Origin of the sequence: Zobellia barbeyronii (assembly GCF_018603515.1) — a bacterium.
GTDB classification, from domain to species: domain Bacteria; phylum Bacteroidota; class Bacteroidia; order Flavobacteriales; family Flavobacteriaceae; genus Zobellia; species Zobellia barbeyronii.
The window spans coordinates 57,672-107,914 of sequence record NZ_JACATN010000008.1; the positions used below are offsets into that span (position 1 = coordinate 57,672).

The window sequence follows — 50,243 nt, forward strand, 5'->3', positions numbered from 1 at the left end:
GAAGAAAGTCACCTATTTTGATGAGGTTAAACCTATTTTGGAGCAGTACAAAGGACAGAAAATTAACCTTACCGTTATACGTGATAATAGTGTTCGTAAAATTATACCAGTAGTAATCAATGATTCTTCGCAAATTGGAGTACGACCGGTTATGCCTTCTATGGAGGAAATGGAGAAAAGAGGTCTTTTAAGTATTCAGACGGAGAAATACAGCTTTGCTGAATCTATTCCTGCAGGAATAAATAAAGGCGTAAATACATTTACTGGGTATTTGAAACAATTAAAAAAGATTTTTAATCCAGATACAGGTGCTTACAAGGGTGTTGGTGGTTTTGCGGCCATTGGTGGACTTTTTCCTGAGGTTTGGAACTGGCAGGTGTTCTGGGGAACTACGGCGTTCTTGTCCATTATGTTGGGTGTTTTGAACTTATTGCCTATACCGGCATTAGATGGTGGTCATGTAATGTTTTTGTTATATGAAATGGTTTCAGGTCGTAAGCCAAGTGATAAGTTTTTAGAATATGCACAGGTTGTTGGCTTCTTTTTATTGCTTGCTTTAATACTGTTTGCTAACGGAAATGACCTCTATAGATATTTAATGGAAAAATAGATTGCGAATTTTATTTGGGACATTAAAAAAAACTATTATATTTGCACCCGCTTAGGTAAACTAAGCGGATATATTTTCCTCCTTAGCTCAGCTGGTTAGAGCATCTGACTGTTAATCAGAGGGTCCTAGGTTCGAGTCCTAGAGGGGGAGCTTAATTACCAAAGGGTTACAGAAATGTGACCCTTTTTTGGTTTCTTATTGTAACGCGTTTGTAACACAAAAAGGAAATAAGGACAGCTTATCTCTGTCTACTATTTTGTATTCCTAGGCTTAGGGCTGACTATCTACTATATTATGCTTTTGCCTTATATCTTTACCTTTGCAGCTTGTTTTGAATCACCATCGGAGACTTAGTCATCAGAATATTGCCTTCTTTATTTTTATTTACAAGTGGCTATGTGAATTTGTCTGTATGCATAGGTGTGACAAACAGTTATATTATCATTATACAAGGCTTTACTATATCGGTGAATTAACAGGTCTTCTTTTTCTATATTAAGCTTCAATTTTATGTTATTCTATTGAAGAGACTGTAATATGTCGCCACTATAAAATTTGTAACTTTAAAAGGAAGTAGTGTTCGTCTGTTACCAGTTAATCTTAATCATCCGAATCATGTACTACAAAGAACCAGAACTAAATAAAAAAGGTCAACCTCTATGCGAAATATGTAAAGTAGGCTATGACCGCTTATTAAGGCACGTATCCCATCGTCACGGTATGAATGCGGCCGAGTATAAGAATAAGTTTGGCTACAACCCCCGTAAGGGTATTACAAGTAAAAAACTAGCCTTAAAAGCTAGGGAGAATGCTTTAAAGAACTTTAACTCCGTAATTATGCCCAACCTAATCATTGGGGGTATAAAAACTAGATTTAAGGATGGTAATATCGCAACTAACAAAGAATTGGTAAGCATAAATGGGCGTGAGACCATGAATGCCTATTGGGAGGGTAGGAGAGAACTCCAAGAAGAGGTAATTGCTACATTGATAAAGAAGTTATCTTCTGGAATTAGGAATATTCACCCAAGCAGTTAATTTATTAACCGGCGCCGGATTGGTTGGAGTGTTGAAAAAAATGGTCTTTATATTTGTTGGTCATTCCCTATATACGTATGAACGCCCGCACCCTAAAAGGGAAATCGATTTACTTGACCCCACGGGGCATCTTTTAACCTGCATAAGAATTTTTTTTTCAACTTTTTTTACAGCCTAACCTTATAGAGTCTACCTTAAATATTGCATGTTAAATGTTATACCCTCGAATATTTTCCACTGTATTTAAATTTTCAATAATATTATTAAACTGTACTAGGACATTTCAATGAAACCAATGTTGTAAACAGATATTATGCCAAATCGTTTTCATTAACAAAAACCTTTTCCTCTTTCATGTCCTTTACAATTTGTATTAAATAATCAAAACCTCCATGTTCAAAATCTGTGTCGATATAATTATTTGGAAAATCACATTTTCTGTGCATTACGATGCCAGAATATTGTTTTCCAGTTAATGTTGTGTAAATTATTGCCTGTCCTTTTTGAAATTTCATCCTATTTATTTTAATAAATCTGCAAATCGAACCTTGCCTGCTATTGGTTGAGAATTATCACAGAATATTTCCCATTCTAATATGTTATCATGATCGAAAGCAAAATCAGTTAATTTTATTTTGATTAATTCAAATCTTTGTCTTGGTAAAATTGGCACGTACCGTGAAGGTCCGTATTTATCACTTCCCGAAAATTGTGTGGCAAGTAAATCTCTAATTGTATTGTCAGTATTTATTTGAAAAGTTTTGTGGTCATGGGAATCATAATATTCAAAATCACAAATACTTTTTGATATTATAAATTTAACATTTACATACTTTGCATAAACAGCACCTGAATTAATTGCATAAATTACAATTTCCTTAAGTTGATTTTCAAACTTAAAGTCTAAAGAAATAATTGGATTTTTATTCCGGTTTAGTATATCTCTAACTTCATAATCATACATTGCAGTAGACTGGAAATTAAACCTTTTGTAGTACCTTTTATCGTCTGCTTGATGGGCTGTGTTACTTTTGTTTATTTGCACAACATAAACGACATTTTCAGTATCTATATCAATAGGGTGAATTTTAAAGTCATTTAACCTTGGTCTAATTTTACTTTGAATTATTTGCTCTAACCATTCGTTAGAATATTGATTTCTGTCAACTGGGGATATTTCTTTTGGAAGATGATTATTATTATCTTCTGCAATTCCATAAATGATTATTCCTCCATCAGAATTTGCTAACGAACTAACATCTTTAGATATTTCTGTTGTCTTGTTATTTTGCTTGCCTAAAGCTCCTGAAGCTTTATATTCCAGATTAAGATTTTCTTCAACTTTATTCTCAATTAGAGAGTTTAGATATTCTAGATTGTATTCTTTCAATTTATTGTTTTTTGGAATTTCTAAAGCAGATACTTATATCAGTCTGTTTTTATTTTTTGGTAAGGATTAGTGCTTGTACAACGGTTGCCATTGTTGCCAACTATTTTTATCTTTCCGCAAAAACCATTCATATAAGCCCGAAGCCCTTATTGTTTATAGATTTTGTTATCAACTTTTTTTTCGTGAATTTCACCAGTACTAGCTACAATTATTTCAGCATTTTCATTTATCACAAGTAATTCATAATAAATTTGTTCAGAATCCGAATCCTTCAACCTAGTTATATTCTTAATTCTGTCGTGAAGGCAGCTTAGGATAAATGCGCAAATAATAAGAAAATCTCCTCTTGCCCCTTCAGGAATAGTAACACCTTTAATTCCTTGAGTTTCTCTTAAGTTATTACAATCGAATCTTGTAATTGACTTGTCAAGTTCTAAAATTCTTGACTTAACACCTCCATTCTCAAAGTTGCATCCATATACATCATGAGCAAACGCATTTCGAATTTTTCTCAATAAATGTATATCACGACAAAATTGGGTTGATATCAATCCTAATCTTTGTGCTAATGTTATTTTGGCACTAAAAGTACCGATAGGGGCATTAGCGCCATCAAATATTTCATCCGAGGAACCTGCACTTGGGAGCAAGAAGGAATTTAATAATGATTTTAATGCTTCATCAATTAATGAAACTGCAAGTATTACGGCAGCACGGTCGCTTTCTTTCTCAAATTCATTAAATAGGAAATCTAGCTGCCACGCATGATTTAACTCTTTCTTTGGTTTTGCCATAATTATATTATTGTTGATAACAAATGTATATGTGCATATATTAAATTAGAATACAAATTACGATATATATTAGAGATGAAATGAAGGTAGGCTTTGAGAAAAATGCATATAATTGATTATTTTGTATATCAAATACCAATCTTTGCAAATTGATATACAAAATGAATAACCAGATTAAAAAATCAAAGTTGGGAAAAACCTAGCTCTAAAGAAAAGTTGTAAGTGGGGCTGTGGTTTTGATTTAATACTTGCCTACATATTTATCCTTAATCTGACCAGACTTAAAGATTTTCATTCCCAACATCTTATCTAAACTGTTTAGTTCTACTTCTACAAAGAACATATGTAGCGCGTAAAGCGAAAATTTCACGTTTAGGTATTTACTGTTAGCAAGGTGCGTACCGTTCGCCCATAGCTCGTTTATGACAACGATGGACATTTTTTGGCTATTCAATACAACGATAGGGAAATGGTTAGTGCGAATAATAATTGCAGTTGTCGCGGTGGGTGCATTATTGAAGTATTTGGGTTATATAGAGTGAATAGACGAGAAAATCAATTTTACATAGTTTGATCCTAGCGATTGTATCTAACTTGTACTATTCTTTATTTTACTAATTTGCAATGTTATAAATCTTTATCAAATGCTGAAGTTGATTTTTACTTTGATCTTTTTTCTATACTCAATCAGTATGGTGTCTCAATGGAAAATTGATTCTGGCGATAATAAATTTGATGGTCAATATAAGTCGTGCTATGTAATTGGTAAGGGAGGGAGCTTTCCTTTTAACAAACCAACTTTGGTAATAAGTCGTTTTGGCGAAGGATCACCCAATATCTATCTTACTGATATTGGGTACACAGGTTGCAGCAGAAATACTGTAAGAGTTGCGTTCAATGATGACGAGTCTATTTTAATTTGCGATACTCCTACTCCAGATTTAAACAAAGATTCTTTATTTATTAATTCTTTTAGTTACACAAGTATTTTTGACTTTATAGAAATGTTGATGAATAAGAAAACTGTCTATATTAGGGTTGTTAATAGTTGTGGTAAGACGGATTATGAATTCTCACTTAGTGGATCATCAAAGGCCATTAATTTTGCCTTAGGTGATTATCTTTCTGAGTAAGAAAAGGATTTTTAGCATAGTTAATAGTTCTGCTTTTCAAAGTATCTACAAACTGGGCATTCGTGAAAGTAATATTATACTTTTCATGGTCAGACTACAACAACCGTTCTTTACGATAGCACTATATGAAAATGAAAAATTTAGAAGTGTTTGAAATATAGCAGTTAGATTAACTGAGGATTTAAACCGCAATATTACGGTATTACGCCACATTCTTCACGGCAATTATTGCTCATGAAAAAATAAATAATTTCTTACGTAATATATCGTAATAAAAACATATGTTTGTAAGGTTAAATAACTTTTTAATCAAAAAAAACTGTCAAATTATGTCAAAAAAAACATTTTATTTATCCTTTGTATCTATGGTAGTACTATTCTCCTGTTCCAAGGAAGAAACATCGATTTCCAAGGAAGAAGCATCGATTACTAACGATAATGTTGCCGTTCTGGATACAAGTATTGAAAGTAGAACTATGGGTCTGGCCGTCAATGAGTTTACTGATACTAAACAAATCACAGCCTATGCCGAGTTAGCTAAAGAAGTTCTTTTAATGGCAAAAACTTCAGATTTTAGAAGTTATGTTTATGAAAATGCACATCAGCTTAGCGAAGCAGGTGATGACTATTTGGTCTATGTAGATGATATGACTAAAAAATTATCTACCTCTTCCAAGTTCGGTAAATCAACATCTAATATTAAAACCCTGTCGGCTAAAATTAAATCGCTTGACGAAAGTGAAATCCCCATGATATTTTACCCAAGAGCTGAAACCTTGGAAGATTTAGCCCTATCCAATAAGGGTTTTGACGTTGCTAAGAATATGAACGAACCGATTGTTGTGCTAAAAGGGGCCCACAATGCCGACTACTCGGCCCCAGGTTATAAGCTTAATGATGAAGGAGAGCTGGAATATGCGTTTGATGTTAACGAAGAATATGCATGGGAAAATGATGTTTATGTTATTGGTGCTGCTGAATACCTCCCCGAACTTGATAATATTGGCGAAGATCTAATAGATACTAAAGCAGTGCCGCCGTTCACTACTGGAAAGAATGGTGCCTCACTTACGGCAAAATCTAAATTTAGAAGGGTAAGCGGAGAGGCAGAGCATGGAGCATGGATTCAAGTTACCGACTTGAACGGAATTGAGTCATGGTTCTCGGGTAAGCTTGAATTTAGGCAAGTTGTAGCTGGTACACAAGGATCTGCTGGCACAATAGTAGCGGAGACCAGTTTTGGAAGAGTTAAGCGGAGTAAATTCAAGGATGATAAGTGGGTAAAATTTAAAGCGTCATTCCTATTTAATTGGAACTTAAATAACCTAGGCGATTATAATGTGGAAAAATGGATAGAAGAAGATGGTGGCCCTTCAGCTGAAATCTCAATTTCCATACCGGGTAGCGCTTATAAACCTGCTACTAAAACAACTCCTGCTCAACCTGCTATTCCAGGTGGAACCGTTAAAGTAAGTGCTAAAAAAGACGATGACGATTTAGGTTCCAGAATAGTTCAGTTCTCAGATAATCGTTACAAACGATACGATCTTGGAAAGATGAAATTTATCAGGTATGAAGGAAACTAAATAGTAATTAAAAGTGTGTGGGTTAACTCACACACTTTTAAATTTTTTGTAAAATTCAAGAAGATTGTCCAATATTTTTTGACATAGATTATCATTCTAGTATGAATAACGAGTATTTTTAGCCACTTTACCGCATTAAGTACGTAAACCAAATATATTAGCTCAAAAGCTGATGATAATTTATAAGTAATTATGAGAATATGTTTAATTCTAATTCTTGTTCTAGCTCCACAATTCATTCTTCATGGACAGAACGAGCCAAAATCTTACTTGGAGTTTTCATTTGGACTCAGTAGACATGGAACAGGCGATATTCCTGGGTATCATTTCGGTACTAACTATGGTAAGAAATTTTCAAATAAATTTTATTGGCAATTGGGTTTCGAAGGTACCCTGAACGATTCCCCCTACACTCCACTTTTTTATGAACTATCGGATGGCGAAAGGGTTGATGCTACACTGCATACGGTTACTTCCGGTTTTCAGCTTGTCACAGGTATTAGATATAATTTTATACAAACAACCAATCAGCGATTCGGTCTTTCTATTCTACCCTTATTTCGATATCAGGCTACCTCGCTTATGGACTTGGATTCAATCCTGTACCCAGCAGGGACAGACCTTCCATATCCCGTTCGCAGTAGTATTAGGTTCTCTCCGGCTAGAACTTTTGCAGTAGGAGCGTCGCTTCGCCTAAACTATAATTTTCAGATTGGAGATAGTTTTTATCTAGGTCTTTTGGGGGCCGTTCAATTTGATTCAAATGGTGATACCATTCCCCATTTTGGCTTAGTCTTAGGCAAAAGGCTTTAGTCACAGATTCCAATAGAGCACACTCCCCAGTTAATATTGCACAGGCATTGTAATCTTTCAAATAATTCTTAACAACTTAGAGTTCTTGTCCATTTGTTGTAATCAATAGCTCAAAAAATAAAAATTACATTCGCATTATTTAAAGTAATAATCTATGAAAGCAAAATATTTCGCATTAGTATTTTTAAGTGTTTGTATCCTAAATTCATGTAAAAAAGAGGAGGATGAAATCTTGGTCCTTGAAGGGACTTGGAGCGGACAATATGCTGGTAATGTCGATAGTGGGAATTGGTCAATTCAAATTGATGCAAACAAAACTGCAATTGGAACATTTACTTCTATCCAATCCTCAAATTCATATCAGGTAATTGGCGTTATTTCCGAAAATGGAGTTTTAAACGCTACAATCGGAACATCTGAAGTAGTTGGAGATTTCAATGGAAATTTAGCAAACGAAATTGGGTCTGGACTTTGGACTAATAATAAAGAGGAAGATAGCGGTAGTTGGACCGGAATAAAGTTATAAACATAGACTCAAAATTGTTCACACCTGAAAATTGGGGCAATTTTCTGCAGATGGAGATTATTCAGACTGAATAAAGATTTTACTATGAGGCTTGCTTACTCGGATGTGTCACTACTGTTTTGTATTTTTTCAAAAAAATGCATTTGTTCACGGATAGAGGGATGTAATACGCAAATATTCATTTACGAGAGTACTATATGAAAATGAAAAAATATTATAGGGGAATGGTTCTATTATTTCAGGTTTAACCGTTATATAAATCGACTGTAATACCGCATTTTACTTTTAATTCATCGGGGTTGGACTTTTGCAGTTTTTCACTTATATAACTTTTTATTTGTTTTCTAATTTCATAGAAGAATACTGCATCGTCCTGCATCAACCACTGCTCTTGGGTGTAATTCTCGCGTGGCGTTCCCCTTCGATTAAGATATTCGTCTTGTACACAAACCAACTGGCCGACAAAATCTGATTCGATTTCAGTGGTTTTAAATTCTTTGGTCATTCTGTCTTTTCCGTCGTCCATGCTTTTTGATTTATGCGTTGCGGTGTTACAGGGAGGTTGGTTTCTAAAATCCCCCCTGAGCTTTTTCCAATCCAGATTTTCAAGGTAATCAGCAAGATCCTTACCTTGCTTCCTATCGGTCACATTGGCGAAACGTTCCAACAGATCTGAAACAAAGAAGCAGGTACCCTTAATTTTGGGTTGCATTTCTTTTGCTTTTTTACACCACTGGTCAAATGCAGTACCGTTTTTCGATAAATCAGGAAAAAGATACACATCCCTACCCTCTAGCACCTTACATCTTTCAAGATTCAAGCTGGTTAAATTGTAAACCGCCAGACAAATCAAGCCTCTGGGACCTTTTGGAAGGCCAAAGCAAAGCGCAAAATAAACTGCAGTTTTAGGGGCCTCCACCAAAATCACTGGATTGTTCGGGAATTTTTTTAAAATATCCGCACCGAATAGACAGGAGAATTTGATATCATTATTTTTATAGTCCATTAACCATTGGGGTATCTGGATGTTATTCTTAACGTGCCGCTTTTCCAAAATAGAGGGTATGGAATCGGTCGCTATGGTATGATTATTTTTGTCGAAAACTTTCACTTGTACAGCTCTTATTCGACCATTTTCATCAATGAATGGAAAAGTGACCGCACCTTTACGATATCCCTCCAGTACCGTATCCATATGGTAAAGGGAAATAACTTCTTCAACGTCCTTGGCCTCAAATGGGTAGGGAGTCTTTGTTAGTAGGTTCTGGATGAAAACATTCTGATCGTAACCTAAAAGAGTGGCATTTAATACGGTTTGGGGTATGTAAGTGGGCTCCGCTTTTATTATTTGTTTTTGAACTGGACTATTTTTTAAACGTTTCCAATTGTCAGGATGTAACCCCTTCTCCCTTTGCCATATCATTCTTGCATATCCCATAACGTAAGGGCAATTTTTGTAATTACAACCGTCGGCCCTATCGCATTTTCCGTAAATGTCAGGGAGGTACTTACCTGTAAATTTGTCAATATATAGAACAAAACGTTTTTTTTTGACATTGGGGGCACACAAATTTTCTAGTGCTTTTATCATAAGAATATCGGTATTCTTCCATAATAAAATGTTTTTTAGAGGCTAACTCCACTAACTCTATTAACTCGATCAGTTATTTTAGTTAGTGGAGTTAGCCTATGAAACAAACTTTTTTAATTAGTGATTAATGGGACTGTCACTGACGTAGGCCGCCAATTTGTTACCCGTTACGTTCTCAACCACAACTCCAAAGCCTTTGAGCCTTTTAATAAAGTTTGTTTTGTTGACAGGTCTAAAACCACCGTCAAGAGAGAACACTCGGTATACTGAGTAGAGATCTTTTATTAATCGGTAATCGTTGGGGCTGATTTGATAATTGTTTTCGTCAATGAACAGTTTTACACTATCGGACTCATTCTTATATTGTTCAACGGCCTTATTGATAGCATCGGAGTGTGTAAATCGTTTCTGCTCCAGTAATCGGTCCAGCCCTTCTAAAACCCAATTAAATACCCCGGACAGCTCATTTTCGATTATTTTGGTATGTAATAGCGTATCCATTTCGTGCTCCGGAATGGTAACTTCAAAGTGAATGATTAAAAACCGTCTAAAGTAGGCATTGGTAATCTCCACATCCCTCGGCAGTTCATTACAATTGAACATCAATTTGGCGTAATGCCCCAATGTAAAAGGTTCGCCATATGGCAATCTGGCTTCCACTGGTTCTCCGGAGACTAATTGCTTAAAGGTGGCACACTGTAGTTTGCCGTTAATCTCAGTTGCGTAGTTGACTAGTTTGTTCGCAATTTTCGCCCTAAAATAGCCGTTTTCGTTGGTTAGGCTCTGTAATGAGTAATTGGATATATTCTCAGGCCCGAGTAATGCTTTTACTGTTTCGAACATCACACTTTTTCCATTTGCACCGGTTCCGTAAAGTATGAGTGCCTTTTCTTCCTTTAGCTGGTTACTGCCGTTTTTTATAAAGAGATAACCCAAATACTCGGCCAAAACTTTTTGGCGTTCGATATCCGGCAATACTCGGTTCAAGAACGACTTGAATAACGGAGCTTTTGCCTGGGGATCGTATTTAAATGGCAATTGATATGTGATAAAGTCCCGACGGTCGAAGGCCCTCAATTGCGTGCCTTTAGTGGTTACTTCAAATGTACCGTTTTGCAGATTTATCAAGACCTTATTAGCCAAGCACAGTTTTGATTCAAAATAGGCCGTACCAAGGAATTGTTCGTAAAGGTGTTTCCTGAACTGATAATATCTTGCAGAGAATTTGGGAACTCCCATTCTTTCGGCAGCTTCTCCCAAGAACTTATAAAAGGTCTCTTTACAGACTTTATCCCAGTAACATCCATTATACAGGTATATAATATCATGTTGTTTACAGAGTCCCCACTTATTTTTTTCAGCTATAGCAATCACATTTTCAATGGATAAAACCAAATAATGTTTGTGAGTTAATTTGAAATTATCATCATTATTTCCTTTGGGGTTTGCAATTGTTTCAAAGTCCAAAGGAATGAATTGTTCAATCAGTTGGTTCAAAATTTCACTGTGTAAAGTGGGTTTGTTATTGGTGAGTTGATGAAAATGTTCTGCAAAAGTTTCTGGTCTACTTAGGTCAGTAAATTTTGGGTTTAGAGGAATTATATTATCTTTTCCGTTACCTTTACGTTGTCTCGTATACAGGCTGTTATTGTGGTTTTCCATGATTTCAGCCTTTTTTATTTTTTAGTAAAATAAATTCTGCATCCGCTTCGATTTCCGCATTTGATTGTCTTTTGCCAGCTCGTATCCACTCAATTATTTCTGATCTAAAAAAGTATAATTTGTTTCCCTTTTTGCTATGTGGGATATCGTTACGATACACATAACCGTAAATTGTGGGGACCCTCTTACCAGTGATGTTTGAGACTTCATCGACATCAATAGGCGGTTCGGTTGCGTTTACAGGATTAGATTCTAACTTTTGTACTAGGACCTCTAAGTTTTTTAGGCCCTCTTTAATTTCAGCAACATCTCGTTGCGTTTGGTCAAATGGTATTGTTTCCATTGCAGTAAATATTTAGATTATACTGCAGAGTTATTTGATTGTTGATTATTTAAAAAGCGTTATGGGTTTTATGGGCAATTTTATGGTCTATTTGGTTTGTTTTATGGTTTTTATCTTGAAAATTCTGAGTAGTCGTTGTCGTTAAAACCGTAGAATGAATCGTTCATAATATCAAAATATTTTTGCTTTATTTTTATTGCATTGTTTTCTTTGTTCTTGTTGTTAAAGTAAAAACTAGAGAATACCTTTCTAAGGTCTATCTTTTTGAAACGTTTACAATTAAACTCCTGTTTTATAGGTTTTAAATCAATAAACGTTGACTTTACGAAAGTCAAGAGCTGTTCTTCCGTTAAATAAAATTCACCATTTTTATTCGTCATTTTGGTAAGTACACCAAAATGATTTAAAACTTCTTTGATACTAACCTGTGAAATTAGGTTATTCTGTTTCTTCATCAGTTTTTTCCTAGCGCCAGATTCTGGGTGGTCGTAATTTCCGTTTGGGCTTAGATTCTTTAGGGCCTCCTTCACATATTTTTTGTCAGCTTTTGAATAAATAGAGTTTTCACCTATCCTATAAAAGTCCTTTTTTATAGAATTAAACAGGTTTTTTATTGCATCTAAGGCTGCGTTATCAACAAAATTTATAAGACCTTCTCGCCTATACCTTGATGAGGTTTCATTAATGTTCGTATAAACGAGGTTTCCTTTAAGATAAAATATGAAATCAGGTTTTGTTAAGTAGGGTGGGTCTGCGGGAATTGATTTAGAGTATATCTCGTGTGCAATGAGATCGGAAAAAATAATCGTCTCGATTGCAAGCATTTCGGGAATGGAGTAATATTCCTTGTCAAATATCGCAATTAAAGGACCTCTTACACTGTTGTAAGTATCTTTGGAAAGATGGTTGCTCTCTATAAAGAGTCGTATCATATCATTTAGTAAATTAACGTCTCCTACGCGCTTTATTAAATCACATAGCATCAGTTGACAAGGTATGCCTTCCGGTATTTTTGGATATGACCTATTAAGAATAGAATTTATTAAAGAGGGTATGATCTCATTTGGTAACGGGGTATCAATTTGTTTTAAATCGTAAGTTTCCATTTTTAATCTTAATTTCCTAATAATATGGTGTTGGCCGTATTAACTAGCAGATAGTTAATTTTCTTTCAATTTGCTCTTTTGAAACCAACAGTCAAGGCTCCTGTTATTTTATGAATTTGGTCACTTTGAAAGCTATCTAAATAACTTTCAGTGACCTTTACAGAACTATGTCCTAACAATTCACTGATCATTCCTATGTTGGTCCCCGACCGCTTTAAAACGGTAGCGAAGGAATGTCTAGCATAATATGTCGTTACATTCTTTTCGATTCCCAATTCTTCAGCAATCTGCTTCATATATTTGTTGATAGTCTTTGTCAATTGTTGGTAAATAACCCTTTGTCTTTCGGCGCTCATTCCTTGCTGTATATGTGGAAAAATAAAGGCTTCTTTAGAAACAGAAGGTATGCTCCACTTTTTGAGTATAGTCCAACTTTCGGCTTTTAAGGCAACAGAAATTGATTTATTTTCCTTGTTACTCCTTTTTGTTTTTTCTCTTTGATAGTTTAGCATTTCGCCATCAATATTGTTCCATTTAAGCAAACAAAAATCTTTAACGTTCATCCCGCTGCACAAGTACAGAAATAACCAATAATCCCGCGCCATATCCTTAGTGGGATTTAATGATGTTTTATAATGGTAGATTTTAGCTATTTCTTGAATTGTTAGAGCCTTTTTAATGTTTTTGCCGGTAGGTATGGTGTACTTGCCCTGCTTTCCTCCAAAGGGGTATAAGCTGTTATCAATATTTTGTAAATTATAAATTGTTCTTAGGCTTCTAAGATAGATGCCCACTGTTGTAATACTTTTGCCATTATCTAACATCCAATTTTCGTATTTCTTCAGAAGGGCCGGAGTAATATCGGCAAACGTTAACCCTTGCTTGAAGTTTTCTAAGCTTTTTTTGGCACAATTACAACTAACTGCGGTTCCTATGCGATCTTCAGATTTAAGATTATTTATATAGTTGTCGAATGCAAATGAAACGCTGTTCTCTGTGTTACGGAGTTCATAATAATTTTCTTCAAACCCATCAACTGTAAACACGATAAGATTTGCAATTACTTTTTGAGCTTTCGTTAGTAGATGGTTAAGCTTAATTAGATGTTCTTTCTGCTGTGATGTTTTGCGTTTGGTGTTCATCAACTTTTTAAAGTCATCTGGTGTAAGGTAAATACCAGTAGGATAGTATTTTCTCTTTCTGTGGTATGTTATTTTAATTTTTACGGAACAACTACCGTTTTTCTTCGGTCGTGGCTTATCTAAATAAATGGCCGCTTCTGCCTGTTTCATAGTTGTAAATTTGTTAACGATGCATTTGTGTCACAATTGTAACACAAATATAACGTAATGAAACAAACTATAACATAATTAAATTTATTTTGAATGACTGACAACAGCTGTATATGAGTGTTTTAACGGTAATCTGTTAAGGTTTGATGGTTGTTTGTTTTGTTGTGTGTTTATGACTGTTAATCAGAGGGTCCTAGGTTCGAGTCCTAGAGGGGGAGCAACCAAAAGCTAGTCGAAAGACTAGCTTTTCTTGTTTTTACCCGTTTTTGTTGGGTTTGGAGTGGATTTAATTCCAAAAGTATTCTTCCTTTATAAGTCAACTTGTTAAGTTTTATGGTGATAAAAGGTACCTTGTTCGGTGACCCAAAATAGCTCAAGAGGCCTACTTTCTCCATTGCGTGTCAATTGTTCAGGGAAAAATCAAAGCTTGCCCATTCAGTTATGTAACTAAACAGAACTAACTAAGTCAAAAGAATAAATGCCTTCTAAACATTAAATTTCCCTATTTAAAGAAAAAAGGAATTTTTATCAAGTATAATGATTTTGCTTTAAAAACAATAATGAGTGAGTTAGCCTACTAACAGCAACTTAGGAACCTCTCAGGTTTATCTATACCCAACTATAATAAGACTAAATTGATTATTTGTATTACAAACCCTATATTTAGTAAGCGCACATTTGTATATTTAATTAAATGGTATTGAGACCTTTTAATCTATTTTTTCTTCTTTTTTCAATTGGACTCTTTTCCCAAGAGCTACCTCCTATTCAAAACTATAGCCCGGTCGATTATGGGGCCCAAAATCAAAATTGGTCGCTCTCCCAGTCTGATGATAAATATATTTATGCGGCTAACAACGATGGATTGTTAGAATTCAATGGGATAAACTGGAAATTATATCCATCACCTAATGGTTCCACTTTGAGAGCAGTAAAAGCAGCTAGGGGTCTGGTTTATACAGGTTGTTATATGGAGTTTGGTTTTTGGAAACAAAACAGCTATGGAGAGTTATTTTATAATTCAATAAGCAACAAGTTGCCTGTTGAGTTATTAGAAGATGAGGAGTTCTGGAATATTGTGACGTTCGATGATTGGATACTATTTCAAAGTTTAGAACGCATATATATTTACAACGTTTCTGATAGCTCTGTAAAAGTAATCGAGACTAAGACTAGTAGGGCAAAAATATTCAATATTAATGGAGCTATTTATTTTCATAGCATAGTTAAAGGTCTTTTTAAAATAGAGAATGGCGAAAAAGCATTGGTCTCAAATCACCCTCTCTTAAAGAAATTCGTTGTTTCTGGTATTTTTTCAATAGATAACAGAACGATACTGGTTACAGAAAAGGGCGATTTTTACTTTCTGGAGAATGAAGATTTAGTACCATGGCATAATCCGCTTAAAGAACAGTCTAATGCCGTAAATGTTTACAGTAGTATTCAGTTAGCAGATGGTAGTATTGCTTTAGGTACGATTTCTCATGGAATCTATCTTATTAGTAAGAAGGGTGATGTTATAACCAATATCGATCAAGAAAATGGATTAAACAACAACACGGTACTCTCCATTTTGGAAGATGTTGAACACAACCTGTGGTTGGCTCTGGATAATGGTATAAGTATTATTAATATAGACTCCCCTTTTAATGAATATATTGATAGGAATGGAAAATTAGGGGTAGTTTACGCCTCTGCTATGTTTAAAGATTATTTCTATTTGGGAACCAACCAAGGCTTGTTTTATAAGAGAATAAATGCAAAAGGTGACTTTGAGCTTATTAGTGGTACAGAGGGTCAAGTCTGGCTTTTAAAGAAATTTGATGATGTGCTTTTTTGTGGGCACAACAATGGAACTTATGCTGTGAACCAAGACCAGGCTAAATTGATTTCAAATTTTCCAGGAACGTGGGATATCAAGGACATACCAAACCATAGAGACATGTTGTTGCAAGGTAACTTTAATGGGTTGAGTGTGCTTGAAAGAATTAACGGTAATTGGGTGTTTAAGAATAAAATTGAAGGCTTTGATATTTCAAGTCGTTTTTTAGAATTTATTGGTGATACTAAAGTAGCTGTGAATCGTGAGTTCAAAGGTATTTTTGAATTGGAATTAGATAATGATTTCTCCAAAGTAGTTGAGGAAAAAAACGAAGCTTCAAAGGGTACCGGAGCAAGTTTATCAACTTATCTGGGAAATGTGTTGTATGCTAGCAATAATGGTATTTTTAAATATAACGAGAATACCCAAACTTTTATTATTGACACTGTGCTCACTACTATTTTTTATGACAATAATGATAACCCTGTGGGTATTTTTATAGCTGACGAACAAGCAAAGCGCCTATGGTCTTTTACAAATAGTAATATTGTATATGCCTCTCCTGAGAAGTTTAACTCAAGCTCAAAAATCAATAAAATAGCAATTCCTTCGGATGTTAGAAGGAATTTAGGTGTTTTGGGTTTTGAGAGTCTTACTCCTATTAATAATGAGAAGTATTTAATAGGAATGTCTAATGGGTATCTAACTTTAGACTTAAAGAAGTTAACTTCCAAGGAATACTCTATTCGGATTAATTCAATTTCAAGAAAGTCGAATGATTCTGAAACTGAAAAAATTTCTCTCAATAGTACAACAACTTTTAACTATACACAGAATAACCTCTTCTTTTCATACCATGTCCCCGAATTTGATAAATATACCGAAGTTAATTACCAATATCAATTAGAAGGAATTCATGAACAATGGAGCGACTTTGCTAGTGTTTCTAACGTCTCTTTCGAAAATTTACCATATGGTAATTATACATTTAATGTGCGAGCCAGAGTAGGTAATGACATTTCTACTAATATAGCATCATATAGTTTTAGGATTGAACGGCCATGGTATCTTTCTAATATGGCTATATTACTTTATGTGCTTTGTTTTTTTCTATCTGGTTTTTTCGTTCATAGATTATATAAGAATTATTATAGAAGACAGCGTGAACAGCTTTTGAGCAATGGAAAAAAGAAGCTAAAGCGTAAAAAGTTGAAGGCGCAAAAGAAAATTGTTCAGATAAAAAATGAAAAACTGAGAGAGGAAGTTGCAAATAAGAATAGGGAATTGGCCATATCAACGATGAGCATTATTAAAAGGAATGAATTTCTCAATACAATTAAGGATCAATTAAAAAAGAATGCAAATAATCCTGAGGTAAAATCTGTAATTAGAACAATAGACCGAAATATTAATAATTCAGACGATTGGAAATTTTTTGAAGATGCTTTTAATAATGCAGATAAAGACTTTTTAAAAAAAGTAAAAAATCTGCATCCAGAGTTAACCGCTAATGATCTTCGCTTATGTGCTTATCTAAGATTGAACCTATCTTCAAAAGAAATCGCTCCGTTGCTTAATATTTCCCTACGCAGCGTTGAAGTAAAGCGATATCGTCTACGTAAAAAAATGAACCTACTACATAAAGATGGTCTTGCTGATCATATTATGAATATTTAGATTCCACAACATACTACGATCTTACCACAACATTACCTATACAAAACTCTAATCTTAGTAATATTTGGTTGGATCTATGGTGATTGTCAAATTACTCTTCATAAGTATGTAATATTAATGATTTGATAATATTTAGTGCTTATTTTTGGTTTGTATGTTTTTTGTATGGGTTCTTTTTCTGTTTTTACAAAAACAATACAATAATTTGCTATTGACTTTAAAGCTAATTATTGGTTTTATAATAAGAGCTTGAATATCTAAGACTTTTAAACTAAAAAACTAAATTAAAGAGACTATGAAAAAAATGAAGTATATCGTTGCAATGTTGCTTATGATTGCAATAGGCTGTGACGACGACGACATTCGCGGAAATTTACCATTAACAAATTTTTCTCCTAATGCAGAAGTTAAAACTGATGGTTCAGGAGATGTTATCTTTAAAACTACGGTATCGGGTGCCACTTTAGTAGAGTACGATTTTGGGGACGGTACTACTGGAGAATCACTTACTGGTTATACTGTACATAGGTATACCGAAGCTGGTCAGAATACCTATACGGTGACAATTACGGCCACTGGCTCAGATGGCACTACGCTAACTGAAACGGTGGAGGTGACAATAGATTTACCTGTTACCAATTCGGACTTTGTAAACTTACTTACCAATGGAGATTCAAAAACATGGTTTGTTGCAGTGGCGCAACCCAGTCATTTAGGCTTAGGACCCGCAAGGGAAGGTATTGATGGAGATTGGTGGTATCCTAAATGGTATTCGTCTCAGGCTTTTGAAAAATGTAGTGACGAACTCTCAGATTGCTTTTGCGATGATGAATTGACCTTTTCAGTAGATAATAATGGAGAAGTTTCTTATGTGCTTGACAACAAGGGGCAAACTTTCTTTAACGTCGGTCATAAAGATGTGGCTGGAGGGACAGCAGATGAAGATTACTGTTATGATTACGATACCTCAGGTACCAAAAACGTGACTATAACAATGGTTTCAGGTAATGTTCCCGAAGGAGAAACTACCGGCACGCAAATGGATTTTTCTGATGGTGGGTTTATGAGTTATTATGTAGGTTCATCTTCCTATGAAGTTCTTTCGATTAGTGAGGATCTATTATATGTACGTACTTATGATAGTGAAAATCCAGATTTAGCGTGGTATCTTAGGTTTACTTCAGAAGCTGCAACCGGAGGAGGAGAGGAGTCTCTTGAGACCGTATACACCAATCTGGTTTGGTCTGATGAGTTTGATGTGGATGGCGCACCAAATCCAGTAAATTGGACTTATGATTTAGGAGCAGGTGGCTGGGGAAATGGTGAGGCCCAGGACTATACTAGTAATCCTGAAAACGTTAAGGTAGAAGACGGTATGCTGAAAATTACCGCTATAGGTTCAGGTGATGCAAGCGGTACCAAGCATTATTATGATGATATAACTTTGGTTGGTGCTGGAGGAGCAATTTCCGAAGTGGAAAATTTTGAAGGAACTGCTCCTGTATTTACCAACTTTGGAGGAGCTTCTTCTTCTGTTATTGATAACCCTGATACTACGGGAGAAAATACATCAACAAAAGTGGGCGAATCTTTAAAAACTAATGGTGCCGAGATTTGGGGAGGGTCTTTCTTTGATACATCCACTCCATTAGATTTGAGTACATATTCAACTATTAGTATAAAGACTTGGTCTCCAACTGTTGGAGCTGTAATTAGGTTAAAAATTGAAAACCAAGCCAATGATCAAGAATTCTTTGAGGTTGATGCTAATACTACGGTGTCTGAAGCATGGGAAACACTAACTTTTGATCTTAGTACTGCACCGGCGTTTACCTATGATAGAGTGGTATTGTTCTTTGATTTTGGGGTTAGCCCTGTTGGCAACGCCGCATATACTTCTGCACGAATTAAATCTGAAAATTTGTATGAGTTTACCTATGGTAGAGTAGAAGTTAGAGCTAAACTGCCTTCCGCCGGAGGTACATGGCCTGCATTATGGGCTTTAGGTGCTAACTTTGATGAAGTGGGATGGCCTGCAAGTGGAGAAATTGATATTATGGAACATGTAGGGAACAACTCAAATATCGTTTCCAGTGCTTTGCATTATCCTGGTAATTCAGGTGGTAATGCAGTAACGAATTCAACTGCTTTACCTACAGCAACATCTGAATTTCATAACTATACGGTGGAGTGGACTCCGGATAGCATTAAGTTTGTAGTTGATGATGAGCTAATACACACCAGTTTTGTGAATTCTATTGATACCCCATTTAATAATAATTTCTTTTTTATAATGAATATTGCAATGGGTGGTAGTTTAGGCGGTGTAATTGATCCCGCTTTTACCGAAGATACTATGGAGGTAGATTATATAAGAGTCTACCAATAATTTCAATTAAATTTAATAAAAAACGGCCAATGGATTTTATTCCATTGGCCGTTTTTTATTTATATACTTCTTCTGGTATAAGAATTTAATTATTACCTATAACTAAACTGCTTTTTCAAAAGAATAGGTTTCGATATCGTTACCTTGTTGTATATAAAGTAAACCTATGCTAAATCTCCTAACTAGGAGGGTAGCAAAGTAACAGTTTAGAACTTACGGTAGATTTGAACGTAACATTTTCTATAGCTGCTGATATGAAAATCTCATCACCTTGCTTATATGGATATTCTTCTCCATTGCATTGTAATGTACCCTCTCCTTGATACGCTACAACTACATAGAAGCCGCCATTAGAAGGAATTGAATATTCACCATCTAAATACAGTTCACTAAGGCCAAAACAGTCTGTGTGGGTTTTATTGAAGATTGTATTGTGTGTATGGTTATCAGAAGAGTCTAAAGTTTTTGGTTTTACCTTCCATTTATCCATTGCCTCTTCTAAGGTGTAATTGTCATAATGGAAACAATCCAGCATTTTCTGCTCTCCCACTCCTTGGTGTATCAACTCTTGGGAGATTTCCAATCCTGCGGGAGTCACTTTCTCCACGCGCATGGTATAATCAGTAGGTTCTTGTACTTCCATTAGGAAACATCCGCTACCAATTGCATGGGGTACACCGCCATAAATCATAAAGGCATCGCCTGGTTTTACTTCTATTTTATGAAGACTGTTTAACATGCCTTCTATATCTTGATTTACAAAAAGTTCTTCCCATTTTTCTCGGGTAACTCCTTTTTTAAATCCCATGTATACCACACTTTTTTCGCCGTCTATTTCTCTGGTGTTAAGAACGTACCATGATTCTGTTTTGCCGAACGAAGAATTTAAAATGTCTTTTGCATACGTCTTATCAGGATGTACTTGAATGGTTAAACGCTCTTGTGAATCGAGCATTTTTATCAATACGCCTGTAGAGCCAAATTTTTCAGCCACTTTTTTCCCTAAGAACAACTCCTTATTGTTTTCTATTAGGTCTTTAAGGGGCATTAAACCATCTTTAGTTTCTACTTTAGAAAGTCCCTCGTCCTCAGGTCTGTTTTTACCTCTGGCGGTTACCGTAGACATAATCCATTCTTCAGGAAAACTGTTGTCTACTTCCGGGGAATCTCTTTTCCATTTGTCGATTAATGCTCCTCCAGAGTAGGTGCGCCATACTCGGTTTGAAATTTGCTTTAAAGGAATTTGGGCGTATTTCTGTAAATCGTTATCCATGTTTTTAGTTTAGGAGTTCAATAACACCTTTAATACCAGTAACTGAGGTGAAAATTGCAAAAATTAATATGAGGGTTAAAATAACATTCGACTTAACATCGGCCTTATAAGTACCCATTAAATCTTTTCTATTTACCAAGTAAAAAATACCTAGAACAGTCAGGGGCAGAATAATAGCATTTAATGCTTGACTGATAATCATTACAAAGACCGGTTGAGCATCAAAAACAGGTACAACCAAACCTAATAGTGAAATTATAAATACGATGAGCCTGTATTTTGGTAAGCTCATATCGCGTTCAGATTCGTTGTAATCGCAGATCAGCCAGGGTAGCATTAAAATATTAGGAAACTGGGAAGATACACCTGCAGAAACAATACCTACCGCAAAAATTGAAGTGGCAAAACTACCGGCCAAAGGCTCTAATAATTCAATCATTTGAGAAGCTCTTGAGAGCTGTATGCCTTCTACGAACAAAGTACCAGCAGCGGCAGCCATAATAGAGCCACTTATAAGAAACATTAGAGTTACTGAAAACAATGCGTCGTTTCTTTGTTTTTTTAAATCATTTATAGTCCAACCTGCTTCTTTAACCAGAGTAGTCCGGATGATAAATAGACCTGAAAAAACAGTTGTACCTATGAGGGAAGCAATAATTAAAAGAGGGCCTTTTTCGCCACTTATCGTTTCTGGGACTGTTGGTATTAAACCTTTTATGATATCCATAGGAGGTGGCATCATAATAAAGAAATTAATTAAAAAACTGGCGGACATTATGGCTACTATAACGGCCAATGCTCTTTCAAAAAACTGGGTCTTACCATTCCAAAATATAAAATATACCATGGAAATAAAGAGAAGGGCAAAATAAATGGGAGATATACCGCCGTCTACTATTGTTTTTGACCACTCAAAACAGATATCTGCAACAATACCCATTACTCCCATAACACTACCGCAAACGCCTACGGTTAGTGCAATGATGAAAAATATACCTACTGCAGGGTGTATGTGTTTCTTAAATGCTTGTAAAGCTGTTTCACCTGTTACGAGCGTATAGCGTCCGTAAAGGTTAATCATGAAATAGGTAGTAAGGCAAGAGGCCAGAATAGTCCAAAGTAAAGACATGCCATAATCGGCTCCTGCTTTAGCCATAGAGGTAACACTACCGGTACCTATATTTAGGCCAAGTAGGAATATGCCCGGCAAAAATAGAGCGATGTAAGCGGAGAATTTGGTACGCCAATTTTGCTTATTATCTTCCATATTCAGTAGTTTTTTTATTCGTGATTGAGAGCTGAAAGGCTCGAATAAATATATTCCGAGACTTTGGAACAGCTATAAAAAAAGAATTTACTGACCTGTATCAGATCAGTAAATTCTAAAAGCTAACTCAAAACAATTTATCGTAAACAAGACAACTAAAAGGTTATCCGTATTCAATTTATATTTTATTGGTAAACCAGATTGGTTAACCAAATATATCAATATTTCACTAATAATCAAGGGAATTAGAGATATTTGAATAATGTTTTTGTTAGAATCATAAAATGACATTATGATAATTACCGATTTTGAAATTTCGGCTTTAAATGAAATCCCACCTATATTAGGTTTGTGCGTCCTAAATAGGTTCTTTTGAGCCCGTTCGGAATTTTAGAAATCGTAGAAAGACTTATAAAGAACAACCAGTTTTAAATATGCTGTGATGTTGAGGCTTCATTTCTTAGGAGGTGTTATTACCCCACTATTAAGGAATTAGTCGATTCTAAATTGATATTGCATAACGAACATCCATTTGCGACCATCTTTTAATATGCCTTCTACAGAGTTACTATAAATAGGTCTATTTTGAGCGTTTATTGATAATTTAGATAAGTGCCCGTTTAAATACCAATTCATACCAAAATCATATTGTAGTATACGGGATGGTATGGCATCAAAATCGGAATATTGAGCAGAAATGTAAGGCTGTAACCTGCCTTTGTTATTTTCTTTTCCCATAGTCGGGAAAAGATAGCCCAACTGTCCCCATAAAGCTTCTCCTGTACCCAATACAGGATAGCTATTTCCCTTGGCACTATAAGTTTCTTCTGTAGATAATAAACCATTTACAGGATTATTAGCTCCTATTTGCCTTATATAACCTGGTCCAAAGTCATAGTTGAAATAGCCTAAATATGCGGTAATTACCATTTCAGGATTGAACTTTAGGGGTAAGTCTAGATAAATATCAGCGGCAAAAAGTTTTAAATCATGAAATTGCTCTTTATTGTTCTTCAAAGACCATAAAGCATTGGGTTGAAGCGTATAGCCTATGCCTAGATTGAAGACTCTTTTTTTTCCTAGATAAGAGCCACTTAGAAAAGGAGAGGCATTACTTTCCGCATCTAAAAATTCATATTTTAAATAGCTAGAGTATTGTACATTGGGTTTCTTGTTGGTAAAACTGGCTAAACCCTCTACTGGTTCGGCATTTATGGTTGTACTGTTCTGAATAGCTAAGGGCTTTGCCAAAACTAGCCGATAATCTAGTTTGTCTATTTTTCCTTTTGCATATATGCTAAGCTTACGGATAAGGTCATCTGTACCGTTCAAGGTAGGCAGAGCAATAAAGCTTATGTCATAAGCTATCATTTTAGATGAACTTGGCGATGTGTATCTTGATAAACCGTTCCATGCAGATTTACCTCCGCCCACAGCAATATAATTAGACAATTTATGCTCTACATAGGCGTCTAATAAGTCTACCGAAGTACCACGAGAGGATAGGTAATTAAGGTTATTCACCCCCAGTTGAAAGAAGAATGTTGTCTTTGCCCAAGGACTTGTGCTCAATCCTAGTCTAAAGCGCCTTATAGAGATATCTGTAGTTGTAGATGCCGGTCTGTCGTTTATTGTACTTCCAGGATTATTTTGTGTATTACGTGCCCAAATTTGGGCATAGGTGCTTATTTTAAGCCATTGCTCTTTTTCATTATCTAAATAAAAGAGAAGCTTATTGTTACTTGGTTTGGACTGCGCCTGAATAGTGGAAAGACACGGTCCAATTACCAAAAAGTAGAGTATCACTCCATATGTTCGCCAGTACTTCATTCAATTCGTATAATATATTGTAGCACAGCCGACCATTTTCTAGAATCAACTTCAAGACCTTGATCGGTAGAATTGTAAATAGGCCTATTTTGTAAGCTGAGCGAAAATTTAGAAAGGTGATCTTTAAGAAACCAATTAATACCTAGGTCATAATAAGTCATGGGTTCGTTCAGACGGTCAAAATCGGAATACTGTACAGCGGCGTAAGGCTGCAATTTTCCATAATATTTTGTTCGCCCCATACTAGGAAAAAGGTATCCCATTTGCATATAGATGGAGTTGCCACTTCCCACCGAAGGAAAAGCGTTTCCGGGTCCGTTAAAGGATGCTTGGCTATTATCTAATGTTAGTGTAGTATTGTTGGTAGCTGTATTTCGTATATAATTAGGTCCAAAATCGTAAGTGAAATAACCCAAGTAAGCGGTAATGGCTGTCTTTTTTGCAGTATCTATCGGTAAATCTAGAAATGCATCTATGGACCAGAGTACCATGTTGTGAAATACTTCGGTATCGTTTTTAGTCGTAGACAGCGCATCATTCTGGTATTCGCCACCTATTCCTATAGAAAGTATTTTCTTTTCACCCAAATAAGTCCCATTACTAAAAGGAATACGGTTTGCTTCAGCATCCCAGAACTCCCATTTTAGATAGGTGGAATAGATACCACCTTTCATTCTATCATTAAACTTTGCGATATTCTCTTCTGGCTCTTCCTCAGCATCACTATTATTGCTGGATAAAAATGGTTTGGAAGCCACAATGCGGTAATCTAGCCGTCCCAACTTTCCTTTAGTATAGACACTTAGTTTACGGATAAGGTCATCTGCCTCGCCATCTGTTGGCAGCGCCAGTAGAAGCAAGTCATTAGTGAGCAACTTAGAAGTGTTGGGTGCCGAATAGCGGGAAAGCCCTGTCCAAGCTGTTTTTCCAGCACCAATGAATAAGGATTTGGTGACTTCATACTCTGCGTATGCATCTAATAAATCTAGTGATGTGCCACGAGGTGACTGGTAGTTGAGGTTATTGATTCCAAACTGTGAATAAACCCAAAGTCTATCACTAACCTGTGCTTGAAATCCCAATCTAAAACGTCTAACAGAAACATCATAAGTATAGTGTTCTGGTGCTTCAGAAATAGTGCTGCCAGGATTGTTCTCGTTCATTCTCATCCAAAGTTGGGTGTACATGTGTACCGCCAGCCAATGGGTCTTTTCTTCATTTAAAAAGAATTTTAATTTTTTAGTCCTAAGTGCCGTACTATCATTTGTCTGTGCAAAGACTTGACCAACACTAAAAAGAATAAAAATGAACGCAGTAATCTGTCTTACTAAGGCTTTGTTCATTATGCGTGGATTACTTCAATTATAAGATAAATCTTATTTAATTAGATTTCGTTTTATGAAACTTGTCATCTTTTTGATTCAGATTTCATGGTTTTGTTCTTAGTAAAAGAATAGAAATTTTTCGTGATACATTTCTCCATTTTTAAAGATAATAGCTTGGTAACATAAATTTAATCATATGTAAAGTTCTGTAATTAAGGTGTTTTTGTAATCTTATAGAGGGTTTTTAATTATGGTGCAATTTATATCAATCCTAATTTTAACTATATGACATCTGTCATATTTTAGGCACAGATGAGGACTTAACTTTGGCAATGAATAATTAAAATACAAGCAAGATGAAAAAAAATCCTACAATTCTGATTCCGTTCAACTTTTCAAAAACGGCAAAAAAAGCATTGGACTATGCTGTACACTATGTAGGTCAAGATAAAGACCTTAAGATTATTCTAGGGTATGTTTCTGAGACCCACGATATAGATATTCTTAAAGAAGCGTTTAAAGCTGTTGAGGAGGAATATGCTAAGATTCTTAAAAATAAAATTGAATGGATTGCTATTAACGGCGAGTTAACCGAGTCATTGGTTAAAATTCAAGAAGATGAGCAAGTAGACCTTATTATTATGGGTACGTTTGGCGCATTTGATAATGAAGATTCTTCACCAACAAATACTTCAAAATTAGTATTAGAGATTGACTGTCCGGTTTTGGTCGTTCCTTTTGTTACTAATAAAATTGAAATCAAGAATATTGGTTTAGTACTTGGGAAAGAAGAAATAGAAGATAAGAGTGTTCTTGATACCTTGCTTAAGGTGGCAAGAAGATTTAATGCCAAAGTATATGTAATTACTATTGAAAACAGTGAAGGGATATACGGCTACTCTTCAACAGAGGAAAAGAATGAAAATTCATTAGAGTACTATCTTGAAGATTTCTATTCAGAACATGTGTTTATAGAAAATCCTGATGTAGTAAAAGGGGTGCTTGAGTATGCTTCTAGTAAGGAATTGGATATGATAGCAATTCTTCCTAATAACCACTCAAAAAAGAGCGAACCTTCAAAAGGGGCACTTACAGAAATGTTCACTTTACATTCGCAAATCCCAGTATTAGCTATTGATTAGCACCCATAAATAAAGAATTCATGACTATACTGTTTGTGATTTTGGCAGTGACCATCGCTTTATTTGTTTGGGGGCGTTTTCCTCCAGATGTGGTGGCTTTAATGTCTATGTTGGCGCTATACCTTGTTGGTATTCTTAATATGGAAGAAAGCTTAAGCGGTTTCAGTAACCCAACTGTAATAATGATTGCGGCGCTATTCATTATTGGAGAGGGTCTCGCAAGAACGGGTTGGACTGCCCTTGCTGGTAAAAAGTTTGTGGAGTGGGCCGGTAAAAGTAAATCCAAACTATTGATTTTGGTTACGTTAGGTTCAGGAGTTCTTTCTGGCTTTGTTAGTAATACGGGTACGGTAGCAGCACTGCTTCCGGTTACGGTTTCGGCAGCTTGGAAGGCAGGAACTTTACCATCAAAATTACTTATGCCTGTAGCGTTTGGGTCTAACACTGGTGGTCTTTTAACCTTAACGGGAACACCACCTAATATTATTGTAAGCAACGTCTTGACTGAAAATGGAATCCCTTCATTTTCATTTTTTGAATTTGCTCTGGTAGGCCTTCCTCTATTGTTAATAGTGATACTCTATTTTAAATTTATAGGATACCGTCTTTTACCAAATCACGAAACAGAAGATAAGCCTGTAAATATAGATTCTGAAGTTCATAAATGGATTAAGAACTATAGTATTGGTGATAATATGTATCGCTTACGTATTCGTTCTATGTCAGAATTGATTGGGACTGAAATTGGAAGTTGGGATTTTGAGAAAAATTACAATGTATCTGTTATGCGCTTACGCCGTAGACACCCTAGTGTTTTAAAAGGCACACCAGCTTATGTTGAATTTCCGGAACCGGATACGCAGATGCGTTACCATGATATTATAACGGTTAAGGGTACGGCCAAAGATGTAGATAGGATAATCTTAGCGTTCAAACTAGGGCTAATTCCTAAAGAGTTTAAGTCATCTGAAGTAAAAAGAGAGCTTATTAATCAAGAAGTTGGTATGGTAGAAATGATTGTTACGCCCACCTCTTTTTTCGTTGGTAAAACCTTGCCAATGGGTAAATATTTAAACAAGTGGAGCATACAGTTGTTAGGGGCTTCACGAGACGGTAAACCTATTGGAGATAAGAATGTGACCATCAAAGCAGGTGATGCATTTGTAATCAGAGGCTCTTGGGAAAACATTGAAGCATTGAATAATGTATATGAGAACTTAGTAGTTTCTGGTAGTCCAGAAGCAATGGCAAAAGACGTAGATGTCCTTACGCCAAGGTCGTACATCGCATTGGGGACTTTAATATTAATGATTTTATTGTTGGTCTTAAAGGTAATGCCAAGTGCTATTGCTGCTTTAATATGTGCAGGAATAGTAATGATTACCGGCTGTGTTCCTATATCAAAGGCTTACAAAGGTATAAGTTGGACGAGTGTGGTCATGATTGCTGCTATGATACCTATGGGTATTGCTTTGCAAAAGACTGGAGCTGCAGAAATGATATCTAATGGATTGGTTAGTTATTTGGGAGATATTCACCCCGTAGTGCTTTTGGGAGGAATATTTTTGGTAACCACTGCTTTTAGTCAGACTATTAATAATTCTGCTACCGCAGTTTTAATGGCGCCTATTGCGCTCATGGCGGCGCTTTCTTTAGGAGTTTCTCCTAAACCTTTTATGATTACTGTAGCTATTAGTGCCTCTACAGCTTTTTTAACTCCTGTGGGAACCACAACAAATGCCATGGTTATGGGAGCAGGAGGATATAAATTTATAGATTATGTAAAAGTGGGTGGGCCACTTTTACTGTTGCTCTTTATAGCAACAATGCTTTTGGTGCCAGTAATATGGCCCTTTTAATATGAACCACTAAAAAATAGAATTATGGAAACATTATCACGAATGCCCAAAAACGCAAATCTTGAAAAGTACGGGCTGAAAAATGTAAAAGCTAACTGGAACCTAGACGGAGAAACTCTTCAGAAATTAACTGTTGAGAAAGGTATGGGTACAGAAACAGAGAATGGTACCTTATGTGTAAATACAGGTAAATTTACCGGTCGGTCTCCAAAAGACCGTTTTATTGTAAAAGATGATTATACCGCAGACAAAGTGTGGTGGGGTAGAATAAACAAACCTCTAGATTCTGCAAATTTCGATAAGCTTTATGATGAAGTTGCTAACTATTTATCCGACACAGAAGTATATGTGCGAGATGCTTATGTAGGCGCTGCACCAGAATATAGAATGAATGTCCGCACAATTACGGAATACCCATGGTCAAATTATTTTGTTAAGAATATGTTCATTCAATTGAACGATAATGAAATTGAAAATTTTGAAGAAGAATGGGTAGTTCTTTGTGCTCCTGGGTTCGTGGCAAAAGACCCGGAAGCTTTTGGAATAAGAGCTGGTAATTTCTCTATTTTGGATTTCACAAGAAAAGTAGCCTTGGTTGCAGGGTCTGCTTATACTGGAGAAATGAAAAAAGGTATTTTTTCTGCTTTAAACCTTATCCTGCCAATTGAGAAAAATGTATTGCCAATGCACTGTTCTGCTAATTATGGCCAAGATGGTGACACGGCTATCTTTTTTGGACTTTCAGGAACAGGAAAAACTACCTTGTCCGCAGATCCTAACCGTAAACTTATAGGAGATGATGAGCATGGTTGGACAGCAGATAATATTGTATTCAATTTTGAAGGAGGTTGTTATGCTAAGGTAATTGATCTTACAGAAGAAAAAGAGCCAGATATTTTTCGTGCTATTCGCCCAGGTGCTTTGTTAGAAAACGTAGTTTTTAAAGAAGGAACAAAAGAGGTTGATTATTCAGATAGTTCTATCACTCAAAATACAAGAGTTAGTTATCCTATTAATCATATTGATAATATACAAGTACCTTCTTTCGGAGATAATCCAAAGAATATTTTCTTTTTAACCTGTGATGCTTTTGGAGTATTGCCACCAGTATCAAAACTTACACCAGGACAAGCTGCATATCACTTTATATCTGGTTACACGGCAAAAGTTGCAGGTACAGAGGCTGGTATTAACGAGCCTGTTCCTTCTTTCTCCGCATGTTTTGGAGAGCCATTTATGCCATTGCACCCAACTAAGTATGCAGAAATGCTAAGTAAAAAAATGACTGAGGCCGGTGTTAATGTATGGTTGTTGAACACAGGTTGGAGTGGAGGTCCTTACGGTGTAGGGTCAAGAATAAAATTGAAGTATACTCGTGCCATGATTTCTTCAATTTTAGAAGGCGAGTTGGAAAAAGTAGATTTTGAACAACACCCTATTTTTGGTTTACATATGCCTAAATACTGTCATAACGTGCCTACGGAACTGTTAGATCCAATGAACACTTGGCTTCAGAAAGGAGCATATATCAGTAAAGCTATACAACTAGCACATTCGTTCCATTTAAACTTTGATAAATTCATTAACCAAGCTTCGGATGAAGTTATAAACGGCGGGCCATTAATTGATGCTCACCAGATAATGGATAGTGATATCTAAAATTTATTTATAAACGGAATTGTGTTACATTTTTAAGGAATGAACTGGTCTTGACTTTTGTGTTTACATAAAAAAGTCAAGACCTTTTCAATAGGTTCATTTAAAGAATTGCATCAATCAAATTGAATTTTATAGTTATGGAAACAACTCTTGATAACAACGTAAAGAATAAACTTGCTACTTGGAATCATCCTTATAAGGTAGCGAAGGAATTCAGCAAAAGAACAGCTTATTTTAGTATGGAATTTGCCTTGCACCAAGGTTTAAAAACCTATTCTGGTGGTTTAGGTTTTCTTGCAGGATCACATATGAGATCTGTTTACGATTTAAAGCAGAATGTAATTGGTGTTGGTATCTTGTGGAAATACGGATACTATGACCAAAATAGAAATAGAGATCAAACTCTACGGGTAGATTTTGTTGAAAAAAACTATAGTTTTCTAGAAGATTCTGGTCTTGAGGTAGAAGTTAGGGTAAATAACAATTACCAGGTAAAAGTTCGTGCTCTTGTGCTTAAGCCTGAAGTTTTTGGTTCTGCTCCTATCTATTTCTTAACTACCGATGTTGAAGGCAATGATTTTCTTTCTCGTAGCATTACCAATAATTTATACGATTCAAACCAAGAGACTCGTGTGGCTCAAAGTATAGTTCTTGGAATTGGGGGAGCGAAAATTATTGAGGCCTTGGGTGGTGCAGATGTTTATCACCTTAATGAAGGTCATGCCCTGCCCGCTTTTTACTATTTGCAGAATCAAGGTAGCAAAGCTCAGATGGCTTTTACGACCCACACTCCTGAAAGAGCGGGTAATGTAGAGAACAATGCGTATTATCTAAATAATTTAGGCTTTTTTGGAGAACGATTTTCTGATGAACAAGTACGTCAGAAAATGACAAACGGTGATAATGTTAACCACACAGTGGCGGCATTAAGGTTCGCGGGCACGGCAAATGCGGTATCAAAATTACACGCTGTAGTTGCTGCTAATATGTGGAAGGATTTTTCAGGGACAGCCAAAATAATACCTATTACCAATGCTCAAAACTTGCTTTTTTGGCAGGATGATGAGGTGAAAAAAGCATGGAAAAAGAAAGATGCTAAGGCTTTTGTTAAAAGAAAAAAAGAACTTAAGAAAAGTCTCTTTGAAGAAGTGCTTGAGCAAACGGGCAAAATTTTTGATCCTGAAGTGTTGACCATAGTTTGGGCAAGACGATTTGCTGAGTATAAAAGAGCGGATTTATTATTGCGTGATCTTAACCGATTTGAAGAGCTTTTGAACAACAGCGAGCGCCCTGTTCAGATTATATGGGCAGGAAAGCCTTATCCAACTGATGGTTATGCTATTGATGTTTTCAATAGATTGGTGAATTACACGAAATATAGACCCAACTTAGCTGTATTGACAGGTTATGAAATTGGACTTTCTAAAAAGTTGAAAGAAGGATCAGATGTTTGGTTGAATACACCAAGAATCACTAGGGAAGCTTCTGGTACTAGTGGAATGAGTGCAGCATTTAATGGCTCCATAAACCTCTCTACAGATGACGGTTGGATTCCAGAATTTGCTCAAGATGAAAAAAATTGTTTTGTTCTGCCAGCAGTTGATTTCAATTTACCCACGCAACAGCAAGATTATATAGATAGTAATAATCTATATGATATTTTGATAGAAAAGATTTTACCCACTTTCTATGATAAGCCAAGCGAATGGAATAAAATTGTTTTCAAAGCTATTGATGATGTTGTGCCTGAATTTACAAGCGAACGCATGGCAAAGCAATATTACAAAGAGCTATACTTACAGGAAAAATGATAGTAATTTGAATGTATAAAAAAAGGGGTAAGCTAATTGCTTTCCCCTTTTTTTATTTGTTTTACATGGTAAAAGGTTGGCCAGTACTTTGTAAGACGCTAAACCAGAATTCACCCTCCATATTAATCTTTTTTCGCTTATTAACAACCTTCAAAATGGGCAGATAAACAAATTTGTTATTTAGCCTACCCACAACAAATTTGGTTTTTCCGGCCATGGCTCCATGTACGGCATGGTAGGCTAATCTATTGCAGAAAAGACTGTCGTTGGCATTGGCGGGAGCACTACGTATAATGTAACTAGGGTCAATATATTTAATAGTACACTTCATGTCTTCGGCATCAAAATATGCCTTAATACGGTGCTTCAATAGTAAACCAATGTCTTGATGAATAATATTGCCAGATGCGTCTGTATAGGTCTTACTGTCTTCACCAAATAAATGCTGGCCAGCTCCTTCGGCCACTACGATTACGGCATGGCGCTTTTGGTTAAGCCTTTTTTTGAGAGCCTCTAAAAAACCGTTTTCACCCTCAAGCTGAAAGTCCATTTCTGGAACGAAAACAAAATTAACTACGGGCATGGCAATTGCAGTAGAAGCTGCGATGAAACCGCTATCCCTACCCATTAGTTTTACGATAGAAATACCGTTGAATGCTCCTGTGGCCTCATTATGTGCATCCCTAATAATAGGGCTTGCCACGTCAAACGAGGTTTCAAAGCCAAAGGATTTGTCAATAAGATCAATGTCATTATCAATCGTTTTAGGAATACCTATAATTGAAATGTCTAATCCTCTTTTCTCTATCTCATCACCAATAGCATTTGCACCTTTTAATGTACCGTCTCCACCAATGGTGAATAATAAATCGATTTTATTTTTTACAAGGGAGTCTACCATTTTTTCTACAGACTGAGCACCTCTTGAAGAACCAAGTATGGTGCCTCCAAACTCATGTATGTCTTTTACCTTGTCCGGGACGAGGTCTATAAACTCGTGCCCGTTTTCAGGAATAAGACCTTCATAACCATATTGCACACCAAGAATCCGTTTTACACCGTAGAAATAATGTAAAGCCATGACAAGACCTCGTATAACATTGTTTATTCCAGGGCAAAGTCCGCCGCAGCTAACAATTGCCGCCGTAGTTTTTTTAGAATCAAAAAAGAGTTTTTCTCTGGGTCCAGCTTTTTCCAAACACGCAGGGCTAGTTTTGTTTTCAATACAAGTATTAAAACTCTCTAGGGAAACGTCTGCTAAAATTCTATCGTGTTCTTCTACGAAGTTAAATATTTTATCTCCTGTGGTCTTACTAAGATTTATGGGAGAAGAGAAAGTATTTGCTCCTAATGAGGAAATATTAAAATTAGTTTCAGAGCTCATAGTCTTGATTGGTTTTATGTACACATAACTTGCTTTAAAATTACGCAGTATATCTTACGCAGACCAGAAAAATCAATTTTTTATATAAACCGAAAAAATATAGCATAATAAGTGCTTTTAACTCAGTTTATTCACGAGTAATTGAAGATTTATAAAGTGTGGATTTAAAAATCTTCATTGTTCTAAGGCTTGGTAATAGAATGTGCTTTTATGTGAGCTGAGGTTATGATTTGAGTAAATTTTTGCAATAGTATTTTTGGTTTTTAAAGGTGTTAATTGTGTGAGATAAGACCAGTTTTTAAATGTGGCTTTTTCTATTGTATGTAAGTGAGTTGAATGTGTTATTTTAAATAAATAAAATTGGAATTCAGATATATAAAATGATTTGGTTTCGGAATTGGTAAGTAAAATAATGGAAACAACTTGGGCAATACCTAATTTTCATACTTCGTTTTAGTTTTATGGAAGGTTTAAGTGTAATTATCTGGTTTATAGTAAGTAATGGATGAAAATATGCTATCTTGTCTGAGCCTCAATTATACTATTCCTAATTCTGCACTGAAAAATTTTTAGATGAGAGAATTTTTATGGTGTTTATGTGAAATCGCCTAAACATCTAATAAAATTTTACTTAATAAAATGCCGATTGACTAATATTTCTGTCAATTATCGTAGTAGAGGTAATAATCGTCAAATGTTAATTAATTCATTCATATATTTGGTAGCTGCTTTAAGCATTAAAGGATAGTTGTAACCATTTTTATCTTAAAAAATTAGTTCCCCCCCCATGAATTCAAAAAATAGGTTCATACTTATAAATTTACTGGCGTTTGAGTTTGTTCTCTTGAATGTAGTATTGACTATTTGTTTCATGTTCAATCTACCGGATTTCACTTTTAGTGATACAGCCATTCTTTTCAATATGGTCCGTTTAATGGTTATATACAATATTACTTGGTTGGTAATTATTATGTACATCCGTAATAGCGAATTTTATTTTGATCCTAACTTTGGTTATTTTAAGAGTATTGTTACATCCCTATTTTTCTTCGTGGGCTTTGTGATTAGTGTGGTTATTTTATTGAAAATCAGATATTTCCCTAGGTCAACTTTTATAATTCCTATCTTTATATTTTCCTATCTTAACTTAGTTAGTCATAAGTATCTGTTAAGGTATTTGAAGAAAAGAGCTTCGCATCTTTTTTCTGATACGTTGCTTATAGGTTCTGGTTATGATGATAGTAATATTAAAAGTTTTACCAGTGCAATGACCCAATATGGTTATAATATAATGGGTTACTTGGAGAACAAAGAGGATAGGCCCGAGAATGTTATGAATTTTAATATTTTTGGAGGTGTTGATGATTTATCAGAAGCCTTGGCTAATAATCGTATAGACGATATTTTTATAGCTATGGCAGGTATGAAATATGATAAAATCATGGAGACTATTAAGATAGCGGATAGTTTTGGAGTACGTGTAAAGCTAATTCCTAAAAATCCGCTTCTTAAGTCAAAAAATTATAAAGCCGTTACAATGGGTGATCTTGCTGTCTTTAAGCTTAGAGAATCACCTTTAGATCACTTTAGGTCAACTATATTGAAGCGATTGTTTGATTTTTGTTTTGCTTTTTTTGTGTTACTTCTTCTTTCACCATTATTTCTAATTATTGCTATTCTTATTAAAATAGATTCTAAAGGACCTATTTTTTATACTCCAAGTAGAAAAGGTGAAGCAAGTAAAACATTTAAATGTTTTAAATTTAGAACTATGTCAGTATCGCAAGACCCTAAGAGTGGCATGCAATCAACAATAGTTAATGACCCTAGAATAACCCGTGTAGGTAAGTTCTTAAGAAAGGGAGATTTGGATGAACTACCGCAATTCTTTAATGTGCTTAGAGGAGAGATGAGTGTTATTGGTCCAAGGCCACATAGGATAAATTTACAAAACGATTTTAGAAAGAGTGTGAACCATTATATGGTTCGAAGCTATATTAAACCGGGTATTACCGGTTGGGCTCAAGTAAACGGATGGCGTGGCCCAACTGTTACTGATGAACAGAAGAACCAAAGAGTAAATCACGATTTGTGGTATATAGAAAATTGGAGCCCATGGTTAGATTTAAAAATAATTTTCTTAACGATTTTTGGAAGCCATCACAAGAAAGCATTTTAGAAATATCCTCTAGAGGCTTGATCAATATTTTGATTCTAAACGTATGTTCTATTCAAGCTTGAAACAATCAAAAAAAATAGACCAAAGTAAAATTTAAAACATGACAATTAAACCAGGCATGAAAAAACCGGCAATCAATTTTTTTAAAAGTATATATGGGGTGTTATCTATACAACGCATCATTATAGTATTGGTTACTCTAACGTTGACATCTTGTTACACTTCTAAAGGAGTTAATTATCTTCAAAGTGAAAGTCATGAAATGACTTTACGTTTGCGACCTACTGAATACGGTGTTCAGCCTAATGATGTATTAAGCGTTAAAGTTCAGAGTAGAGATCCTGATCAAGTGGCGTATTTTAATAACGCAACAGTAGCTAATATAAATTTACAGGCCAATCCAGCTTCTTTATTTCTAACTGGCTATACAGTTGATAAGGCTGGCTCAATACATTTAGCTATTGTAGGTAGTTTAAAGGTGCAGGATTTAACCATAGAGGAAATAAGGGATTTGGTACAGACCGAGATAGATAAATATTTATTGAATGCTGTGGTGTCTGTTAAGATAACGAGTTTTAAAGTTTCTGTCTTAGGAGATGTTAAAAATCCAGGAACTAATTATATTTATAATACACAAGCTACTATTTTTGAGGCTTTAAGCGCAGCAGGAGATTTAAACATATCGGGTAAGCGTAAGAATGTAAAATTGATTCGTCAACATGGTGATAAATCTATTGTTGTTGATTTAGATCTTACCAGTCCTGATATTATAGGGTCACCTTACTATTTTCTACACCCTAATGATGTATTGTATGTTGAAACATCGAAGGAAAACCTTTTTCAAAGAAACTTAGGGGTTTTCAGTTTGGTATTGTCTGCGATATCCACCACTATTTTAGTGTTGAGTTTTAATTCAAACTAAATAAAAAATCAAGATATTTTCTTAAGTATCAGACTTGAATTTCATGATGGTTTAAACATTGAAAAGTATGTTTACACTTGAGTAAAATAATAATGACAACGTAATGAAAGAGAATAAGAATAATCAAGTTAACCCTCAGCAGGAGATTAACTTAAAATTATTTTTTCGGAAGATGTATAAGAACAAAATGTTCTTTATAGCCAGTATTGGTTTCTTCCTCCTTTTGGCTTTGATTTATATAGCGGCGGCTACGCCAATATATGAAGTATCAACATCGGTACTTATTGACTCTAAAGGTACAAACCGTGTTCTGGGAGATAGTAAATATGTAGACGGTGGAGTGAGTTTAATAGAGATGGAAAAAAACCTGTATAACGAAATAGGTATTTTGAAATCCTTTAGTCTAATAAGACAAACTATAGAAGATTTAAACTTTGATGTGTCTTATCATACATCAAGTTTATTTTCGTCAAAAGAGAGATATGGTTATTTCCCTTTTGAAGTACAATTAGATCGTTCCAAACCTCAATTGTATGGTGTTCCTTTTGAAATTGAAATACTGTCTGGAGATAGTTATAAACTAACTATTGAAGGTGATGAGTTTGGTGTATCCAACCCAGTTAATGGCTCAGTTAGGAATGTAGAAAGAAGTTTTGATTTCTCTCAGGAGTTTAAGTTTGGAGATAAGGTTGAGCACGAGTATTTTACATTTACTTTGAATAAACCAGAGTATAGCGTTAGCCAAGAAGATTTTGATGGAGATAATCTAAGCTTTGAAGTTAGTAACGTAGAAAGTGTAGCTAAAGGCTACATGGGTAAGCTTGAAGCTGATAATATTGACATACAAGCTAGTATTTTTAAAATAGTTTCGTCTGGACCTATCGTTAGCAAGGAAGTTAGTTTTCTTAAAAAACTGACAGAAAATTATGTATACAATGAGCTTTCTTCTAGAAATGAGATAGCGGCTGGTAAAGAAGCGTTTATTAGAAATCAATTAAGTGTTATATCTGATTCTTTAACAAGGTTTGAAGTAGAATTAGAAGCATTCAAAATAGATAAAAAGGCCATGGATTTAGGTGCTACAGCTTCAAATGCACTCGATCAGACCAATAACTTGCAGGTTGAGGCGGCTAAGATTAAGATGAACATTAACTATTATAATTCTATTATACGAAGTGTACGTAATAATAAGAATAGTGATGATTTTATAATGCCTTCTGGTATTGGTGTTGAAGATGCTTCTATTAATCAGAATATTCAGGAGCTGAAAAACCTTTATGCAGAACGTTCTAAAAAGAAGTTTTTCGTTACCAGTAATAATCAAGAAATGACCATTTTAAATGGTCAAATTCAAGAGTCTACCCAAATATTGTTAAGCAATCTAAAAAGCGCAGTGAGATCGTCACAAGCAGCTTTAGGGGGTATTACCTCACAGTTAGAAGGTATAGATGAAGAAATTAGTTCTTTGCCAACAAGAGAAATTCAATTATTAAACATACAGCGCCAAAATACGCTCTATGAAAACCTTTATAAGTATTTGAGTCAAGAGTTGGCTAAGACAGGTATAGCTAGAGCAGAAAGTACATCTGATACACGAATTTTAGATGAAGCCAGAATGGAAGGTAGTGGGCCAGTGGCTCCTCAAAAATCATTGTTGTTGGCGCTTGCCTTCGTATTAGGAGCATTAATACCTCTTGGGTGGATGATTTTCTTTTCACCAGATGATACTATTGAAAATGTACATCAAGTAATGGCTAATAGTGATATGCCAATTATTGCAAGCATAATACACTATGATGATGGAACAAAAGAAAAATCATCTAAAATTCCTTTTATAGGGGAAGAACTTCAGAAGATAACTAGAAAAATAAAGGGAAGTGGGAAATTGTTCGATTTTGTCGGCCAAAATTTCAAAACCTCCGAAGCCGATTCAGAAGTGTCTCTTTGGAAACTTAAAGAATCTTTTAGAGACCTTAGTACAAATTTAAAACTTGTTAATTCTTCAGGTAAAGGAGTTATTGGTATAACTTCTATTTTACCGGAGGAAGGTAAAACGTATAGTGCGATTAATCTAGGTATAACACTTGCCGAGGCGGGTAAAAAAACCATTATTGTAGATGCAGATTTAAGAAATCCAAGTTTAGTTAAAGGTATCCGTAAGATAAAGGGTAAAGGGTTGTCAAATTACTTAAAAGGAGAAATAAATTCTGTTAATGAGGTTGTTCATTCGCACGAGAGAGTGAGTAATTTAAAATTTATTCCTACAGAAATAGTAGATGGTAATGTTCAGGAATTACTGTCTGGTGATAAGATGAAATCACTAATTGAGAAACTCAAATTAGAGTATGACTATGTAATTCTTGATACACCAGCTGTTGGTTTAGTTTCAGACTTTTTATTGCTTTTAGATGTGATGGATATTAACCTGTTTGTGGTTAGAAGAAACGTTTCTAAAATTGAATTTCTCGAAGATTTGGATAATTTAATTCCACGAGATAAAAAGAAGAAAAGTTATATCATTTTTAATGATGCCCTTAAAGAAGATCATAAATATGGGTATGAAGCGAAGTATGGTTTGAACAAAGAAAAACAATTGGTAGATAAGTCCTTTACAGTATAGATTTATTTATCAAATTGATAGACTCTAAGTCGCAATGAACAATTACGGACAGCATTTTAAATGGCCTGGGGCACACTTAGAACACTTTTACATATACTTTGTAATTGCTGGTATTACTGCCTTTTATTTGACCTATAAGAGTGATTCCAAGTATAAATTGGAGGGTTTTCTTTTGTCGTTTTATTTCTTGACTGGAAATATAAATGAACTCTTGACTATTAAGATTCCGGGGTTTAGTTTTTTTGAAATACAGCCGCTTAGGCTTATATATCTTCTACTTCTATTTTTTATAGTTAGGAAGACCTTACTGTCTAAGGAAAAACTTCCATCTTCTTCTAAAAGGAGAACTCCTTTATTCATGATACCTCTTGCTTTATATATTGTGTTGCTCACCATTTCTATAGGAGTCAATGTTGATGAAGTTGGGCCTGGGGACGCTTTAAAAACAATCTTAGAGTCCTTCGCATTTGTTATTATACTTATCGGTCTAAAACTAATGGCAGACCAGCCAACCTATGATTTAATTGGAAAATCCATTGTAATAGGAGCTGTCGTAACATCTGTAGTCGCAATTATACAATTAGGCGTTGAGCCATATTTCATGAGAATTGGAGACAATAGAGCTGCTTTTGGTTCTGTAATAAGGTCCAATGGTATTTTTAGTACAGAGTATTTTCATTCCTATTTTTTAATCATTGCTATTGTTTGGGTATTTACAACAATTAAGAACAACCTTTTGAAAACAGGTCTTGTTATTTTGTTTTCTATTGGTGTGGTAACATCTTTCATGAGAATGAGTTGGATAATACTTGCATTAGTGTTAGTCACCTATTTAATTTTTATTAATAAAGTGGCTCTAGAAAAGATACTGTTTGCCGGTCTTGCTGGTCTTGCCATGCTGTTGTGTGTTACTATTTTCTATTATCAAGATATAGCAAATAGTGCAGTCGTAAAAGATAGACTTACGGATTCCGTTGGAGGTAGAAAAGGGTATTATAATATGGTGTTGAATAATATACATAAGAAACCATGGTTAGGTTATGGAGGCTTAAAAAATGATGTGTATTACATAAACCTGTTGAGGATAACCGGAGACAGGGATCGTGCTACGGCCACTACTGGAAGTTTACATAGCGGCTATTTTCAATCTCTTTTTGAGTATGGGGTGCCAGCATCTATTTGCTTTACGTTGTTTGTGTTGTTATCAACACTTTACTACTCAAGGTCATTTAAGAATAATTTATATTTTGTAATTCCATTTTTAGCAAGTGTAATTTTTATGGTAGGTAACCTTACTAATACGTTTTTGTTTTTATCCTACATTTCAGTGCTATACGCGGTACATATTGGTATGGGTATGGGAATACAAAAAATTGAAGAAACTAAAATTCTTCGCCCCAAAACTGAGTATTTAAAATAGCCCAAGATTTACGTATGAAATTATTAGAAAAGGTACAAGGTCTTATCGGAAAAGGTAACGGAAGGACATCAAAGGCTAAAAAGAATATTTTTTTGACCATTATCATCAAGGGGTTGGGAATCTTAATTGGATTTCTATACTTTCCCTTGTCATTGGATTACCTAGGAGCCATGAAATTTGGGATATACCTTACCCTTTTATCTACCATAGATTGGTTTTTAAATTTCGATATTGGCATAGGACTAGGTTTAAGAAACAAGTTTGGAGAAGCTATTGCTAGAGATGAAGAAAAGGAAGCTGTGCATTATGTTAGTACCGCTTACTTCGTTTTAGGGGGGATAGTAACCCTACTAACGTTCGTTTTACTTGCTTTAAACTTTATACTTCCTTGGACGGCGTGGCTTAATATAGCTCCCGATATGGTTGAGGAAGTAAAAATGTTGGGAGCGGTAATTATTGTTGCTTTTGGCGTTAGGTTTGTAACCCGTAATGTTTATGAGATATTTTACGCGTTGCAGAAAATGGCGTACGTAGAGTATTTTTCTTTATTGACTAAGGCTTCTTTTTTGGTGTTGATTTTATTGATACCATATGTAATGAGTGACTCTTTGCTTCTTTTTGGAACAGCAAAGGCTATGACGTTTGCCTTAGTGCCATTATTTGTTGGACTTTATTTTTTTAGGCGGAAATTCAGTCAGTATAGACCAACACTTAAGGCTGTGAAATTGGATTACTTTAAGGATCTTTTTTCCCTGGGAGTTAAATTTTTTCTTATCAAAATATCTCTTCTTGTAATACATCAGACTAACAACCTTTTAATTGCAAGTTTTGTATCCTTAGAAGGAGTGCCTCAGTATGAAGCAGCATATAAGTACCTCTCTATATTTATGATTCTTTTTGTGATTATCACAAATCAACTTTGGCCTTCCAATATCGAAGCATATGTAAAGGGAGATATAGAATGGATGAGAAAATCTTTGAAAACGGTGGTGAAAGTATGGTTTGTTACTTTGGTGCTTGCCGTCATTATGGTATTGATTTCACCGTTTGTTTATAAGTTTTGGTTACAAGGTAATCTTGAAATACCAATTGGTATTTCAATTACTGTAGCCGTATCCGTCTGTCTGGTTACTTGGATTAATATTTTTAGTATTGTATTGAATGGAACAGGTAAGATAAGGATTCAGATGTACGCTTATCTTTTTGCGGCCGTAATAAACATTCCTGCATCATTGTTCTTTGTCAAAGTTCTAAACCTTGGTGTGATAGGTATTGTTTTAGGTACCGTAGCTTGCTTGATACCGTTGGCCATTTTAGCTCCAATTCAGGTTATGAAAATATTAGCTAAAAAAGAAAGAGGCATATGGGCACAATAAAAAATTTGGCCCACAATATAGACGTAGCCGATAGAACATCGCTTACAAATCAAAATATACACCAACTATAGTTTTTGCAGAACAGAATATGAAGAATCAAAAACATGTTATTTTTCTAGGAGAAGCTAGGTTTCCTTATGGCTTGGCATCAGTTCAGAGAATGACTTTGATGGCAAGGGCATTGCTCCATGAAAATATTAAAGCAACGATTATATGCCGCAAAGGTTCCTGGAACAAAGGGGAGCATCCAGACTTTAAATATGAAGGTGTATACGAGGGCATCAATTATATTTATACTTCTAAAGAAGTTCATAAGCCAAGTGGTTTCATTAACCGAAATTTACAGAAGTTTAGAGGGGTCTATGGAGAGTATCAGTATTTGAAAAAGTTGAAGCAAGAAGGTGAAATTAGCATGGCTATACTATCCAACAGAAAGTTAATACACGTTTTTCGGTATCTTTTTTTTGGTTCCCTATTCAAGTTTCCAATAGCTATAAACCTCGTCGAAATGGCTTCTTCAATGCAACATAAAAGAAGTTTTTCAAGAAAGGTTAATGATTATGTGCTGGATAAATGGGTAGTTAAACTTTACGATGGAGCCCTTCCCATTAGTGACAAGTTAATGAGTTTTTATGGTGATGCATGTCCAACCAAGCCTAACTTAAAATTGCCCATTGTATGCGATTTTGATAAGTTTGATATAGCTAGAGAGCCATCTGAGCCATATTTCTTGTACTGTGGCAGTATTTCTTACCGGGAGGTTATAGACTTCATTTTGGAAGCTTATAAACGTATCGCACAAGATGAAAACGTAAAGTTGTATATGATTGTAAGCGGCGAGAGCAAAAAAGAAGTAGCTAGGTTTCAGCAAGAAATGAACAATATGTTCGAAACCAATCCTATACAGTTATTTTCCAACATACCATATTCAGATTTAGTAAGCTTGTATGTAAATGCAAAGGCACTACTTATTCCGCTTAGACCAACAATTCAAGATACATCAAGATTTCCACATAAAATTGGAGAATATTTAGCTTCTGGAAACCCAGTTATCACAACTAATATTGGAGAAATACCTAATTATTTCGAAGATGAAATAACCGCTTTGATGGCTGATACCTATGACATTGATGCTTTTGCGCAGAAAATGAAATTTGTGGTAGACAATCCAGAAAAAGCTATAGAGATAGGTCTTAATGGTCAGAAGTTGGGTTTAAGAGAGTTTGACTATAGAACACATGGTTCACGTTTGAATAAATTTATAGAGGGCCTGTAAAACGTCCGATAATCAAATGATTACTTTGTAGGTAATAAATCAATAACTCTAATATCTATATCAATTGCAAAGGTCGCTATGACAGAAAAGAAAAATATCTGTATTACTATAAACTCATTAGGGCGTGGGGGTGCTGAGAAGCAATGCCTGCTGTTGGCCAAAGCACTTAAGCCTTTCCATAATGTTACGGTGGTAATTCTTAAGCCAGAACCATCGTATGAGTCTCACGTGAAGTTTATTCAAAAAGAAGAAATTAATCACATTGTAATGTCACCAAATGTGTTGGCTAATGCAGTTAATTTTATGAAATTTTTGAAAACAGAAAAGATAGATATCGTTTTTTCATTCTTGCCTACAGATACTATTTTTTCTGGTTTATGTGGTAAGGTGGCAGGTGTATCATATTCTTTTGGAGGGATTAGAAATAGTTATATGCCCAAGCTAAAATTTATGGCTTTAAGGGCCGTAAATAATTATTTTCTGGACTATACCATTGCTAATAATTTTGCGGCTTATTGTTCGTCGCAAGATTTTGGATTTAAAAAGAATGTTTTTGTAATATCCAATGGTATAGATATTAAGCCTTTTCAAGAACGAAATGCGATAACTAACAAATCAGTTTCTATAATTAGTATGGGTAGGTTGGTAGAGCAAAAGAAGTATGATGTTGCTCTTAAATGTATTCACGAACTCAAAACAAAATTGGGAGACGAATATAGATTTCATTATAAAATTGTAGGTCAAGGGCCTGAGGAAGATAATATTGTTGCTGATATACAGCGATATGGGTTAACAAGTGAAGTTGAACTTGTAACTAACCCATCAAATATCTATAAACTATTAGAAGAGTCCGATGTGTATTTGTGTACTTCTTCTTTTGAAGGGGTTTCAAATTCAGTTATGGAGGCTATGAATTGTGCTTTGCCGGTTGTAGCAACAGATGCAGGAGATAATTCAAGACTCGTAGTTCATAAGAAGACTGGTTTCATTGCTGAGATAGGTGACGCTGAGACTCTATCGGGTCATCTTGCAAATCTTGTAAAGTTACCAAGTAAAAGAATTGAAATGGGAGCTGAAAGCTATAACCATCTTGTGGAAAATTTCAGTTATGAAGCATTTCAAAATCAGTATTTAAAACTAATAGAAAATATAGAAACATTTAAAATAGATAAGGGTAACGTCTGTCTTGAAAATGTAAACGTAAGTTAGAGTGTTAACCACACTTGCAATAAAAATATAGTAGACCAACATTGAATGAAGGTATTATTACTTATTGATAGTCTTACTTCGGGAGGCAGAGAAAGAAGATTGATTGAACTTATAAAGGGATGTAAAAGCCATGAAGATATAGAATTGTCTCTGGTAACATTTTCTGACAAAGTGCACTATAAAGAAGTGTTTGAACTCGGTATTCCAATAACAATCATGAAAAGGGTTCCTAAAAAAAATCCCATGGTTTTTTACAAGCTTTATCAGTTTTGTAAGAGTTACAAACCGGATGTAATTCATAGTTGGGGTACAATGTCTACTATTTTGGCTATTCCTGCTTCTGTATTATTAGGTATTAAAATAATTAACGGAAACATCGTAAACGCAACAAAAGACATGGGTTTCTTTGATGAGCGTTTACTCAGGGCTAGGCTAACTTTTCCTTTCTCTAAGGTTATATTGGGTAATTCGTTGGCTGGTTTAGATGCGTATAGCGTACCTGAAAAGAAAAGAGTTTGTATATACAATGGCTTCGGTAATAAAAGAATAGATAATTTAAAAAATCCTGAATCTCTTAGAGAAGAGTTTGGCTTAGCTAATGAAAGAGTAGTTGGTATGGTCGCAAGCTTTACCGATAAAAAAGATTTTGCAAATTTTATAAATGCGGGTTTACGTATTTTGGATAGTCGAGAAGATGTAGTTTTTATGGCTATAGGTGATGGTCCTAACCTTGAAAAATGTAAGCAAATGATTCCTCAAGAATATGCGTCAAAATTTGTTTTTACGGGTGTTAGAAGTGATGTGGAGTCGCTAGTAAATCTTTTTAATGTGGGAATCTTAGCTACAAATACTGATGTTCATGGAGAAGGAATTTCAAATTCTATTCTTGAATATATGGCGTTGGGCAAACCGGTTGTCGCAACTACTGGAGGAGGAACTAATGAAATTGTAAATGATGGTGATACAGGTTTTTTAATTCCTAATTCCGCACCCGAAGTTTTGGCAGAGAAAGTTTTGTATCTATTAGATAATAATGAGGTTGCAGAGCAAATGGGAGCAAAAGGAAAAAATAGAATTGATGAGATGTTCAGTTTAAAGAAGATGACTTCTGCATATTATGAACTCTACCAAGATATGTTACAGTAAATTGCGCTTAACAGAAGAATATAATCGAGTAACATTAATTCAAAAGATTTCAAATCTTTGACTATGGCTGTAAAGAAAAAAATAGCTTTTTTTGGTATTAAATATTTTCCTTCTAGGGGAGGAACTAGTCGTGTGGCAGAGAATATGATTCTCAACCTTGTTGATCAATATGATATAACGGTTTACTGTTATAATAATGAAATGGCTAAAAATCACATAAAAGGAGTTAACGTCATAGAGTTTCCTGAGATAAAATTGGGAAGCTTGGGAGTGTTCATGTATTATTGGTTGTGTTGTATGCATATTAAAATAAAAGGGCAATATGATATAATTCACGCGCATAAGATTGATAGTTTTTTCTTTTTGAATGCCTTGAGTAAAGAAGCGAAGGTGGTAGCCACAGCACATGAGGCACCATACAAACGAGATAAATGGGGTAGGGTTGCTAAGTGGTTTTTCAAAATATCAGAAAAGCGATTTTTAAACTTTACAGGTATTAAGACCGCCATTTCTAAGCCTTTATGTGAGTTTTATAAAGAAAACAATAATGTAGATGTTAAATTTATACCAAACGGTATAAATTTAATGGAAAAAGTTGATCATGAGGCAGCAAAAGGTTTCTGGCCAAAAAACGTAGGACCTGATGAACCATTCGTTCTTTTTGCAGCAAGAAGAATAATGGGCACAAAAGGTCTTCATACCATGTTAAAGGCATATAAGAAAATAGATTATAAAGGGAATATTTTTGTGGCAGGTGAGTTGGATAATTACCCTGCTTACATAAAGCAAATTAGGGAGTTGGGTAAAGGTTTAAATGTTCATTTTTTAGGTTTTGTAAGCCCTTTGCCAACCCTTTTGGCGCTAGTTGAGCAAAGTGAGTACTTTATTTTTCCATCAGAGACAGAAGGTATGTCTATTATGTTGCTAGAGGTTGCTAGTGCAGGAAAACCAATTGTAGCAAGTGATATTCCAGAGAATACACAAGTCTTTGATAGTAATGATGTTTTGTACTTCCAAAACAAAAATGTTGATGATTTAGCAGAAAAGTTACTTTGGGCCGAGAATAATCGTGAAGATTTTGAGGTATTAGGAAAACATGCTAAAGCAAAGGTAGAAGATCAATATACTTGGGATAGGATTACTCATGAATATAGCGCCATTTATGATAGTATCTAAACTGTAAGCTAAGAATTATAGGGCTAAACTAATTTGTCTTATTTTACAGTGGTAAAGATTTTAGTAATGAGGAATTTTTCTGGTTTTGGAATTCTAATTGGTATAATAGGCCTTTTAGCTATTACTACTGCGACCGTGTACGTGTCTACAGATAATTTTTTTTCTGATTCCTTATCTCCAATTAATTACAATACAACTTCTCTTACTAAATTAGACACTACTGCATATTGCCATTCTAAAGGAGGAAAGGCAAATGAAAGCGGCCTCAAAGAGTGGTGTTGGAAGAATTTTACTACACCTAAATATTCAGGAAGAAAAGGTTCTAACTTAATAAAGGGACAATTAAAGTTAAATTCTGAGTGCTCTGAAAATCAAATATCTATTGTTGATGGCCAGATAAGATTTGGTGTTAATCCGCAAAAACCCAAGCCAGCTAAGTGGTGTTCGAAAGAATATAATTATCGGGCAGAGTTGAGTACAGCACCCTGGCCGGTAAATCAAGAAAAAGGTACCGAAGAATGGTTTGGTTGGACATATACATTTGGAGATAATTATAGTATTGACTCCAAAGTACCTTGGCTCTTCTTTCAAATACACGAGGGTACTACAGGTCTCCCCCCTCAAGTAGCGTTGTGGTGTATGAATAATAAAGGTCCTGGTAGCGGTAAGCCCGGAGAAATTCATGTGGTAAATAATGCTAGTGCATACAAGAATCAATATTCTCCAACAGGAGTTACTCCTCTTGCCGGTCAAACGGTTTCAATCGTTGTTCATGTAGTTTATGGTGATTCTTATAACGGATTATTAGAGGTGTGGCTAGATGGTAGAAAAGTGCATGGTCGTAATGTCAGAACAGTGCGAGCTTCTAATGAGGTAGGAGGTAATGCAAAATGGGGTATTTATAAATGGCGATGGTCGGATAGTAAAGGTGTGGAACAATCACTTTTGCAAGGAATAGATCATTTGGAAACTTTTATGGGCCCACTCAAAATAGTCACAAGAAAACCTGGTGAGCTTAATTATTTAGATGATGCATATCAAATGGTTGCTCCTAAATAAAGAATTTCTACATCTTTATTTTGTTGTAATTCGCATAGGTAACCTTAGCTTTCTACAGTGCTAAGTCTTCATTTTATAGGTCAGTTTTTAAAGAAATATATTATTTCGATGTACTGCATCTCTTCATTGCACTAATTCCATATTATGCCCGTTAGATTTAAACTGGAAATAAGATAAATTCTAATGAGTGTTTTTGTAAAAATTTTCTAAAGAATTAAAATATCCCGTATGACAGAACTTAAAAGTTAAACACATCTTTTTTAGGAGGCGACCTACCAAATCCTAAATACAGATTTATATAGTATTTATGAAATTCCCAAAGATTACCATTGCATATCTATGCGCTCTTACCGTTTTATCGTGTGGTAAAGATAACCTTGGCCAAGGCGAGATTAAAAGTGTAGAAATACAGAAAGAGATTGATGAAGAAGAGATTCAGGCTGATGAAATTGATGCTGGAACTGATACTGAAAGTGAACTAGATGAAATTTTAGAAAGTCAAAAAAATAATCAAGAAGAAAATCCATCACCAGGAGACACTTCGGCATCTGTACCAGAAATGGGTTGTTTTACAAAGGGAGGCTCCGCAGAAGAAATCGGACTCAAAACTTGGTGTTGGGAAGATTCCACTATTCCAGAATATTCAAATAAAAAAGGTGTGCTTTTTAGTGATGGTCAATTAAAAGTGGATTCTGAGTGTTATGAAAAGCAAGTTTCTGTCGAAGACGGTCAAATTAAGTTTAGCTTAAACCCTACTTACCCTGCTGTGGAGGATTGGTGTTCCCGCGATTTTAATATGCGTGCAGAAATTAGTACACAACCCTGGAAAGTAAATCATTCTAAAGGTACCGAAGAATGGTTTGGCTGGAGTTATACTTTTGGTTCGGATTACATTATAGATAAAAGCAATCATTGGTTATTTTTTCAAGTTCACCCTGGTGTAGTAGGAGAATCACCTCATACAGAATTAATGATTATTAAGGATGGTCAAATCAACGGGCATAATGCTGGAGAGATATTTGTTATAAATGCGGCAAATGGAAAAGATTATCATCCTACCGGTATTACTCCAAAAGCTGGTGAAACATTTAATATTGTTGTTCATGCAGTTTGGGGAGATACTAGCAATGGCTTATTACAGGTTTGGATTAATGGGCAAAGTCTTTATAATAAACAGGTAGCTACCATTTATAAAGCTTATCCATGGGGGGGTAATGCCAAATGGGGTATTTATAAATGGCCATGGGCAGATGCTGAAGCTGTAGCGCTATCTCAAAATCAAGGAATTTCACATCTTGAAACTTTTATGGGACCATTGCGGATGATAACTAGAAAACCTGGCGATTTAGACTACGGAAAAGATTCATATGCCCTAGTATCACCTAATTAGTTTTTTTCCTAATAACATATTTCTCTTAGGATAATTTTTTTTCGATGAAGTGCACAATAAATTATTTTGTGCACTTCATCGATCTTTTATGGTTTACGTCGACTTTTTCGTGTCATTTGTGCGTATATAGCGTCGTAGTTATTTTTCAAAAGTAGAAAAGCCCCAAGAGAAACCTTATGAAATTATACCCCCAAAAGACATTGGCCTACTCCATATGCTTTGTAGTAGTCACATTTTTACTCAATTTATCTTGCAACAAAGATGTAGATACACTTCATGATGCTGTCTTAAATAAAACGGCCCCTGTAATTGACAGTGAGATAGATGCGCCTGTTGAAGTAGCGGAAGAACAAGTGATAGAACTTATTGAAGAAGCTGTAGATTCAGTTGAAGTGGAAAGTAGAACTGCTATTTTTTATCCAATACACGATGCCTATATCCAAAATGGTATTGGATATAATGAGGCTGTAATAAGATTGCAAGAAGAGCAGCGCAAGAGTTATCTAATGTTCGATTTAAGTCCTATTGATTCTATTGGTGGTGATATTATCAGTGCAAATTTGGAATTTGTTATCCATCTAGATGACGGTAATGGGGAGATTGATGTATTTAAAGGTGAATCTAATGACTGGACGGAAACTGAACTCTCAGAAAAATCTGCTCCCGAACAAGGTGTGCAACTTGGAGTAGTAGATCAAGAATATAGAATTGAAAATACTATTTCCATAGCTTTAGATACTACTCATTTAGAACCTTCGCTTTCTACTTTGGTTTTAGATCACAAGGATGGCGATGACCTGGCTTTTTCTGCAAAGGAAGACATAAATAGTCCAGGAAGTGCCCTAGTTATTGAATATACAGTTCCGGTTGGTTCCGATCTTATTACTTTTAATGAACCCGACCCTATTACAGAAGAAAATCTTCCAACTGAGACTAATGAAGAAAACGAAACTAAAGAAGAAGAAGTTGTTGAAGAGGAGGTTATTGAAGAGGAAGTAGTTGAAGAAGAGGTAATCGAGGAAGAGGTTATTGAAGAGGAGGTAGTTGAAGAAGAAATAATTGAGGAGGAGGTTATTGAAGAGGAAGTAGTTGAAGAAGAGGTAATCGAGGAAGAGGTTATTGAAGAGGAAGTAGTTGAAGAAGAGGTA

37 protein-coding genes, 1 tRNA gene and 1 pseudogene (1 of these 39 only partly in view) are annotated in these 50,243 nt (G+C 35.2%); 25 read left to right on the forward strand and 14 right to left on the reverse strand.

Annotation, left to right across the window (positions count from 1 at the left end):
• The 3 genes from rseP to HW347_RS19770 all read left to right on the forward strand — a co-directional run.
• Positions 1–610, forward strand: partial view of an RIP metalloprotease RseP gene (gene rseP / locus HW347_RS19760; RefSeq protein WP_214613449.1) — the 3' portion only. It extends 749 nt beyond the left edge of the window; the window shows 610 of its 1,359 coding nt (coding positions 750–1,359); its start codon lies off the left edge, out of view; the stop codon is at positions 608–610.
• 76 nt (positions 611–686) lie between these two features.
• Positions 687–760: transfer RNA gene (locus HW347_RS19765), tRNA-Asn, on the forward strand.
• A gap of 465 nt (positions 761–1,225) precedes the next feature.
• Positions 1,226–1,648, forward strand: coding sequence for a MucR family transcriptional regulator (locus HW347_RS19770; RefSeq protein ID WP_214613450.1), 423 nt, complete (start codon positions 1,226–1,228; stop codon positions 1,646–1,648).
• 311 nt (positions 1,649–1,959) lie between these two features.
• On the opposite strand, the gene HW347_RS19775 is transcribed toward HW347_RS19770, so the two are convergent.
• From HW347_RS19775 to HW347_RS19790, 4 genes are all read right to left on the reverse strand, one after another.
• The gene (locus HW347_RS19775; protein WP_214613451.1) at positions 1,960–2,163 is read right to left on the reverse strand and encodes a hypothetical protein; all 204 of its coding nucleotides are present in this window, start codon (positions 2,161–2,163) and stop codon (positions 1,960–1,962) included.
• A 5-nt stretch (positions 2,164–2,168) separates the two neighbouring features.
• Complete coding sequence (locus HW347_RS19780) at positions 2,169–3,038, reverse strand: AlbA family DNA-binding domain-containing protein (RefSeq protein ID WP_214613452.1); 870 nt, start codon at positions 3,036–3,038, stop codon at positions 2,169–2,171.
• A gap of 146 nt (positions 3,039–3,184) precedes the next feature.
• Entirely contained in the window at positions 3,185–3,832 is a 648-nt protein-coding gene (locus HW347_RS19785) for a hypothetical protein (protein WP_214613453.1), read from the reverse strand.
• Positions 3,833–4,073: 241 nt separating this feature from the next.
• Positions 4,074–4,271 carry a hypothetical protein gene (locus HW347_RS19790; protein WP_214613454.1) on the reverse strand — a complete coding sequence of 66 codons (198 nt, stop codon included), beginning with the start codon at positions 4,269–4,271 and terminating at the stop codon, positions 4,074–4,076.
• Between the two features lie 205 nt (positions 4,272–4,476).
• On the opposite strand from HW347_RS19790, the gene HW347_RS19795 reads away from it, so the two are divergent.
• The 4 genes from HW347_RS19795 (at position 4,477) to HW347_RS19810 (ending at position 7,890) form a co-directional block, all read left to right on the forward strand.
• Complete coding sequence (locus tag HW347_RS19795) at positions 4,477–4,965, forward strand: hypothetical protein (RefSeq protein WP_214613455.1); 489 nt, start codon at positions 4,477–4,479, stop codon at positions 4,963–4,965.
• Positions 4,966–5,294: 329 nt separating this feature from the next.
• Positions 5,295–6,551: a hypothetical protein gene (locus HW347_RS19800; protein ID WP_214613456.1), complete on the forward strand. Its 1,257-nt coding sequence runs from the start codon at positions 5,295–5,297 to the stop codon at positions 6,549–6,551.
• A gap of 192 nt (positions 6,552–6,743) precedes the next feature.
• Positions 6,744–7,364, forward strand: a complete 621-nt coding sequence (locus HW347_RS19805) for a hypothetical protein (protein ID WP_214613457.1) — start codon at positions 6,744–6,746, stop codon at positions 7,362–7,364.
• A 154-nt stretch (positions 7,365–7,518) separates the two neighbouring features.
• Complete coding sequence (locus HW347_RS19810) at positions 7,519–7,890, forward strand: hypothetical protein (protein WP_214613458.1); 372 nt, start codon at positions 7,519–7,521, stop codon at positions 7,888–7,890.
• Between the two features lie 244 nt (positions 7,891–8,134).
• Here the strand turns inward: HW347_RS19810 and HW347_RS19815 are convergent, their stop codons facing one another.
• The 5 genes from HW347_RS19815 to HW347_RS19835 all read right to left on the reverse strand — a co-directional run bounded on the left by HW347_RS19815 (position 8,135) and on the right by HW347_RS19835 (position 13,884).
• Complete coding sequence (locus HW347_RS19815) at positions 8,135–9,481, reverse strand: DUF6371 domain-containing protein (RefSeq protein WP_214613459.1); 1,347 nt, start codon at positions 9,479–9,481, stop codon at positions 8,135–8,137.
• Between the two features lie 117 nt (positions 9,482–9,598).
• Positions 9,599–11,143, reverse strand: coding sequence for a DNA primase family protein (locus tag HW347_RS19820; RefSeq protein WP_214613460.1), 1,545 nt, complete (start codon positions 11,141–11,143; stop codon positions 9,599–9,601).
• Positions 11,144–11,147: 4 nt separating this feature from the next.
• The gene (locus HW347_RS19825; RefSeq protein ID WP_214613461.1) at positions 11,148–11,486 is read right to left on the reverse strand and encodes a helix-turn-helix domain-containing protein; all 339 of its coding nucleotides are present in this window, start codon (positions 11,484–11,486) and stop codon (positions 11,148–11,150) included.
• A 110-nt stretch (positions 11,487–11,596) separates the two neighbouring features.
• A complete protein-coding gene (locus HW347_RS19830; protein ID WP_214613462.1) occupies positions 11,597–12,592 on the reverse strand; it encodes a hypothetical protein in 996 nt (331 codons plus the stop codon).
• Positions 12,593–12,657: 65 nt separating this feature from the next.
• Positions 12,658–13,884, reverse strand: coding sequence for a site-specific integrase (locus tag HW347_RS19835; RefSeq protein ID WP_214613463.1), 1,227 nt, complete (start codon positions 13,882–13,884; stop codon positions 12,658–12,660).
• A gap of 694 nt (positions 13,885–14,578) precedes the next feature.
• Here HW347_RS19835 and HW347_RS19840 point away from each other — a divergent pair.
• On the forward strand, positions 14,579–17,383 hold the full coding sequence (locus HW347_RS19840; RefSeq protein WP_214613464.1) for a helix-turn-helix and ligand-binding sensor domain-containing protein: 2,805 nt from the start codon (positions 14,579–14,581) through the stop codon (positions 17,381–17,383).
• 295 nt (positions 17,384–17,678) lie between these two features.
• Positions 17,679–19,772 carry a family 16 glycosylhydrolase gene (locus HW347_RS20725; protein WP_225902001.1) on the forward strand — a complete coding sequence of 698 codons (2,094 nt, stop codon included), beginning with the start codon at positions 17,679–17,681 and terminating at the stop codon, positions 19,770–19,772.
• Between the two features lie 178 nt (positions 19,773–19,950).
• Here the strand turns inward: HW347_RS20725 and HW347_RS19850 are convergent, their stop codons facing one another.
• The 4 genes from HW347_RS19850 to HW347_RS19865 all read right to left on the reverse strand — a co-directional run bounded on the left by HW347_RS19850 (position 19,951) and on the right by HW347_RS19865 (position 25,485).
• Positions 19,951–21,045, reverse strand: coding sequence for a type I phosphomannose isomerase catalytic subunit (locus HW347_RS19850; RefSeq protein ID WP_214613465.1), 1,095 nt, complete (start codon positions 21,043–21,045; stop codon positions 19,951–19,953).
• Positions 21,046–21,049: 4 nt separating this feature from the next.
• Complete coding sequence (locus HW347_RS19855) at positions 21,050–22,312, reverse strand: Nramp family divalent metal transporter (RefSeq protein ID WP_214613466.1); 1,263 nt, start codon at positions 22,310–22,312, stop codon at positions 21,050–21,052.
• A 492-nt stretch (positions 22,313–22,804) separates the two neighbouring features.
• Complete coding sequence (locus tag HW347_RS19860; protein WP_214613467.1) at positions 22,805–24,142, reverse strand: hypothetical protein; 1,338 nt, start codon at positions 24,140–24,142, stop codon at positions 22,805–22,807.
• On the reverse strand, positions 24,139–25,485 hold the full coding sequence (locus tag HW347_RS19865; RefSeq protein ID WP_214613468.1) for a hypothetical protein: 1,347 nt from the start codon (positions 25,483–25,485) through the stop codon (positions 24,139–24,141). The genes HW347_RS19860 and HW347_RS19865 overlap by 4 nt, the downstream gene beginning before the upstream one ends.
• Before the next feature lie 338 nt (positions 25,486–25,823).
• On the opposite strand from HW347_RS19865, the gene HW347_RS19870 reads away from it, so the two are divergent.
• From HW347_RS19870 to glgP, 4 genes are all read left to right on the forward strand, one after another.
• The gene (locus HW347_RS19870) at positions 25,824–26,609 is read left to right on the forward strand and encodes a universal stress protein (protein WP_214613469.1); all 786 of its coding nucleotides are present in this window, start codon (positions 25,824–25,826) and stop codon (positions 26,607–26,609) included.
• Between the two features lie 20 nt (positions 26,610–26,629).
• Positions 26,630–28,468: an SLC13 family permease gene (locus tag HW347_RS19875; protein WP_214613470.1), complete on the forward strand. Its 1,839-nt coding sequence runs from the start codon at positions 26,630–26,632 to the stop codon at positions 28,466–28,468.
• 24 nt (positions 28,469–28,492) lie between these two features.
• Positions 28,493–30,127 carry a phosphoenolpyruvate carboxykinase (ATP) gene (pckA, locus tag HW347_RS19880; protein WP_214613471.1) on the forward strand — a complete coding sequence of 545 codons (1,635 nt, stop codon included), beginning with the start codon at positions 28,493–28,495 and terminating at the stop codon, positions 30,125–30,127.
• A 137-nt stretch (positions 30,128–30,264) separates the two neighbouring features.
• Positions 30,265–31,938 (forward strand): alpha-glucan family phosphorylase, encoded by a 1,674-nt coding sequence (gene glgP, locus HW347_RS19885; RefSeq protein ID WP_214613472.1) that lies wholly within the window; start codon positions 30,265–30,267, stop codon positions 31,936–31,938.
• A gap of 61 nt (positions 31,939–31,999) precedes the next feature.
• Here glgP and HW347_RS19890 read toward each other — a convergent pair whose 3' ends face one another.
• Complete coding sequence (locus HW347_RS19890) at positions 32,000–33,322, reverse strand: ATP-dependent 6-phosphofructokinase (RefSeq protein ID WP_214613473.1); 1,323 nt, start codon at positions 33,320–33,322, stop codon at positions 32,000–32,002.
• Positions 33,323–34,109: 787 nt separating this feature from the next.
• On the opposite strand from HW347_RS19890, the gene HW347_RS19895 reads away from it, so the two are divergent.
• From HW347_RS19895 to HW347_RS19950, 12 genes and pseudogenes are all read left to right on the forward strand, one after another.
• Positions 34,110–35,501, forward strand: a complete 1,392-nt coding sequence (locus HW347_RS19895) for an exopolysaccharide biosynthesis polyprenyl glycosylphosphotransferase (RefSeq protein WP_225902002.1) — start codon at positions 34,110–34,112, stop codon at positions 35,499–35,501.
• A 100-nt stretch (positions 35,502–35,601) separates the two neighbouring features.
• The gene (locus tag HW347_RS19900; protein ID WP_214613475.1) at positions 35,602–36,423 is read left to right on the forward strand and encodes a polysaccharide biosynthesis/export family protein; all 822 of its coding nucleotides are present in this window, start codon (positions 35,602–35,604) and stop codon (positions 36,421–36,423) included.
• A 103-nt stretch (positions 36,424–36,526) separates the two neighbouring features.
• On the forward strand, positions 36,527–39,043 hold the full coding sequence (locus tag HW347_RS19905) for a GumC family protein (protein ID WP_225902003.1): 2,517 nt from the start codon (positions 36,527–36,529) through the stop codon (positions 39,041–39,043).
• Positions 39,044–39,401: 358 nt separating this feature from the next.
• Complete coding sequence (locus HW347_RS19910; RefSeq protein WP_214613477.1) at positions 39,402–40,463, forward strand: O-antigen ligase family protein; 1,062 nt, start codon at positions 39,402–39,404, stop codon at positions 40,461–40,463.
• Between the two features lie 14 nt (positions 40,464–40,477).
• Positions 40,478–41,839 (forward strand): oligosaccharide flippase family protein, encoded by a 1,362-nt coding sequence (locus HW347_RS19915; protein ID WP_214613478.1) that lies wholly within the window; start codon positions 40,478–40,480, stop codon positions 41,837–41,839.
• 88 nt (positions 41,840–41,927) lie between these two features.
• Positions 41,928–43,115: a glycosyltransferase gene (locus HW347_RS19920; protein ID WP_214613479.1), complete on the forward strand. Its 1,188-nt coding sequence runs from the start codon at positions 41,928–41,930 to the stop codon at positions 43,113–43,115.
• 78 nt (positions 43,116–43,193) lie between these two features.
• A complete protein-coding gene (locus tag HW347_RS19925) occupies positions 43,194–44,324 on the forward strand; it encodes a glycosyltransferase (RefSeq protein ID WP_214613480.1) in 1,131 nt (376 codons plus the stop codon).
• 45 nt (positions 44,325–44,369) lie between these two features.
• Positions 44,370–45,470, forward strand: coding sequence for a glycosyltransferase (locus HW347_RS19930; RefSeq protein ID WP_214613481.1), 1,101 nt, complete (start codon positions 44,370–44,372; stop codon positions 45,468–45,470).
• Positions 45,471–45,533: 63 nt separating this feature from the next.
• Complete coding sequence (locus HW347_RS19935; protein ID WP_214613482.1) at positions 45,534–46,646, forward strand: glycosyltransferase family 4 protein; 1,113 nt, start codon at positions 45,534–45,536, stop codon at positions 46,644–46,646.
• 66 nt (positions 46,647–46,712) lie between these two features.
• Positions 46,713–47,705 carry a heparin lyase I family protein gene (locus HW347_RS19940; protein WP_214613483.1) on the forward strand — a complete coding sequence of 331 codons (993 nt, stop codon included), beginning with the start codon at positions 46,713–46,715 and terminating at the stop codon, positions 47,703–47,705.
• Positions 47,706–48,012: 307 nt separating this feature from the next.
• Positions 48,013–49,095, forward strand: coding sequence for a heparin lyase I family protein (locus HW347_RS19945; RefSeq protein WP_214613484.1), 1,083 nt, complete (start codon positions 48,013–48,015; stop codon positions 49,093–49,095).
• Positions 49,096–49,271: 176 nt separating this feature from the next.
• Positions 49,272–50,243, forward strand: a pseudogene (locus HW347_RS19950) (hypothetical protein); the annotation flags it as partial.

Bases quoted from the DNA above. Each gene is read 5' to 3' on its own strand.
- HW347_RS19875 (WP_214613470.1), top strand. From the start codon at position 26,630: ATGACTATACTGTTTGTGATTTTGGCAGTGACCATCGCTTTATTTGTT.
- HW347_RS19805 (WP_214613457.1), top strand. From the start codon at position 6,744: ATGAGAATATGTTTAATTCTAATTCTTGTTCTAGCTCCACAATTCATT.
- HW347_RS19915 (WP_214613478.1), top strand. From the start codon at position 40,478: ATGAAATTATTAGAAAAGGTACAAGGTCTTATCGGAAAAGGTAACGGA.
- HW347_RS19770 (WP_214613450.1), top strand. From the start codon at position 1,226: ATGTACTACAAAGAACCAGAACTAAATAAAAAAGGTCAACCTCTATGC.
- HW347_RS19815 (WP_214613459.1), bottom strand. From the start codon at position 9,481: ATGATAAAAGCACTAGAAAATTTGTGTGCCCCCAATGTCAAAAAAAAA.
- HW347_RS19930 (WP_214613481.1), top strand. From the start codon at position 44,370: ATGAAGGTATTATTACTTATTGATAGTCTTACTTCGGGAGGCAGAGAA.
- HW347_RS19795 (WP_214613455.1), top strand. From the start codon at position 4,477: ATGCTGAAGTTGATTTTTACTTTGATCTTTTTTCTATACTCAATCAGT.
- HW347_RS19910 (WP_214613477.1), top strand. From the start codon at position 39,402: ATGATACCTCTTGCTTTATATATTGTGTTGCTCACCATTTCTATAGGA.
- HW347_RS19895 (WP_225902002.1), top strand. From the start codon at position 34,110: ATGAATTCAAAAAATAGGTTCATACTTATAAATTTACTGGCGTTTGAG.
- HW347_RS19785 (WP_214613453.1), bottom strand. From the start codon at position 3,832: ATGGCAAAACCAAAGAAAGAGTTAAATCATGCGTGGCAGCTAGATTTC.
- HW347_RS19800 (WP_214613456.1), top strand. From the start codon at position 5,295: ATGTCAAAAAAAACATTTTATTTATCCTTTGTATCTATGGTAGTACTA.
- HW347_RS19865 (WP_214613468.1), bottom strand. From the start codon at position 25,485: ATGAACAAAGCCTTAGTAAGACAGATTACTGCGTTCATTTTTATTCTT.
- HW347_RS19830 (WP_214613462.1), bottom strand. From the start codon at position 12,592: ATGGAAACTTACGATTTAAAACAAATTGATACCCCGTTACCAAATGAG.
- HW347_RS19945 (WP_214613484.1), top strand. From the start codon at position 48,013: ATGAAATTCCCAAAGATTACCATTGCATATCTATGCGCTCTTACCGTT.
- HW347_RS19825 (WP_214613461.1), bottom strand. From the start codon at position 11,486: ATGGAAACAATACCATTTGACCAAACGCAACGAGATGTTGCTGAAATT.
- HW347_RS19920 (WP_214613479.1), top strand. From the start codon at position 41,928: ATGAAGAATCAAAAACATGTTATTTTTCTAGGAGAAGCTAGGTTTCCT.
- HW347_RS19925 (WP_214613480.1), top strand. From the start codon at position 43,194: ATGACAGAAAAGAAAAATATCTGTATTACTATAAACTCATTAGGGCGT.
- HW347_RS19940 (WP_214613483.1), top strand. From the start codon at position 46,713: ATGAGGAATTTTTCTGGTTTTGGAATTCTAATTGGTATAATAGGCCTT.
- HW347_RS19890 (WP_214613473.1), bottom strand. From the start codon at position 33,322: ATGAGCTCTGAAACTAATTTTAATATTTCCTCATTAGGAGCAAATACT.
- glgP (WP_214613472.1), top strand. From the start codon at position 30,265: ATGGAAACAACTCTTGATAACAACGTAAAGAATAAACTTGCTACTTGG.
- HW347_RS19775 (WP_214613451.1), bottom strand. From the start codon at position 2,163: ATGAAATTTCAAAAAGGACAGGCAATAATTTACACAACATTAACTGGA.
- HW347_RS19900 (WP_214613475.1), top strand. From the start codon at position 35,602: ATGACAATTAAACCAGGCATGAAAAAACCGGCAATCAATTTTTTTAAA.
- HW347_RS19840 (WP_214613464.1), top strand. From the start codon at position 14,579: ATGGTATTGAGACCTTTTAATCTATTTTTTCTTCTTTTTTCAATTGGA.
- HW347_RS19855 (WP_214613466.1), bottom strand. From the start codon at position 22,312: ATGGAAGATAATAAGCAAAATTGGCGTACCAAATTCTCCGCTTACATC.
- HW347_RS19870 (WP_214613469.1), top strand. From the start codon at position 25,824: ATGAAAAAAAATCCTACAATTCTGATTCCGTTCAACTTTTCAAAAACG.
- HW347_RS19935 (WP_214613482.1), top strand. From the start codon at position 45,534: ATGGCTGTAAAGAAAAAAATAGCTTTTTTTGGTATTAAATATTTTCCT.
- HW347_RS19905 (WP_225902003.1), top strand. From the start codon at position 36,527: ATGAAAGAGAATAAGAATAATCAAGTTAACCCTCAGCAGGAGATTAAC.
- HW347_RS19790 (WP_214613454.1), bottom strand. From the start codon at position 4,271: ATGTCCATCGTTGTCATAAACGAGCTATGGGCGAACGGTACGCACCTT.
- HW347_RS19850 (WP_214613465.1), bottom strand. From the start codon at position 21,045: ATGGATAACGATTTACAGAAATACGCCCAAATTCCTTTAAAGCAAATT.
- HW347_RS19820 (WP_214613460.1), bottom strand. From the start codon at position 11,143: ATGGAAAACCACAATAACAGCCTGTATACGAGACAACGTAAAGGTAAC.
- HW347_RS20725 (WP_225902001.1), top strand. From the start codon at position 17,679: ATGAAAAAAATGAAGTATATCGTTGCAATGTTGCTTATGATTGCAATA.
- HW347_RS19835 (WP_214613463.1), bottom strand. From the start codon at position 13,884: ATGAAACAGGCAGAAGCGGCCATTTATTTAGATAAGCCACGACCGAAG.
- HW347_RS19810 (WP_214613458.1), top strand. From the start codon at position 7,519: ATGAAAGCAAAATATTTCGCATTAGTATTTTTAAGTGTTTGTATCCTA.
- HW347_RS19860 (WP_214613467.1), bottom strand. From the start codon at position 24,142: ATGAAGTACTGGCGAACATATGGAGTGATACTCTACTTTTTGGTAATT.
- pckA (WP_214613471.1), top strand. From the start codon at position 28,493: ATGGAAACATTATCACGAATGCCCAAAAACGCAAATCTTGAAAAGTAC.